Annotated in this window: 55 protein-coding genes and 1 tRNA gene; 36 read left to right on the top strand and 20 right to left on the bottom strand. The window is 60.8% G+C overall.

The window, feature by feature from the left end; genetic code table 11:
- Positions 1–170, top strand: a 170-nt coding sequence (locus tag WH91_RS23320; protein ID WP_046170458.1) for an IS5/IS1182 family transposase, incomplete at its 5' end; no start/stop codon positions are given.
- Between the two features lie 12 nt (positions 171–182).
- On the opposite strand, the gene WH91_RS07985 is transcribed toward WH91_RS23320, so the two are convergent.
- A complete protein-coding gene (locus WH91_RS07985; protein ID WP_046170457.1) occupies positions 183–503 on the bottom strand; it encodes a DUF6949 family protein in 321 nt (106 codons plus the stop codon).
- 196 nt (positions 504–699) lie between these two features.
- On the opposite strand from WH91_RS07985, the gene WH91_RS07980 reads away from it, so the two are divergent.
- Positions 700–1,293, top strand: coding sequence for a hypothetical protein (locus WH91_RS07980; protein ID WP_074797447.1), 594 nt, complete (start codon positions 700–702; stop codon positions 1,291–1,293).
- Between the two features lie 285 nt (positions 1,294–1,578).
- On the opposite strand, the gene WH91_RS07975 is transcribed toward WH91_RS07980, so the two are convergent.
- The 3 genes from WH91_RS07975 to WH91_RS07965 form a co-directional block, all read right to left on the bottom strand.
- Positions 1,579–1,797 (bottom strand): DUF3126 family protein, encoded by a 219-nt coding sequence (locus WH91_RS07975; protein ID WP_046170455.1) that lies wholly within the window; start codon positions 1,795–1,797, stop codon positions 1,579–1,581.
- 257 nt (positions 1,798–2,054) lie between these two features.
- Positions 2,055–2,891, bottom strand: a complete 837-nt coding sequence (cysE, locus tag WH91_RS07970) for a serine O-acetyltransferase (RefSeq protein ID WP_074797445.1) — start codon at positions 2,889–2,891, stop codon at positions 2,055–2,057.
- 94 nt (positions 2,892–2,985) lie between these two features.
- Positions 2,986–3,783 carry an alpha/beta fold hydrolase gene (locus tag WH91_RS07965; RefSeq protein WP_143078097.1) on the bottom strand — a complete coding sequence of 266 codons (798 nt, stop codon included), beginning with the start codon at positions 3,781–3,783 and terminating at the stop codon, positions 2,986–2,988.
- 110 nt (positions 3,784–3,893) lie between these two features.
- On the opposite strand from WH91_RS07965, the gene WH91_RS07960 reads away from it, so the two are divergent.
- From WH91_RS07960 to WH91_RS07945, 4 genes are all read left to right on the top strand, one after another.
- Positions 3,894–4,133 carry a zinc-finger domain-containing protein gene (locus WH91_RS07960; protein ID WP_046170481.1) on the top strand — a complete coding sequence of 80 codons (240 nt, stop codon included), beginning with the start codon at positions 3,894–3,896 and terminating at the stop codon, positions 4,131–4,133.
- 9 nt (positions 4,134–4,142) lie between these two features.
- Complete coding sequence (locus WH91_RS07955) at positions 4,143–5,339, top strand: FAD-dependent monooxygenase (protein ID WP_046170453.1); 1,197 nt, start codon at positions 4,143–4,145, stop codon at positions 5,337–5,339.
- A gap of 115 nt (positions 5,340–5,454) precedes the next feature.
- On the top strand, positions 5,455–6,789 hold the full coding sequence (locus tag WH91_RS07950) for a TCR/Tet family MFS transporter (RefSeq protein ID WP_052952674.1): 1,335 nt from the start codon (positions 5,455–5,457) through the stop codon (positions 6,787–6,789).
- Positions 6,758–7,252, top strand: a complete 495-nt coding sequence (locus WH91_RS07945) for a GNAT family N-acetyltransferase (RefSeq protein WP_046170452.1) — start codon at positions 6,758–6,760, stop codon at positions 7,250–7,252. The genes WH91_RS07950 and WH91_RS07945 overlap by 32 nt, the downstream gene beginning before the upstream one ends.
- Before the next feature lie 55 nt (positions 7,253–7,307).
- Here WH91_RS07945 and gndA read toward each other — a convergent pair whose 3' ends face one another.
- Entirely contained in the window at positions 7,308–8,726 is a 1,419-nt protein-coding gene (gene gndA / locus WH91_RS07940) for an NADP-dependent phosphogluconate dehydrogenase (RefSeq protein WP_046170451.1), read from the bottom strand.
- A gap of 197 nt (positions 8,727–8,923) precedes the next feature.
- On the opposite strand from gndA, the gene WH91_RS07935 reads away from it, so the two are divergent.
- Together WH91_RS07935 and WH91_RS07930 are read left to right on the top strand one after the other, a co-directional pair.
- Complete coding sequence (locus tag WH91_RS07935) at positions 8,924–9,694, top strand: glucose 1-dehydrogenase (protein WP_046170450.1); 771 nt, start codon at positions 8,924–8,926, stop codon at positions 9,692–9,694.
- 9 nt (positions 9,695–9,703) lie between these two features.
- Positions 9,704–10,246 carry a gluconokinase gene (locus WH91_RS07930; protein ID WP_046170449.1) on the top strand — a complete coding sequence of 181 codons (543 nt, stop codon included), beginning with the start codon at positions 9,704–9,706 and terminating at the stop codon, positions 10,244–10,246.
- Here WH91_RS07930 and WH91_RS07925 read toward each other — a convergent pair.
- From WH91_RS07925 to WH91_RS07905, 5 genes are all read right to left on the bottom strand, one after another.
- Positions 10,230–10,805: a winged helix-turn-helix domain-containing protein gene (locus WH91_RS07925; protein ID WP_046170479.1), complete on the bottom strand. Its 576-nt coding sequence runs from the start codon at positions 10,803–10,805 to the stop codon at positions 10,230–10,232. The two genes, WH91_RS07930 and WH91_RS07925, sit on opposite strands and share 17 nt — an antisense overlap.
- Before the next feature lie 56 nt (positions 10,806–10,861).
- Positions 10,862–11,056: a hypothetical protein gene (locus WH91_RS07920; protein ID WP_046170448.1), complete on the bottom strand. Its 195-nt coding sequence runs from the start codon at positions 11,054–11,056 to the stop codon at positions 10,862–10,864.
- Between the two features lie 91 nt (positions 11,057–11,147).
- On the bottom strand, positions 11,148–11,615 hold the full coding sequence (locus WH91_RS07915) for a CYTH domain-containing protein (RefSeq protein WP_046170447.1): 468 nt from the start codon (positions 11,613–11,615) through the stop codon (positions 11,148–11,150).
- 1 nt (position 11,616) lies between these two features.
- Positions 11,617–12,501 (bottom strand): CHAD domain-containing protein, encoded by an 885-nt coding sequence (locus tag WH91_RS07910; RefSeq protein WP_046170446.1) that lies wholly within the window; start codon positions 12,499–12,501, stop codon positions 11,617–11,619.
- Positions 12,502–12,643: 142 nt separating this feature from the next.
- Positions 12,644–12,826, bottom strand: a complete 183-nt coding sequence (locus tag WH91_RS07905) for a CsbD family protein (protein ID WP_046170445.1) — start codon at positions 12,824–12,826, stop codon at positions 12,644–12,646.
- Positions 12,827–12,987: 161 nt separating this feature from the next.
- Here WH91_RS07905 and WH91_RS07900 point away from each other — a divergent pair, with 161 nt between their 5' ends.
- Positions 12,988–13,647 carry an RluA family pseudouridine synthase gene (locus WH91_RS07900; protein WP_199533506.1) on the top strand — a complete coding sequence of 220 codons (660 nt, stop codon included), beginning with the start codon at positions 12,988–12,990 and terminating at the stop codon, positions 13,645–13,647.
- On the opposite strand, the gene WH91_RS07895 is transcribed toward WH91_RS07900, so the two are convergent.
- The 3 genes from WH91_RS07895 to WH91_RS07885 all read right to left on the bottom strand — a co-directional run bounded on the left by WH91_RS07895 (position 13,644) and on the right by WH91_RS07885 (position 14,412).
- Positions 13,644–13,931 carry an ASCH domain-containing protein gene (locus tag WH91_RS07895; RefSeq protein WP_052952672.1) on the bottom strand — a complete coding sequence of 96 codons (288 nt, stop codon included), beginning with the start codon at positions 13,929–13,931 and terminating at the stop codon, positions 13,644–13,646. The two genes, WH91_RS07900 and WH91_RS07895, sit on opposite strands and share 4 nt — an antisense overlap.
- A complete protein-coding gene (locus WH91_RS07890) occupies positions 13,931–14,311 on the bottom strand; it encodes a RidA family protein (RefSeq protein WP_046170444.1) in 381 nt (126 codons plus the stop codon). Before WH91_RS07890 ends, WH91_RS07895 begins: the two co-directional genes overlap by 1 nt.
- Positions 14,312–14,327: 16 nt before the next feature.
- Positions 14,328–14,412 (bottom strand) — tRNA-Leu (locus tag WH91_RS07885).
- 560 nt (positions 14,413–14,972) lie between these two features.
- On the opposite strand from WH91_RS07885, the gene WH91_RS23315 reads away from it, so the two are divergent.
- From WH91_RS23315 to arsK, 6 genes are read left to right on the top strand one after another with little or no spacing between them, the layout of a single operon-like run.
- Positions 14,973–15,329 carry an ArsR/SmtB family transcription factor gene (locus WH91_RS23315; protein ID WP_074797443.1) on the top strand — a complete coding sequence of 119 codons (357 nt, stop codon included), beginning with the start codon at positions 14,973–14,975 and terminating at the stop codon, positions 15,327–15,329.
- On the top strand, positions 15,322–15,849 hold the full coding sequence (locus WH91_RS07875) for an arsenate reductase ArsC (protein WP_046170442.1): 528 nt from the start codon (positions 15,322–15,324) through the stop codon (positions 15,847–15,849). Before WH91_RS23315 ends, WH91_RS07875 begins: the two co-directional genes overlap by 8 nt.
- A complete protein-coding gene (locus tag WH91_RS07870) occupies positions 15,849–16,544 on the top strand; it encodes an aquaporin (protein ID WP_046170441.1) in 696 nt (231 codons plus the stop codon). Before WH91_RS07875 ends, WH91_RS07870 begins: the two co-directional genes overlap by 1 nt.
- The gene (arsC, locus tag WH91_RS07865; protein ID WP_046170440.1) at positions 16,541–16,963 is read left to right on the top strand and encodes an arsenate reductase (glutaredoxin); all 423 of its coding nucleotides are present in this window, start codon (positions 16,541–16,543) and stop codon (positions 16,961–16,963) included. The genes WH91_RS07870 and arsC overlap by 4 nt, the downstream gene beginning before the upstream one ends.
- Positions 16,956–17,663 (top strand): arsenical resistance protein ArsH, encoded by a 708-nt coding sequence (gene arsH / locus WH91_RS07860; RefSeq protein ID WP_046170439.1) that lies wholly within the window; start codon positions 16,956–16,958, stop codon positions 17,661–17,663. The genes arsC and arsH overlap by 8 nt, the downstream gene beginning before the upstream one ends.
- A 6-nt stretch (positions 17,664–17,669) precedes the next feature.
- A complete protein-coding gene (arsK, locus tag WH91_RS07855; protein ID WP_046170438.1) occupies positions 17,670–18,908 on the top strand; it encodes an arsenite efflux MFS transporter ArsK in 1,239 nt (412 codons plus the stop codon).
- Between the two features lie 147 nt (positions 18,909–19,055).
- On the opposite strand, the gene gpt is transcribed toward arsK, so the two are convergent.
- Positions 19,056–19,553, bottom strand: a complete 498-nt coding sequence (gene gpt, locus WH91_RS07850; protein WP_046170437.1) for a xanthine phosphoribosyltransferase — start codon at positions 19,551–19,553, stop codon at positions 19,056–19,058.
- A 109-nt stretch (positions 19,554–19,662) separates the two neighbouring features.
- The gene (locus WH91_RS07845; RefSeq protein WP_046170436.1) at positions 19,663–20,433 is read right to left on the bottom strand and encodes a competence/damage-inducible protein A; all 771 of its coding nucleotides are present in this window, start codon (positions 20,431–20,433) and stop codon (positions 19,663–19,665) included.
- 123 nt (positions 20,434–20,556) lie between these two features.
- Here WH91_RS07845 and map point away from each other — a divergent pair, with 123 nt between their 5' ends.
- Complete coding sequence (gene map / locus WH91_RS07840) at positions 20,557–21,390, top strand: type I methionyl aminopeptidase (RefSeq protein ID WP_046170435.1); 834 nt, start codon at positions 20,557–20,559, stop codon at positions 21,388–21,390.
- Positions 21,390–22,121, top strand: a complete 732-nt coding sequence (gene radC, locus WH91_RS07835; protein WP_082102058.1) for a RadC family protein — start codon at positions 21,390–21,392, stop codon at positions 22,119–22,121. Before map ends, radC begins: the two co-directional genes overlap by 1 nt.
- Here the strand turns inward: radC and WH91_RS07830 are convergent.
- Positions 22,113–23,378 carry a GNAT family N-acetyltransferase gene (locus tag WH91_RS07830; RefSeq protein ID WP_046170434.1) on the bottom strand — a complete coding sequence of 422 codons (1,266 nt, stop codon included), beginning with the start codon at positions 23,376–23,378 and terminating at the stop codon, positions 22,113–22,115. The two genes, radC and WH91_RS07830, sit on opposite strands and share 9 nt — an antisense overlap.
- Positions 23,379–23,479: 101 nt before the next feature.
- Positions 23,480–24,214, bottom strand: coding sequence for a cytochrome c biogenesis CcdA family protein (locus tag WH91_RS07825; protein WP_046170433.1), 735 nt, complete (start codon positions 24,212–24,214; stop codon positions 23,480–23,482).
- A gap of 317 nt (positions 24,215–24,531) precedes the next feature.
- Between WH91_RS07825 and WH91_RS07820 the strand changes: the two genes are divergently transcribed.
- From WH91_RS07820 to WH91_RS07810, 3 genes are read left to right on the top strand one after another with little or no spacing between them, the layout of a single operon-like run.
- On the top strand, positions 24,532–24,972 hold the full coding sequence (locus WH91_RS07820) for a hypothetical protein (RefSeq protein ID WP_143078096.1): 441 nt from the start codon (positions 24,532–24,534) through the stop codon (positions 24,970–24,972).
- A gap of 37 nt (positions 24,973–25,009) precedes the next feature.
- The gene (locus WH91_RS07815; RefSeq protein WP_046170431.1) at positions 25,010–25,360 is read left to right on the top strand and encodes a hypothetical protein; all 351 of its coding nucleotides are present in this window, start codon (positions 25,010–25,012) and stop codon (positions 25,358–25,360) included.
- 11 nt (positions 25,361–25,371) lie between these two features.
- Complete coding sequence (locus WH91_RS07810; protein WP_046170430.1) at positions 25,372–26,226, top strand: CsgG/HfaB family protein; 855 nt, start codon at positions 25,372–25,374, stop codon at positions 26,224–26,226.
- Between the two features lie 77 nt (positions 26,227–26,303).
- Here the strand turns inward: WH91_RS07810 and WH91_RS07805 are convergent, their stop codons facing one another.
- Together WH91_RS07805 and WH91_RS07800 are read right to left on the bottom strand one after the other, a co-directional pair.
- Complete coding sequence (locus tag WH91_RS07805) at positions 26,304–27,341, bottom strand: hypothetical protein (RefSeq protein WP_046170429.1); 1,038 nt, start codon at positions 27,339–27,341, stop codon at positions 26,304–26,306.
- Between the two features lie 65 nt (positions 27,342–27,406).
- A complete protein-coding gene (locus WH91_RS07800) occupies positions 27,407–28,492 on the bottom strand; it encodes a hypothetical protein (protein ID WP_046170428.1) in 1,086 nt (361 codons plus the stop codon).
- Positions 28,493–29,219: 727 nt separating this feature from the next.
- Here WH91_RS07800 and rpe point away from each other — a divergent pair.
- The 6 genes from rpe (at position 29,220) to WH91_RS07770 (ending at position 33,189) form a co-directional block, all read left to right on the top strand.
- Positions 29,220–29,900: a ribulose-phosphate 3-epimerase gene (gene rpe, locus WH91_RS07795; protein ID WP_046170427.1), complete on the top strand. Its 681-nt coding sequence runs from the start codon at positions 29,220–29,222 to the stop codon at positions 29,898–29,900.
- Positions 29,901–29,930: 30 nt separating this feature from the next.
- Positions 29,931–31,259: an adenylosuccinate lyase gene (purB, locus tag WH91_RS07790; protein ID WP_046170426.1), complete on the top strand. Its 1,329-nt coding sequence runs from the start codon at positions 29,931–29,933 to the stop codon at positions 31,257–31,259.
- Positions 31,256–31,669, top strand: a complete 414-nt coding sequence (locus WH91_RS07785) for a GNAT family N-acetyltransferase (protein ID WP_046170425.1) — start codon at positions 31,256–31,258, stop codon at positions 31,667–31,669. The genes purB and WH91_RS07785 overlap by 4 nt, the downstream gene beginning before the upstream one ends.
- A complete protein-coding gene (locus WH91_RS07780) occupies positions 31,666–32,217 on the top strand; it encodes an RBBP9/YdeN family alpha/beta hydrolase (protein WP_046170424.1) in 552 nt (183 codons plus the stop codon). Before WH91_RS07785 ends, WH91_RS07780 begins: the two co-directional genes overlap by 4 nt.
- Positions 32,214–32,624: a GNAT family N-acetyltransferase gene (locus WH91_RS07775; protein ID WP_046170423.1), complete on the top strand. Its 411-nt coding sequence runs from the start codon at positions 32,214–32,216 to the stop codon at positions 32,622–32,624. The genes WH91_RS07780 and WH91_RS07775 overlap by 4 nt, the downstream gene beginning before the upstream one ends.
- A 256-nt stretch (positions 32,625–32,880) precedes the next feature.
- A complete protein-coding gene (locus tag WH91_RS07770) occupies positions 32,881–33,189 on the top strand; it encodes a DUF1344 domain-containing protein (protein WP_046170422.1) in 309 nt (102 codons plus the stop codon).
- Positions 33,190–33,325: 136 nt separating this feature from the next.
- Here the strand turns inward: WH91_RS07770 and WH91_RS07765 are convergent, their stop codons facing one another.
- On the bottom strand, positions 33,326–33,649 hold the full coding sequence (locus tag WH91_RS07765) for a DUF1476 domain-containing protein (RefSeq protein ID WP_046170421.1): 324 nt from the start codon (positions 33,647–33,649) through the stop codon (positions 33,326–33,328).
- A gap of 223 nt (positions 33,650–33,872) precedes the next feature.
- Between WH91_RS07765 and purC the strand changes: the two genes are divergently transcribed.
- From purC to WH91_RS07715, 10 genes are all read left to right on the top strand, one after another.
- A complete protein-coding gene (purC, locus tag WH91_RS07760) occupies positions 33,873–34,637 on the top strand; it encodes a phosphoribosylaminoimidazolesuccinocarboxamide synthase (protein ID WP_046170420.1) in 765 nt (254 codons plus the stop codon).
- A gap of 20 nt (positions 34,638–34,657) precedes the next feature.
- Complete coding sequence (gene purS / locus WH91_RS07755) at positions 34,658–34,900, top strand: phosphoribosylformylglycinamidine synthase subunit PurS (RefSeq protein ID WP_046170419.1); 243 nt, start codon at positions 34,658–34,660, stop codon at positions 34,898–34,900.
- Between the two features lie 233 nt (positions 34,901–35,133).
- Complete coding sequence (locus tag WH91_RS07750; RefSeq protein WP_046170418.1) at positions 35,134–35,631, top strand: GtrA family protein; 498 nt, start codon at positions 35,134–35,136, stop codon at positions 35,629–35,631.
- Positions 35,631–37,112, top strand: a complete 1,482-nt coding sequence (locus WH91_RS07745; protein WP_046170417.1) for an NAD(P)/FAD-dependent oxidoreductase — start codon at positions 35,631–35,633, stop codon at positions 37,110–37,112. The genes WH91_RS07750 and WH91_RS07745 overlap by 1 nt, the downstream gene beginning before the upstream one ends.
- Positions 37,090–38,454, top strand: a complete 1,365-nt coding sequence (locus tag WH91_RS07740; RefSeq protein ID WP_046170416.1) for a hypothetical protein — start codon at positions 37,090–37,092, stop codon at positions 38,452–38,454. Before WH91_RS07745 ends, WH91_RS07740 begins: the two co-directional genes overlap by 23 nt.
- 113 nt (positions 38,455–38,567) lie before the next feature.
- Positions 38,568–39,647 carry an acyltransferase family protein gene (locus tag WH91_RS07735; protein WP_046170415.1) on the top strand — a complete coding sequence of 360 codons (1,080 nt, stop codon included), beginning with the start codon at positions 38,568–38,570 and terminating at the stop codon, positions 39,645–39,647.
- A gap of 110 nt (positions 39,648–39,757) precedes the next feature.
- Complete coding sequence (gene purQ / locus WH91_RS07730) at positions 39,758–40,426, top strand: phosphoribosylformylglycinamidine synthase subunit PurQ (RefSeq protein WP_046170414.1); 669 nt, start codon at positions 39,758–39,760, stop codon at positions 40,424–40,426.
- A complete protein-coding gene (locus WH91_RS07725) occupies positions 40,371–41,090 on the top strand; it encodes a Pr6Pr family membrane protein (RefSeq protein WP_143078095.1) in 720 nt (239 codons plus the stop codon). The genes purQ and WH91_RS07725 overlap by 56 nt, the downstream gene beginning before the upstream one ends.
- A 28-nt stretch (positions 41,091–41,118) precedes the next feature.
- Positions 41,119–43,356, top strand: coding sequence for a phosphoribosylformylglycinamidine synthase subunit PurL (purL, locus tag WH91_RS07720; RefSeq protein ID WP_046170412.1), 2,238 nt, complete (start codon positions 41,119–41,121; stop codon positions 43,354–43,356).
- Between the two features lie 78 nt (positions 43,357–43,434).
- Positions 43,435–44,001, top strand: coding sequence for a hypothetical protein (locus tag WH91_RS07715; RefSeq protein ID WP_046170411.1), 567 nt, complete (start codon positions 43,435–43,437; stop codon positions 43,999–44,001).
- Positions 44,002–44,079: the final 78 nt, after the last annotated feature.

The following is a 44,079-nucleotide window of genomic DNA, read 5'->3' as shown; positions in this document are numbered from 1 at the left end:
GCAAGATCCAGTACAACTACGACCGCGCGATCTACAAGCAGCGCAACGTCATCGAGCGCATGTTCTGCCGCTTCAAAGACTGGCGACGCATTGCCACCCGCTTCGACCGCAATGTCCGAAACTTCATGGGCGCCGTCAGCCTCGCCGCAGCCGTTATCTGGTGGCTGTAATGAGTCCGGACCCTAGTACCGGATCGCCACATAGGCGCCCATGAACAACAGGCCGGTCACGAAGGCCCAACCGAAGGCAACGACTGCCGATAACAGTGCGGAGGTCATCGAGAGGGTGCCGTCATCTTCATGCTGCCAGCCCAATTGCAGCATGATGTAGGGACCGCAGACAAAGCTCATGCCCAGGTTGCCCATCGAGGACACCACTGTCTTACCGTCATAACGCAACATCGCCTGCTGCCGTGCGAGCCACTGATAGAGATGAGTGCCGGCCCCCGCGATGCACAGCCCGACGCCGATCAGGAAGGCCGCAAGTAGAAGTTCCTTGGTCATGCGTCCGTCCCCGTCGTCCGCCACGCTGCGCGCAGATATTAACCCTTCATTAAGCATATGGACTGCCTCATGGGCTGTCACCTCCCCTCGATGAATCTGGTTAATGCTGGATATGGGCTCACATTCAGCGCCGACGCGGCCCACCCCGGCTCGGCCATCGCTACTCTACAACCTTGCTTGCATTGCGGTTTTCGTTTTGCTGCTGGCCGTTGGAGCGGCTTATCTCATCGATGAACTGGGCCGCGCTGAGAGCGTTCCGGTGCCGACTCTGGCTGATTCTAACCCGGTTTTTCAGACCATTTCGGGCCGTGAACTCGCCATTCCACGCTCATGGTTCCGCTATGGCGAGCAGATTCGCGGCGGTTTCACCGACCAGATCGACCTCCGCATCATGATTTTGCCCGATGGCGCGCAACACGCCGTCTCCATGGACGTCACTCTGCTGCCGCCCAGCCGCGCCCGCAGCAGCGCCACCTTGCTTGACCGCGTCTATCTGCACCAGTTCGCCGGCGAAACTCTCCGGGGCGTCCCTGGCCTCGTCGGCAAGCCAATGCAGCCCCAGGACGGTTATGCCGGCGAAAACGTCTGGTACGACGCCCTCTCGCCCAACCCCTTCGTGGCCAAATGCCAGCAGCCGGTCGCGGGCCGCGCCGCCGCGCAATGCGTCCGTACCGCCTACCTCCCAAGCGGCATCGCCGCCATCTACACCTTCGACGTCGCCCTGCTCCAATCGTGGCGCCAGATCGACCCCAAAATCCAACTCTGGCTGGAGCCGATTGGGGCTTGGTGACTGTAGGTAGGGACTGGCTCGATCTTGATCCGGGCCAAACCACCCCCACCCTCAATCCCTCCCCACAGGGGGAGGGAGACGATGAACACAGGCGACTGAACCAGCACCCCCTCCCCTGAATGGGGAGGGAATGAGGATGGGGTGACGGGAGCCACAGGGGCTCGCCAATGAACACCGCCCGCTATCAGAGGAGGCCAGGTCGTAGTGCTATCGACGACTCTTCCAGCCGATCCACAAACAAAAATCCCCGCTTTCGCGGGGACAACTTGTTCAATGAAATCAGCCTTAGCTGATGTCTTCGAGATCGATATCCAGGATCGACATGTTGAAGATATACGACTTGTCGCCATCTTCGTCGTCCGCGTGGATCAGGCCAATCGACTCATCGCCGATGAACACTTCCACGGAATCGTTGAGCTTGACGCGCGGGCGCACGTCGATGTTTTTGTTACCGAATTTCTGTTGCAGGAACTTCTGCAGTTTGATGATTTCGGGCTGCTTCATGTCAATGTCCTGCTGATTTGCGTTAGCCGGCAATCTAGTCACAAGCTCAACGCGCACAACCCCAAACGGTGCCATTTTAGCGGTGACAACCACTCTGGGCGGGTTGCGACTGCATCGGAGTACCCCCACCTGACCTCCCCCTGATAAAGGGAGGAATCCGCGCGGCGTATTGGGCAAGATCGAAGAACGAACTGGATCTGTCCCTCCCTCTATCAGGAGGAGGCTAGGTGGGGGTACCCCCTAACGAGAACCCATCCTCACTCAGCCGGTGAAGCTAAATCATACACCAACACCATCTGGTCCATAACCAACGCCGGCTGGGCACAGCCCGCCTCGCCAATCACCTTGGCCGGCACGCCCGCCACAGTCACGCGCGGCGGCACTTCCTTCAGCACGACCGAGCCGGCGCCAATGCGCGAGCATTCGCCTATGATGATATTGCCCAACACCTTAGCGCCCGCGCCGATCAGCACGCCATTGCCGATCTTGGGATGGCGGTCCTGATCCGACTTGCCGGTACCGCCCAGCGTCACATTCTGCAGCATCGAAACATTATCGCCCACCACGGCCGTCTCGCCGATGACGAGCCCCGTGCCATGATCAAGCATGATGCCCTTGCCGATCACCACGGCCGGGTTGATGTCCACCTGGAACACCTGGCTAGACCGGCTCTGTAGATACAGCGCAAAGTCGCGCCGCCCGGCCTTCAGCATGGCATGGGCAAAGCGATGTGTCTGGATCGCCTGATAGCCCTTGAAATACAGCAACGGCTCGACAGCCCGGTGGCAGGCAGGATCACGCTCCAGCGTTGCCGCCAGATCGACCCGCGCATTGATGCCTATCTCGGGGGCATCCAGCAGCGTCTCGGCAAAAGCCTGGCGGATCAGGTCGGCCGACACGTCGTCATGATCGAGGCGCGCCGCCAAGCGATGCGCCAGCGCCAGTTCAAACGTGTCGTGATTGAGAATCGCCGAGACGGCCATATTGGCCAGCGACGACTCGTTCGCCACGATCTGCCTGGCCCCGGCGCGCACAGCTTCCCATACGGGATCGACTGTCTTGATTCCCGCTGCTGTCTTGGCGTTAGCTTCCATGGCGCGTCTCCGCTTCATCGATAGATACCGATATAAGCCATCTGGTGCTCCAAAACAAAGCCCGGACATGGCATTTGGTTCACGATTTCCGTTGTCAGGCAAAAGTCTTGCCCAAGAACTGCAGCGCCGCGGTCTTGAAAGCCTTGTCTCCCGTCGCCCGCATATGGTCGCGCTTGGGAATGACGAAGGCCTCCCCCTGCGGCAGCAACTCGGCCAGCGGCTCGGGCGAACCCGCCATTTCGTCGGCCTCGCCCACCGCCACCAGCACCGGCACACTGATCCGCCGCACGTCAGCCCGCGCCATCGGCTGCCGCGACGTTTCCATGCAGGCTGCCAGCGCTTCGCGGTCCGCGCCGGTATGGTCGGCAAAAATCCGGAACTGCCGCGCCGTCGGATGGATCAATTCTGCCAGTGACGGCGCCCGCAATCCCGAGATGATGTCATTGCCATCGCTGAGCCCGTTGATCAGGTTCATCCCCATGCCGCCAAAGATTGCGCAGGCCACCCGTTCTTCATGCTCGAACGCCAGGAACGCACTTATCCGCGCGCCCATGGAATAGCCTAGAATAGCCGCGCGCTCGATTCCCAGATGATCCAGCAGCGCCACTGCGTCATTGGCCATGTCATGCGGATAGTAGCGCTCGGGGTCATAGGGCTTGTCGGAATTACCATGCCCGCGATTGTCCAGCGTGATGGCGCGATAGCCGGCCCCGGTCAGAGTCTCGACCCAGCCGGTGTCGATCCAGTTGACCTTGCCGCTCGAGGCAAAGCCATGGATGCAAAGCACCGGCAATCCCTCGCCTGCCGACTCATAAGCCAGCCTCAAACCGTCGGAGACAAACTGGGGCAATGCTGCAATCCTGCTACTGAAATGCGACCTCAACGTTAGCATAATGCTAACCCAAAGCGGTCCGATGCGACCCTTTGGCGAATAGGGTGTGAACCCTTTCTTTCGCCCCGTCCTTGGCATATGGTCCGGCCAAATCAAACAGGTTTATCGTCATGGCACACGGCACAACGCCCCATTTCCATAACACCGAGGGGCTTCGCCAGATCGAGGTCGGCTCCAAGGAATTTCAGTGCGTCGGCGCCCTGCCCCCATTTGACCACCCCCATATCTATCTCGACATGGGCAAGGACAGCGAAATCGTTTGTCCCTATTGTTCAACGCATTACATGTTCAATTCACGTCTTGCCGAAGGCTCGGCCAACCCCGTATCAGCCATCTTCCAGGCCGCCTGAGTTCGGCCCATGACGGGCACGTTCTACGTCGCCGGCGCCGGAGTCTCCGGGCTGACGCTGGCTTTGGCTTTGGCAAAATTCGGCGCGACGGTGGTGGTCCTCGAGCGCAGCGCCACCATTTCCGAATTCGGCGCCGGCTTGCAAATCAGCCCTAACGCCCGGAAAATACTGAACAATCTCGGCCTCGACGAAGCGCTCACCGCCCGCAGCCTCGAGCCCGCCGGCATCGACATCTACCCCTACCGCGCGCCCAAGCCATTGGTCACAATGGAGCTAGGCGCCACCATGCGGCACGCCTTTGGCGCCCCCTACGCAGTGATGCACCGGGCCGACCTGGCCGACGTCCTCTACAAGGCCTGCCGCCGCTTCGCTAACATCGACATCCTGTTCGACGTCCGCAGTTGGGACGTCGTCTCCCATGCCCGCGGCGTCACCGTTTCCATCGACGAAGCCAACGGCCAGAGCCGCACTGGCCGCGGCTTGGCCTTCATCGGTGCTGATGGCGTCCACTCCCAAACCCGCGTCAAACTGCTCGACGGCTCGGCGGCCCAATACGGAAATCGTGTGGCCTGGCGGGCACTTGTGCCGTTTGATTCAGTCGCCGGACAAATTGCGCTCGATAAGGTTTCGGTCCTGTTCGGTCCCAACTATCACATTGTCTGCTACCCCCTACCGCATCGCCGCCAAGTCAATCTCGCGCTGTTCGCCCAGGTGAAACAGAGCAGCAGTAAACTCGGTAATCGACCAAAATTGCCCAAGTCCTTCCGCCCCAGCCCTCGCGTCGACGTGCTGCTGACCGCAGCCGGAAACACCTGGACACCCTGGCCGCTCTACACCGTCCGAACCCCCAATTGGCACGCCGGAAACATCGGTATTCTGGGCGACGCCGCCCACGCGATGGTTCCATTCCAGGCCCAGGGCGCAGCCATGGGCATCGAGGATGCTGGTGTCCTGGCCCCCTTGCTGATTAGCGAAACCAGCGCCGAAATCGCCTTCGAAAAATACCAGCAAGCGCGCCAGAAACGCGTCGCCCGTGTCGCCGGTATCTCCGCCGCAAATGGCCGAATTTTCCATATGAGCTGGCCTTTTAACATGGCCCGCGACTTAGGCATCCGCCTGCAAGGTAGCCGCGGCCATCTGCGCCGCCTGGCCTGGCTTTACAGCCACGAAGTCCAGTCTGCACCGAGCGCGAAAGAGCCACAGTGACGCAGCGCCGATGGAACTTTGCTAGCCCCTTCGGCCTTGCGTTAAAAGCCTCGGCTGTGTCAACTGCGCGACACGCCGAGGCCCGCCGATTCAAAGAAGGTTAGCGCAAACCAGTATGCAATCAGCGACCCGCTCACGCCTGACCCTCACCTGCATTCTGGTGACGATCCTGCTGGATATGATCGGTGTCGGCATCATCGTGCCGGTTTTGCCCGAGCTGCTGGAAGACCTGACTGGCGACAGCGTCGGCAACGCGGCCGTGATCGGTGGCTACCTGGTCTTCGCTTACGCCTTCATGCAGTTCGTTTTTTCACCCGTGTTGGGCAACCTGTCCGATCGCTACGGCCGCCGCCCCATCCTCCTAGCCTCCCTGCTCGGCCTCACCTTCGACTACCTGATGATGTCGATCGCGCCCTTCGTCTGGTACCTGTTCATCGGCCGCATCATCGCCGGTATCGCCGGAGCCGCGCTGGCCACCGCCACCGCCTATATGGCCGATATCACCCCTCCCCATAAGCGCACGCACCGCTTCGGCCTGATCGGCGCCGCGTTCGGCCTGGGCTTCATTATCGGTCCCGTCATCGGCGGCGAACTCGGCGAGCTGGGGCCCCGCGTTCCGTTTTTTGCCGCAGCCGCGCTTGCCTTCGCCAATTTCCTGTTTGGTTTGTTGGTGCTGCCCGAAAGCCTGCCCAAGACGTCGCGCCGCAAGTTCGACATCCGCCGCGCCAACCCTTTCGGCGCCGTCGCCGCCCTGCGCAAATATCCGGCGGTGGTCTGGCTGCTCGCGGTGCTGTTCTTCCTGCAACTGGCGACGCAGGCGCTGCCGACCATTTTCAGCTATTTCACGGTGGAGGTATTCAACTTCACCTCCTCTTCTATTGGCCGCACGCTGGGCGCTTTCGGAGTCGGTTTCGCCTTTAGCCAGGCGGTGCTAGCCGCGCCCCTTTCCAAGGGAATCGGGGAGCCAGCAGTGGGCATCTTCGGCTTGCTGGCAGCGGCGACAGCCTTTGCCGGCATTGCCTTCTCAGCCGATGTTTACCAGCTTTACCTGTTCATCGCCGTCGGCACTGTGAGCGGCCTCGCCCCTCCCGCCATCAATGGCGTGCTATCGCGGCAGGTACCTGATAACAGCCAAGGCGAATTGCAAGGCGCCGTCAACGCTGCCAGTTCTTTGGCGACAATCATCGGCCCGCTGGCCGCCACGCAGATTTTTTCTTATTATACCAGCGCTCCGGACTCTGAACATTACTTCCCAGGTGCGCCATTCGTCGCCTGCTGCATCGCGGTGGTCGTCTCGTTGATCGTCTTCGGCTTTGCTGCCTGGCGGTTCGAGCTCGGTCGCCGGCCCAGCGTCGCAAACCACCCGCACGTGCCCGAAACCCCACAGCCCGGACAATTGCGCGTCGCGCCGATCGAAGATGACCCAGACAATAATCCGCCCCGCCGCTGAGGCTGACGTTCCGGCCGTTCTAGCCATCGTCGCCCCAATCCTGGCGGCTGGTGAGACCTACGCCGTTGCCAATGATCTCGATGCCGCAGGCTTGAAAGCCTACTGGTTCAGCCTAGCGCACGAGGTCTATGTAGCCGAGCAGGATGACATTATCCTCGGCACCTATTATCTGATGGCAAACCAGCAAGGCGACGGTGCCCACGTCGCCAATTGCGGCTACATGACCGCCCCTGCCGCCCAAGGAAAAGGCATCGCCCGCGCCATGTGCGAACACTCGCTGGTCCGCGCCAGGGAACGCGGTTTTCGCGCCATGCAGTTCAACCACGTCGTCTCGACCAATACCCGCGCCGTCGCCCTTTGGCGGCGCCTCGGCTTCGACATCATCGGCACCCTGCCCCGGGCCTTCAACCACCCGGCCCACGGCTATGTGGACAGCTATGTGATGTTCCGATCGCTAGTCTGAACTCCTGAAAACAAAAAAGCCCCGCCGAAGCGGGGCTTTCAACTTCTCGAGGGCTTTACTTGCCCAGCGTGCTCGGCCAGGTGCCGTGCAAATCTGCGCCGCGGCCGACGATCTCGAAGCCATGGGCGCCAAAGAAGTCGCGCTGGCCCTGGGTCAGGTTCGCCGTGCCCTGGGCCTGGCGGTAGCTGTCGAAATAGCTCAGCGCAGCCGACAGGCAGATCATCGGAAATTCGCCCTGTGCCGCCGCGGCCACCACCTTGCGCAGCGACGGATGGCTATCCTTCATCAGCGTCACGAAGTCCGGCACCACCAGCAGGTTCACATTGCCGCCCTTGGCATAGGCCGAGGCCATCTGGTCGAGGAAACGCGAGCGGATAATGCAGCCGGCGCGCCAGATCTTGGCAATGGTTGCCAGTGGCAATGCCCAACCGTTCTCTTCCGACGCCTTGGCGATCACCGCAAAGCCCTGCGCATAGCTGACGATCTTGCCAGCCAGCAGCGCCTTCTCGAGGTCTGCCAGGGTCACGTCTGTCTTGGCGCGGTTCGGCTTGCCATAAATGGCCTCGGCCGCCACGCGCTCTTCCTTGCGCGATGAGATCGAACGAGCCGCAACGGCGCCTTCGATGGCGGTAGCCGGTACGCCCATCTGCTGTGCAGCGATGGCGGACCAGACGCCGGTGCCCTTCTGGCCGGCCTTGTCGAGTATCAGTTCGACCAGCGGCTTGCCGGTCTCGCCATCGACGGCGGCGAGCACATGACCGGTGATCTCAACCAGATAGGAATTGAGCGGACCCTTGTTCCACTCTTTGAAAACGTCGGCGCACTGGCTCGGGTTCATACCCAGCCCGTCGCGCATCACGCCATAGACCTCGGCGATCATCTGCATGTCGCCATATTCGATGCCGTTATGAATGGTCTTGACGAAGTGGCCAGCGCCGCCCTCGCCCAGATAGGCGCAGCAGCTCTCGCCGTTGAACTTGGCCGCGATTGCGGTCAGCACAGGCTCGGCATTGTGCCACTGTTCCTTGGAACCGCCGACCATGATCGACGGGCCGTGGCGCGCGCCTTCTTCACCGCCGGAAACACCGACGCCGAGATAGCCGATGCCCTTGGGCTTGAGATAGTCGAAGCGGCGCTGCGTATCGGTGAACAGCGAATTGCCGCATTCGATGATGGCGTCGCCCTGCTCCAGATGCGGCAGCAACTGCTCGATCATTTCATCAACCGGCTTGCCAGCCTTGACCATGATGATGATCGAGCGCGGGCGCTTGATGGTCAGGATGAAGTCGGCCAGGTCAGCCTTGGGGATCACCTTGCCGTCGAGACCCTGCTGCTTGGCAGTGACTACGAAGTCGTCGATTTTGGACGCGGTGCGGTTGTGGACGGCAATGGTGTAGCCTTTTTCGGCAATATTCAGGGCCAGATTTGAGCCCATCACCGCCAGGCCGATCAGGCCAATATCCGCTGTCGACATGCAAACGTCCTTCCGGGAACTTCTTCGTCCTGTCCATGCCCGTAGCGCATGGCTCGCGGCGGCGAACTGACCACAAACCGGCAACATACGGAAGTCGGATTCGGGGAAATTTTGGCCGAAATCACCCTCTTGTATGGCAGAACGTCTTGTCTCGGCAGGCTCAGCTGCATAGGGTCCGGGCAAAGCGGAGACCGCCCTTGCCTACCACCAACCTTTTCGACCTGACCGGCAAACGTGCCCTGATTACCGGATCCAGCCGCGGCCTCGGCCTTGCCATGGCAACCGCCCTCGCAAATGCCGGCGCCGCCGTGGTGCTCAACGCTCGCGATGGCGTGGCGCTGGGCGCCGCCGCGCATGATCTCGCCGCGACCGGCGCTACCGTCAACGCCGTCGCCTTCGACGTCACCAACCGCGACAGCATCAACGAGGCGGTGAACCATATCGAAGACGAGATCGGCCCGATCGACATTCTGGTCAACAATGCCGGGATGCAGTTCCGCTCCAGTCTCGAGGCCTTTCCGCCCGAAAAATTCGACCAGGTCATCGCCACCAACCTGACCTCGGTCTTCAACGTCAGCCAGCCCGTCGCCCGACACATGATTTCACGCGGCACCGGCAAGATCGTCAATATCTGCTCGCTGCTCTCCGAACTGTCTCGCCCCTCCGTCGCGCCCTATGCAGCGACCAAGGCGGCGGTGGCTAATATCACCCGCGGCATGGCGGTCGATTGGGCCAAACACGGCCTCAACGTCAACGGTATCGCACCCGGCTACTTCGCCACCGAACTCAACGACGCCCTGCTCAAGGACGACAAGTTCAACGCCTGGATCGAGAGCCGCACGCCGATGGGACGTTGGGGCCAACCAGAAGAGCTGGGCGGGGCCATAGTGTTTCTCGCCTCGGAGGCCTCCCGCTTCGTGAACGGGCACATTCTCTATGTCGACGGCGCCTTCACCGCGACGGTCTAGGAGCAGCCGATGCCCCTGACCCCATCCCGCATCATCATCGTCATGGGCGTCAGCTCATCCGGCAAATCCACGGTCGGTCAGTCCATCGCGCGCCGCCTGCACGTCGCTTTCCTTGATGGTGATGGCTACCACCCCGAGGCCAATGTCGAAAAGATGCGCGCCGGCATTCCGTTGACTGACGAGGACCGTTGGCCCTGGCTCGAGAAGCTTGCCACGGCGCTGCACGGGGCCGCAGAAAAGAAGGACGCCGCCGTTGGAGCTTGCTCTGCGCTAAAGTGTGCCTATCGGGAGTTCCTGGTCCAAAAGGCCGGCGAGCCGATACTCTTTGTCTATCTTCAGGGCAGCAAGGACGTCATCGCTGCTCGCATGGCAAAGCGGCAGCATGAATACATGCCGACCAGCCTGCTCAACAGCCAGTTCGCCACTTTGGAAGTGCCCGATCCGGAAATCGAAAATGTCCTTATACTGCCGGTGACCGACAGCGTCGAAAAACTCACCGTGGCGGTGGTCAAGAGCCTCGACCACCTCAAGAGCTTCAAGCGCTGGCAATAGGCTTGTCGAGCCACGCCTTCCCACGCGGCGACAGTCGATAGCCAACTGAAAGGCTCTCCGTCAGACCCAAAGCCTTGAGCCGGCGAACGTTGCTCTTGACCTTGGCGGGCGCCACTTCCAGTACCTTGGCAAGCTCCTGCGCCGAGTGGCCGGGTTGGCTGCCGATCAGCTCAAGCGTCCGTCGTACCCAAGGTGTTGTCCCGTCCATACGGGCCAGCGTCTGGGCAATGGTATCAGCTTCAGCCTCTGAAAGAACGGCGTTTTCACGCAACGCAGCGCGTGGATCTTCACCGAGGTAGCGCAGGCGAATGCGATACAGCGATCCCTCCCGGTTGCCCAGCATCGCGTCGAGATCGCTTCTCGCCTGAAAGCCTGCCCGCTTGAGATCCTCTGCAGTGACCGCATTCAGCGCCACGACATCCACGGCATCGATCGCCAGTACACCGGCGGCGGTGGTCAGCGTTCCGCCGGCTTTGGCCGCCGGTCGGACCCACCGGCGAAACGCCGTATCGAACCGTCCGGAGGCGACGGCCTCGAAGTCGTCTGCATTGATCAACATGGTCATAGTTCCGTTTCAATTTTTAATGCCGGCTTGCGCGAAAACCGCCCCTGCCCTTAGGCCGCCAAAACTGCCGCAGCGACAATAACCAGCGCGCCTGCCACCGACCATGCATCAAGCACAACGCCCCGCAGCACTACGTCGAACAAAAAAGCCCAGATTATGCCGGTATACTCATAGCCGGCCAGAAGAGATACGGGCGCCCGCGCCACAGCCTCGGTCATCAGGATTGGCGCTGCGAGTCGAAACATGAGCAATAGTCATATCGCCAGCCATAGCCGCCGAGTGAGGTGCTGTCACTCGGGGCGGGCGGTTTTGTCGCCCGCTTACCCCGTCAATATCTTAATCGGGTACCCCATTTGTGCGCGACAGGCTGGCGTTGTAGTAGCGGTCGTCGTCGGTGACCTCGGTGCCGACCCACGCCGGCAGTTCGACCGCCTGCTGTTCCGATGTCAGCTCGACCTCGGCGATTACCAGTCCTTCATGGCGCCCCTCGAACACGTCCACCTCCCAGGTCAGCCCGCCAAATGTCACCAGATGCCGGCGTTTTTCCAACACATGCGGTTGCGCCATGTCGAGCATCTCGCGCGCATCACCCATCGGAATATCGTACTCATATTCCGCCCGGGTCATGCCACTGGCCCTACCCTTAAGCGTCAGCGCCGCCCGCTCATCGTCCCAACTGCGCACCCGCACGGTCGCCTTGGCGTTAGACGACAGATAGCCCTGCCGCAGCAGGCTGCTGCTTTCGGCCAACGCCTTCCAGCCGTCGCCGGTGACCAGAAATTTGCGCTCGATTTCCTGTGCCAAGTCAGTTCCCCTCGGGCAGCAGATGCCAATAGCCAGCGAAGCGCTGCTGCAGGGCGGCCGGCTTTTCAGCCGCCAGTTGCCTGCCCAGCACAAAGGCCGATTGGGCCAGTTCATGCTGTTTTGCCGTGATCGCCACAAAGATAGCCTCGATGTCATCCAAACCGCTCTGCTCCAGCGTCTCTTGCAGCACCGCCAGATTGTGATGGTCCCCCAATTCGTCGCCCAACCGATCCACTAGCTTGCCGCGCGGCTGCAGCAGATCCGGAGCCGTCTCGCTTAGCAGCGACACATGGTGACCATGATACTTGGCCTGCTTGCGCCACTCATGCAGCGCCTCGGCCGTCTCAAGCTTTTCCGCCTGTGCCGCCCGTTTGCAAAACTGCCGAAAGGTCTGCTCCAGCCCATCCCCGATCACCTCGAAGCCGCGGCCCGTGAACTCCCAACGCTCGACCCGTGAGGCGATTTCGCTGAACATGCTGGCAAACTGCTTCAACGTCGTCGCCTGATCGCTGTCCTGCGTCAGCTGATCCACCCGGGCCACTAGCAACTGCCGCGCCGCGATGGCTTGCACCGCAGCTGCATGGCCCGACTTGTCGGCGACCAGCGCATCAAGGGTCTCAACCATTACACGCGCGTCTCTCACGCCGCCAAGCCAATTGGCAGCGTCCCGAACGGCGGCATTCTCATCCGCAAAGCTCTTGAAATGCGGCTCCACCATACACAGCGTGCCGCGCAGCTTTTTGCAGCGCCGCCGCAACTGATGGACCGTTGCGTCGAAATCCTGCGGGGGCTCGGCCGTAGCAGCAATGGCCTTTTCCACCTGCTCAGCAGCGATCGATCGCACTTGTCGCAGCACGTGGTTCTTTGTCTTGAACGCGAAACTCATCGCTACACCCGAATGTCACCTTGCGGGGACCCTAAGGCCCCCGAACGTCACAATCCAGACCAGGACTGCATTCGCGTCCCCGCTGCCAGCACTAACGAAAGGGCCGCCCAAATGGACGGCCCTTCTAGAATCAGTGTCTGGCTTACTTCTTCAGCCCATCGCGAGTGGCATCTTTTGCCTCGCCGAACTTCTGCTGGACCTTGCCGGTCGCCTTGTCGAGCTTGCCTTCAGCCTGCAGCCTGTCGTTGCCGGTCAGGCCGCCTGCAGCGTCTTTTACGGCGCCCTTGATCTGCTTGCCAAAGCCGTCAACTTCATCTTTGTGCATGATAGCCTCCTGTAGAGTTTGTACTGTTTACACAACGGTCAAAGCTCGCCGCCGTTCCGTTAAATCACTGACATTCCGGTGTTTCCATTTTCTGGCCACAGGTCGCCGAGCTATTGGTCAAACCGCTCGCCGTCTGGTAAATGGCGCCCATGCTTGGTCCCATGCCCACTCTCGTAAATTATTTTCCCCCGCTCGATCCATATCTCAACGTGCTGCATGTCGATGACGACATCCTCGTGGTGGACAAGCAGAGCGGCTTGCTGAGCGTGCCGGGTAAGGATCCATCGCTGTGGGACTGCGTGGAGCACCGCGCCCGCCAGAATTGGCCCACCGCCGGCATGTGCCATCGCCTCGACAAGGACACCTCGGGCGTTCTGGTGCTGGCGCTGAACAAACGCGCGCATGGCCGCATCGGCAGCCAGTTCGAGCACCGCAAGACCACCAAATCTTATATCGCCCGCGTCGCCGGCATCATCGATGCCGATACGGGACTGGTCGATCTGCCGCTGGCCACCGATTGGGAAAACAAGCCGCGCCAGCGCGTCGATTATGAAAATGGTCGCCCCTCGCAGACCGAATGGACCGTGCTGGAACGCGAGGCCAATGCCACTCGCGTTCGCCTGCACCCCCTCACCGGCCGCACTCATCAGCTCAGGGTTCACATGATGTCTATCGGCCATGTGATTCTGGGCGATGCGTTTTATGCTGATCCCGAAGCCTTCGCCGCCGACGATCGCCTGCAATTGCATGCGGCTGAGCTGGGCTTGACCCACCCCACGACCGACGAATTCATGACCTTCGTGGCGCCAACGCCGTTCTAGGAAGCGTCGCCCAGATAGCCAACTTCGATGCGCTGGAACAGATGTCCCGGCTTCATCGTGTCGAGCCATTTGCGAAAATCGGCTACGTCTTTGAACCCGGCACGCTGCGCGTCGGCCTCGGTCACGTCAGCGGGGTCCATGTCGGTGATCGCCCCGATCGACAGCAGGCCGGCCTTGGTCTTGAGCGTGCCACCAGCCTTGACGCTGGGCCGGCTCCAGCGACGGAACACCAGGTCGACCTGGCCCGCCTTGATCTGCTCCAGCAGTGCCAGCTTAAGCAGCATCAGTCCAATACCGCCTGCGCCGTGATCTCGATCCGCAGGCCCTTGGCGAGCAGTTCCTTGACCACTACGGTAGCTCGCACGGGATAGGGCTGCTGGGTGATGAATTCGCGATAGACCAGGTTCATCCCCGGCGCGTCGGCGCTATCGACGAGGAATATCTGCACCATCACCAGGTTTGCCAGCGTGCCGCCGGCAGCCCTGACCGAAATCTCGATATTCTGCATGCAGCGCCGCGCCTGCGCCTCGATGCCACCCGCGACGATTTCGCCAGTTATCGGGTCTTCGGCAATCGCCACCAGCCACACATGCTGGCCAGCACGGATGGCGTCATTGATAGGCGCCGACGATGGCGCAATTCCGGTCTCGATACGTTCGATCATCACATCACTTCAAGTTTGGTGCGGGCGACGGGGGTCGAACCCGTACGCCTAGCGGCGAGGGCTTTTAAGGCCCTTGTGTCTACCAGTTTCACCACGCCCGCGCTGCATGGGCGATTAGCATGCCGCCAGACTTGTGCCAACGCTGTTAGGCAAACACCGGACAGCAGAAAACGCCGCCCGGCCCGGAGGCGTCGCGGATACACGAGTGACGGGCGGCCATTGGACCTAACGAAATAACTAAGGTGGCCCAAAGGCCGCCCGTCACGATCCGCTTTTGTGCAGGCTCCGGTTCATAGGCACCATTATTGCAGATGCGCATGCCGAGTTTCCAACCCACTGGACAGGCGCCCCCGTCCCACGGTCTCCCCGCCCGGCCCTGCGTCGGGACCGCGTGTCTGGCGCGAATGGGGCAGAGTATGCAGGAGATTATTGGGGCGGGGATAAGTTTTTGAGGGGCCGCCCATTCCCTGAAAGCTTCGGATTGGAAATTTGCACCGCAGGATGCAAACCACCATCTTGCGACCGCTCTCGATCCGATCCCATGCCAGTCATTACGCTTCGATTTGCAGAATCGTGAAAGCAGCCATCCGCTTACGTGTCCTTGCCCAGCGAAGATCAGAACCACTTGACAACGGTTCGATAGATCGATCATAATCGATATATGGAATCAACTCAAGCCGTCGATGTTTTTGCTGCCCTGTCTCAAAGCACTCGTCTAGATACGTTTCGTCTCCTGATGGAGCAGGAGCCAGATGGCCTTGCGGCTGGCGAGATCGCCCGGCGCCTTGAGGTACCGCAAAACACCATGTCTACGCATCTCGCCATCCTTACCCGCGCCGGACTCATAGAGTCCGAACGTCACAGCCGGTCCATCGTCTATCGGGCGGTGGTCAATCGCGTGCGGGAGATCACAAGTTTCCTGGTCCAGGATTGCTGTGGTGGCCGGCCGGAACTGTGCGAACCCCTGGTCGCTAAATTCACCCCGTGTTGCGGTTCGAAGGAACCGAACCATGTCTGACCGCGTATATGACGTCCTCTTCCTGTGCACAGGCAATTCGGCGCGCTCAATTCTGGGCGAGGCCATCCTCAACCATGTTGGCCAAGGCCGCTTCCATGCTTATTCGGCGGGGTCCACACCGAAGGGTACGGTCCATCCGATGACACTGGAAACGCTGGCAAAAGTCGGCATTCCTGTCGATGGCCTACGCTCCAAGGCCTGGGACGAGTTCGCAGTATCTGGGGCACCGAAGATGGATTTCATTTTCACTGTCTGTGACAACGCTGCCGGCGAGACGTGCCCGATCTGGCCGGGCCGACCGATGATGGCGCATTGGGGCATCGCCGATCCGGCAGCGGCCTTCGGGCCTGAGTTTAAACAGCGCGCCGCCTTCGAAGATGCGCTCCGCTTCCTCCGCAACCGTATTGGCGTCTTCATAAACCTACCGCTGGCGAGCATTGACCGCATGGCGTTGAACTCGAAGCTCGAGGGCATCGGCGCGATGGACGGAAGCACCACCAAGTCGTCGAACGTAGCCTGATGATCGACCTGCCGCGCCGACTGGTCGCCGAGGCTATCGGCACCGCTGTTCTGGTGGCGACGGTCGTCGGCTCGGGCATCATGGCCGACGCGCTGACGACGGACATGGCGTTGGCGCTGCTGGCGAACACGATCGCCACCGGTGCCATCCTAGTGGTTCTCATAAGCACACTTGGGCCGGTCTCCGGAGCGCACTTCAATCCCGTGGTATCCCTGGTCTTCGTACTTCGTCGCGAGCTCCCGGCACGGGATGCAGCACTCTATGTGCTGGTGCAGGTCATCGGCGGCATCGCCGGCGTCGTCGTCGCCCATGCCATGTTCGAACTGCCGCTTTTGCAGGCGTCGGCCCATATTCGCACCGGCGGCGCGCAGTGGTTGTCCGAAAGCATCGCCGCGTTCGGCCTAATCGCCATCATTCTGGCCGGAATTCGCTTCGAGCGGAAAGCGGTGCCCATGCTGGTCGGCCTCTATATCACCGCGGCTTACTGGTTCACCGCATCCACCTCTTTCGCCAACCCGGCAGTGGCGATCGCCCGTTCCTTCACCGACAGCTTTTCCGGCATCCGTCCGGTCGACCTGCCGGGATTTGTCCTCGCCCAGGTCGCGGGTGCATTGATCGCGCTAGCACTGATGTCCTGGCTGCTGCGAGTGCCGACCGGCAGCCACCTCCCAATCAATCCGGAAGACCGAACATGACCGTCACCATCTACCATAACCCCGACTGTGGCACCTCGCGGAACACGCTGGCGATGATCCGGCAATCCGGCGTCGAGCCGGTCGTCATAGAATACTTGAAGACGCCACCCAGTCGAGACCGCATCGTCGAGCTGGTATCGACTGCCGGCATGTCGTTGCGGGATTCGATCAGGCAGAAGGATACGCCCTATGCCGAACTCGGTCTGGATGACATGTCCCTGACCGACGATGCGTTGCTCGATGCCATCGAAGCGCACCCGATCCTGCTGAACAGGCCGTTCGTGGAGACGTCGGTCGGCACCCGCCTGTGTCGCCCGTCCGAGGCAGTGCTCGACATTCTTGAAAACCCCGATATCGGACCCTTCACCAAGGAAGACGGCGAGGTCATTGTTGACGCCGAGGGGAAGCGGGTTGTCTGATTTGCCTAACGTCGTGCCGTCAGCGCTTGAGATCCCCGATTTTTCGAAGCTGAACGCTCCGGACCTGCAACACAAGCCGCGCATCCTGATGCTATACGGCTCGCTACGGGAGCGCTCCTATAGCCGGCTGCTGACCTTCGAGGCGCAGCGTCTCCTCGAGGCGTTCGGCGCGGAGGTGCGCGTCTTCCACGCCAACGGCCTACCGCTGCCGAACGATGCGCCCGACAGTCACCCGAAAGTGCAGGAACTGCGCGAGGCAATGCTGTGGTCCGAGGGCCAGGTCTGGACCAGCCCGGAACGACACGGTGCCATGTCGGCGGTGTTGAAGTCCCAGATCGACTGGATACCGCTGCCGGGCGGTGCCATCCGTCCGACGCAGGGTCGCACGCTTGCTGTCATGCAGGTGTCCGGGGGATCGCAGTCGTTCAACGCCGTGAACCAGATGCGTATCTTGGGGCGCTGGATGCGGATGGTCACGATCCCGAACCAGTCGTCAGTCGCCAAGGCTTTTCAGGAGTTCGACGAGGCCGGCGGCATGAGACCGTCATCCTATTACGATAGAGTGGTCGACGTCATGGAAGAGCTGGTGAAGTTCACGCTGATCAACCGTGGCGTGTCCGGCTACCTGACTTCCCGCTACAGCGAACGCAAGGAAGCCGCGGCCAAACTCGAGGAGCGGGTCGGCCTGAAGTCGATCTAGGTTACAATGGCCGATACCCACTCCAATGCCGGTGCCATCTGGGCATTGGGCATGACCCAGATCATCGGTTACGGCACCCTCTACTACAGTTTCAGCATCCTTGCGCCGGGCATAGCCATCGACTTGGGCGTTGCGGTGGAATGGATCTATGGATGCATCTCGCTGGCGCTGCTGGCGGGCGGCCTGATATCGCCATGGGCCGGCGGCCTGGCCGATCGGCTGGGTGCGGGCCGAGTCATGTCGGCCGGCTCGATCGGGGCGGCGGCGGCGCTGGCGGTGTGTGGATTGGCCAGCAGCACGACAGCTTTCCTGGCGGGCATGGTCTTGGTCGAACTGGCATCGGCCTTCGTGCTCTACTCGACGGCTTTCGCCTTCCTGGCCCAGACGACCGGTACCCGGGCGCAGCCCAGCATAACCTACCTGACCCTGATCGCCGGGTTCGCCTCAACGATCTTCTGGCCGCTGACGACATGGCTATTGCAGACGATGGACTGGCAACAGGTATACTTGCTGTTCGCGGGTCTGAATCTCGTTGTCTGCCTTCCGCTCCACCTCTGGCTATCCCGCTTCGCCCGGATCGTAGCCGCCCGTCCGATCGAAACCGTAGCGGCTAAGACTCCGATGATTGTCGACAACGGCGACCTTGTCTTTATCCTGATTGTGCTCGGGTTTTCGCTCGCCGGGTTCGTTTCGGCAGCGACACTGTTCCACATGGTACCCATGCTCGGAGTTCTCGGGCTTGGGACCGTCGGCGTCTGGGTGGCGTCGCTGCTCGGGCCGGCCCAAGTGGCCAGTCGCCTGATCAACATGGGCTTTGGCCAGGATCTCCCGGCGACGGTGCTGGCGGTGGTGTCGGCCATCACCATGCCGCTGGCGCTTGGCACCCTGGCACTGTCAGCGCCCTCGACCGCCGGTGCCATATTGTTCGCCATAATCTTCGGCTTGGGAAGCGGGCTGTTCAGCATCGTGTCCGGCACGCTGCCGTTGGCAATCTTTGGCAAGGCCGGCTTCGGAAAGCGGATGGGCTGGATTGGCATGGGTCGGCTCGGTCTATCTTCACTGGCACCGTTTGCCCTGTCGGTTGCACTGGGTGCAATCGGTCCAAAGCCATCATTGTGGATCCTGGCGGTTGCGGGCTTGATGTGCGTCGCTGTGTTCGGCGATGTCTGGCGTCGATGCCGGCCTATCGGTCAGAAGGTCGCAGCGGTAAACCAACCAACAGACGCAGTACACCGCCAAGGGTGAATGTCCGCTATCCGAGCTTCAAATCCGAAAACGGACAGACCGCTTCCCACCCCACCCCGTTCCGGAAGTACCGCATTCGGACATCCGGACGGAAGGGCAAACGCACTGGCAATGCAGCGCTGATTTGAGACGGTTGGCGGAGCCGTCTCAGTCCGTCCCACCACTGATCGGCGCGACATAAGCCACATCCAGATCCCATGGAAAAAATATCCAGGTGTCCTGGCTGACTTCGGTGATGAAGGTGTCGACGAGGTCGCGGCCCTTGGGCTTGGCGTAAACCGTGGCAAAATGTGCGCCGGGGAGCATTTCCCGGACGACGCGGGCTGTAGAGCCGGTGTCGACCAGATCGTCGACGATCAGGATTTTCTTGCCGGTCTTGGCGAGGTCCAACACCTGCTGGCTAATCGGCTTCAGCACCTGGATGCCGCTCTGGTTTTGATGGTCGTAGCTTTTGACGGCCACGGTCTCGACGGTGCGGATATTGAGCTCGCGCGCCACGATGGCGGCGGGCACGAGACCACCGCGGGCGATGGCAACCACGGCGTCGAAGGTGCCCATGCCGGCCAGGCGCCAGGCCAGGGCGCGGCTATCGCGATGGAACTGGTCCCAGGTGACGGGGAAGGACTTCTGGTTGGGATCAGTCAATTCATCTCTCCTGCGCCGAAGCTGCCGTTCGGTAAGGGACCGTGCTTATCAAACCCCGGCCGCCGCGCCAATCGCCCAGCGCGATTTTGCCCAGCAAGTGCTGCCAAACTCAGTAGACTTCGTCGGGCGGCGTTACGCCGGCCCGCTGATGCGCCTCGGCTACCATGGCGCGGACCTTGCCTGCCGCCTCTTCGAGCCGCACCGGATCGGACGAGCGCAGCACCAGCTCGGTCATCACCTTGTCATTGCCCATCTGCGGGTAGCTGCCCATCTTGACGTCGGGATACAGCTCTTGCAGCGCTCCGAGCGGGCCCCCGACAGTCCCCTCGCCCACCGCCGCCTTGACGGTGACCGAAAGGACCTTCTTGCCGGTCCTGAGCGTCGGCAGGATTGCCTCGAGCATGGCACGCATGATGATCGGCACGCCGGCCATCACATGGACATTGCCGATGCGAAAACCGGGGGCGGCACTGACGGAGTTGACGATCAGCGACGCGCCTTCGGGTATCCGCGCCATGCGCAGCCGTGCCTCGTTGACCTCGGTGCCGGTCTGCTTCCAGCGCGTTTCCAGCATGGCCCGGGCTTCGTCATTGATCGGTAGCGCCACGCCGAAGGCCTTGGCCACCGCGTCGGCCGTGATGTCGTCATGCGTCGGGCCGATGCCGCCGGTGGTGAAAACATAGGTATAACGGCCGCGCAGGGCGTTGATTGCCTCGACGATTTCGTCGGTCTCGTCGCTCACCACGCGCACTTGCTTGAGGTCGATCCCAAGATCGGTGCAAAATTCGGCGGTGGCGCCAATGTTGACGTCCTTGGTGCGGCCGGAGAGAATTTCGTCGCCGATGACCAGAAGAGCGGCCGTGATACTGTCTGCGGACATGAGTGTTTTCCGTGGCTTGCTGTGCATCAGCAATGCCCCCAGGCGATATCGGCGTCAAGCAAGCGTGCTGCTCTTCACATCACGCCTGCGAGGGACTAATTTGCAGGCAACTTGGAGTCCTGTATGATCACCTACGTCGAAGCCCCAGCCAAAGCCCACCGCAGGTCTGGCGTCATTCCGTTGCACGGCAGCGAAGGCTTCGAGGGCATGCGCAAGGCCGGCGCGCTGACCGCGCAGGCACTAGACATCCTCACCGAATTCGTCGAGCCCGGCGTGCCGACGGCCAAGCTCGACCAGATCGCCTATGAATTCGGCATGGACAATGGTGGCGTCCCGGCGACGATTTTCTACAAGGGCTATCGGCATTCGCTCTGCACCTCGATCAACCACGTGGTCTGCCACGGCATTCCCGATGAGCGGCCGCTGCGCGATGGCGACATCGTCAATATCGACCTGACCTTTGTAGTCGACGGCTGGCATGGCGACAGCAGCCGCATGTATCCGGTTGGCGAAATTTCCCGCAAGGCGGAGCGGCTGATCGAGGTGACTTATGCCAGCATCGAAGCAGGCATCGCGGCGGCAAAGCCCGGCAATACCACCGGCGACATCGGCGCCGCCATCCAGGCCATTGCCGAGGGCGAGCGGATGAGCGTGGTGCGCGATTTCGTCGGCCATGGCGTGGGCCAGCTGTTCCATGATGAGCCCAATATCCTGCATTTCGGCCGCGCCGGCAGCGGTGTGCCGCTCAAGCCCGGCATGATTTTCACCATCGAGCCGATGATCAACCTGGGCCGCGCCGATGTGAAAATCCTGTCCGACGGCTGGACCGCGGTCACCCGCGACCGCACGTTGTCGTCGCAATGCGAGCACTCGATCGGCATTACCGAGACCGGATGCGAAATTTTCACGCTGTCGCCGGGCGGCTTGTTCAATCCCATGGCAGCGCGGACCGCCTGATGAACGACCGCCCCGATGAACTCGCCGAGGCGCCCTTTCTCTCCAGCATCGCCGAACCCGACGATCATGCCGGCCACCGCAAGCGGGTGCGCGAACGCTTCCTGAAGGTGGGCGGCGATGCGCTGGAGGACTATGAGCTGCTCGAGCTCGCATTGCAGCTGGTGATCCCGCGCCGCGACACCAAGGCACTGGCGAAAACCCTGATGCGCGAATTTGGCTCATTCTCGGGCGTATTCAACGCCAGCCAAGCCCGGCTGGTCAAAATCAAAGGGCTGAGCGACACCACGATTGCCCATCTCAAGGTGATCCAGGCCGTGGCGGCCCGCTTCGGTCGCGACCGGATCGACAGTGAACAGCCGATCCTGGCTTCGTGGACCCAGCTCATCGATTATTGCCGCAGCCAGATGGCGTTCGAGAGCATCGAGCAGTTCCGCATTCTGTTTCTCGACAAGAAAAACCGCCTGATTGCCGATGAGGTGCAGCAGACCGGCACGGTGGACCACACTCCGGTCTACCCGCGCGAGGTGATCAAGCGCACGCTGGAGCTATCCGCCACCGCATTGATCCTTGTTCACAACCATCCGTCGGGCGATCCGGCCCCGTCGTCGGCAGACGTGCGAATGACCAAGGAAATATCGGACATAGCCAAGCCGCTGGGCATCACCCTGCACGATCACATCATCATCGGAAAGTCGGGCCACGCCTCGCTGCGCGGCCTCAAGCTACTTTGAGGAATCGGCCGGCTTGTCGGTCTCGGGCCGGCGCGCACCGCTGATCTTATCAAGGCTTTGCCGCGCATTTCGGGTCCAAGACTTCAGCTGTGGATTGGCCTTGATGGCAGCACGAGCGCGCTGGAAGGCTTGGTGTGACCGCACGATCAGCGCGCCGAGCGGCGTCAGGCCAAGATAGTGCTGGCGCAACGGCGTCTGCACATTGCACCAGTGCCGCTTCTCGTCGGTAAAGCCGCTGCCCATGTCAAACACGCGGGTACCCTCGTCGAACACTGTCTGCATGACGCGAAGCAGGCATTGCTTGCCGGGAGAGCCGTTCTGGATGGCAGGGTCATCGCTCATCGAGGAGATCAGGCAGAACATCCGGTCATTGTGGACGATATTATAGCGCACCGCGACGATATCGCCATTGAGCCGCAGCACATGCAGCCGCACATCAACGCCGGAGCCGGGCTTGGCCGCATCGTGGTAGAAACCGATCAGCCGGTCCTGCACGAAGGTATCGCGGATACCCATCGCCTTGAACCGCGCCGAGCGCTGCTTGAACATGGTCTCGATGGCGCAATCGGTATCGTCGCCATTGCGCAGGTCGGCGAATGTGACCTCGCCCATGGCCTCCAGCCGATCGCTCTGCTGCCGGTCATGCTTGCGCCGGGACTTGCTGCGCTGCAGCGTGTCGCATTCCTGCCAGCTCGAATATTGCGAGCGGTACAGCGTCTCAACGGAAAGTGGCGCGCCCAGTTCGTCGAACAGGCCCGCATGCGCGCCGACCTCGATCGGAATGGACCGCAGATAAATCGCATTGGCGCCGCTGAGCTTGCGGGTCATCGCGGCCCACAGCGCCTTACGTCCATCGGGGCCAAGCGCGGCCAGCCGTTCGTTGTCCGCAACCGGCGCATAACAGCCCGCATTCGCGCCGGGGAACCAGGTAAAAATCCGCAGCCCATAAACGCGCTTGCGCTGCAGCGGCAGCAGGGCAACCGGCTGGCCATCGACCAGACCCACGACATAGCGCTGGTCAGCCCCGGCAATTTTGCGATTGGCGACCCAAAGCCGGATAAAATCGTAGCTCTGCCCCGGGGACTCGATGGATTGTGGCGTCAACTGCCGCCAGATCGCCTCGACTTCTTCGATCCGGCTGGCGACCAGCACGTCGACTTGGCCATGCAGCATCAGCGGCGCCCCTGTCGCAGTGTCGCCGGCGCCGGATGCCTCGAAGGCAATTTCGGCTGACTGAAGAAGAATGCTCCCACTCATGGGCGGCAGAGTGACCGCACTAAGTAAATCAGAGTTGAAGTTCCCCCCTGCAAATCGGTGAATTCCGGGAAATTGGGTGCAGAGTTAAGCGGGCATTACTCTCAGCCGAAATTCGCCAATACGGGGAAAGTCTCCAGAAACCAGTAGGATAGCCGGGTGAAGTTACCTGTGAGAAAAAGCACGCCAGTCACCACCAACAACACCCCCATGACGCGCTCGACCGTGTGCAGGTGTCTTTTGAAGCCCTGGAAGAAGGCGAGGAACGGGCCGATGGCTATGCCGGCCAGGAAAAATGGTACGCCAAGGCCAAGCGAATAAATGCCGAGCAGGCCCGCGCCTTCCCATGCCGTGTCTCGACTGGCCGCCACCGAAAGCACCGCCGCCAGGACCGGCCCGATGCAGGGCGTCCAGCCGATGGCAAACGCCAGGCCAAGCAGGAAGCCGCCGAGCGGCCCGCTGGCCGCGCCCGGTCCCTGATGGCGCATCTGCCGGTCGAGCAGTCCGATGCGATAGACGCCGATGAAATGCAGGCCCATGGCGATGATCATGATGCCGGCAATCGGGGTCAGTATCGGCAGCGCTTGCCGAAACACCTGGCCAAACGCCGTCGCCGTCGCGCCCAGCGTGATGAAGACCACGGAAAAGCCGGCGATGAAGAACAGCGAGGTCAGCGCGACCCGGCGTTGCAGCGCTGCGGCGCCTTTGTCATCGGCGCGCAACTGGTCAAAACTCGCCCCGCTCATATAGGTGAGATACGGCGGCACCAGCGGCAACACGCAGGGACTGAGGAAGCTCAGCACGCCTGCGCCAAACACCAATGGCAGAGAGAATTCCACGAGGCTGACGCTCCTTGTTGCCGGTGTTCTAGCGTCTCGCGGCGGCAAAGCAATGCGCCCCATGTCGCATCGCCGGTTTGTGAACCGGGCCAGGCCGCAACTTGGCAGCAGGCCAAAGAGACGCAGCTGCCCATCCGAAATACTAATCGCTGAAATACTTACACAAAGAAAATTCTCCAATAAATCATGCGATAATAGTTCAACATCAGATATAGTATAAATACTTATACTGACGTGTCGCAGCATGTGTTGCCAAAATACTCTATTTATTACAGAATCATGGCGTAGATTGGAACTCAGGATTCGAGGACCATCTTGTGACACTAAAAACCGCTATATTTGCCGTCGCAATTTGCCTGTTCTGCCAGCTTACCCCTGCGTCTGCACAGGAGGCGGCCGCGCCGGCTTATGACCCCAAGCCCTTTTTGGACTCGATGGTCGCCCTTCGGACTACTGCAGAAACCTGTGACCCGTTTCTCGCTGGCGGTCCCAACGCCCGCACCGAGGCAGTCACAGCTTTCTTCACCACCCTCAAGCAGACACTGCCAGGACTCGCAGATGTCGAGACGCAAAAGAGCCTGAACATCTTTGTGAGCTCGCAGGCTGCCTTGCTGTGTCGCGACAAGCTGGACGCGGCCGTCGCCGGTTATCGCAGCCAGGCTGCAACCTACGCCGAAAGCAAGCCCGGGGACTGGCCAGACCCCCCCGCCGTCAGCAGCGCCCCGTGGTGCAGCACCGAAAATTGCCTCGAGTTTTAGGCCCGCATTCGACCGAACATTGACCGAGGAGATCGGTGTGACCCACAAGAAATTTCTGCTCGCTGCATTGCTGATTGCCCAGTGCTCTCCTGCGCTGGCCAACGGCTTGGGCGAAAGCCGTTCCTACCAATTCCGCACAGACAGCCCGCGCCAGGTCTTCCTGACCATCGAGCGCACCCGGCTCGAACTTTTGGACCTGCTCGGCAACGGCACCAGTGGCGGCGGCGGTGGCACCGCCACCGGACAGACCGGCAATACGACTTCGGTCAATGTCAGCGGCTCCAACAATGTCATTTCGATCACCCAGACCAATACCGGCGCGCAGAGCCAGGCACGCGACTGCCGCGGCGGCAGTTTCAGCGTTACGGGGGGCATGTTCGGATGTTGAAAACTCTTGGCATGGGCATCGCGTTCCTTGCGCTGACCGGTTGCACCGCCCTCACCCCAATGACCCGGCCGAAGCCCGAATTTCACGGCCCGGTGCCGATCGCCAATTCGACCCCGCATGACGAGGCACTGGTCTGCCTGAGCAAGACCCCGGAAGTGCGCAACTCCGGTATCATGCTGGCTGTTCACACCATTTCCGACCAGACCAACAAGTTCAACGCCGAGGAAGGCAGCTTCGTCCCGCGCGACGCGGCAGCCATGCTGATTACAGCACTGCAAAAGGCGGGCATGAAACAGGTCAACCGGACCAATACAATGGTCACCGAATGGGAGATAGCGCGGGCCAAGGAACAATTGCTGGGAGACGGCGCACCCGCCACGGTCGGCAATCAAAGCGTTGAATTCCGCCCCATTACCAAGGGCAGCATTCGTGGCTCTGATTATGTCATTGACGGCGCCCTTACCCAGCTCGACTTCAATACCTATTCCGGCGGCGCCGAAGCGACCGTCGGCGGCATTGGTGGTGGCGCGCGCGCTTTTGCCTTGACCGCTGCGGCCGATATCCGTGTCACCAACACGAGGACGACGCGCATCGTGCGTGCTGGATCCTATGCCAAGCAGGCGATTGGCACTGAAGTTTTCGCCTCGGTGTTCAGGTTTTTCTCCAACGAGATGTTCGACATCAAGATTGGCGACAAATCGCAGGAAGGGCTGCATGCCGGCATACGCTGGCTGATGGCCGAAGCCGCCTATGACATCGTCGGCTCACTGGTGAACCACAACGGCGCCTGCGACAAATACCTGCCCCAGGCGACCCAGGATATCCGCGCCGAAACTACCGCAGAAGTCGCCGTCATCAAGCCTTGAGTCAAAGCAAAGCGGCAGCCCATGATGGCTGCCGTTCTGCTCAAAGCCTAACGTGGGGTGCTCTTCCGGCGAACTCTCTACCTATCGACAGTAAGCGAATTGCCCGTCTGCGAGGCGCTGCCGGTGCCGTTCGACGACTGCGGAAACTCGGCCGTCTGATCGACATTGATAATCGCCGTATCGCCGCCTTCAGCCGGCATGGTCAGGATGATGACGTTGACCCGCTGATCCGAGGTCTGCGCAATGCCACCGCCCTGTACCCGACTGCCCTGACTATCGAAGACTTCGTTGATGACCTCTTGCCGCCCGGTCGAAAACTGCGTCAACGAGCCTATCCGGCTCGACATGATGAGGTTGGCGATGTTGCTGCCGTGCTGGGAAATTACCCCCGAAGCTCCGTCACCCAGCACCACCACATTGAGCACCTTCTGGTCGCCAGCGAACTTGCGCGTGACCTGATCGACGGTGTCCGAGATCATGATATTGCCGAAGTTCTCGCCCCTTTGGGTAACAGCCGCAGAGACGGTCATCATTGCGGCAACTTCGAGCCGGTTATCGATCTGCTGCACCGCGCCCGTTTCGATGGTCTGGGTCGCTGTGCCGATAGCGACGGCAGCTTCGGCATAGTTGGCGATGTTGGCGCCATACTGAGCGACCGAGCCGTAAAGGATCGCGATCTCGGCGCTGTTGAGCACTGACTGCCGCGCGTCGGCTCCAAACAACTGGTCCGCAAATTCAAGCCTGTTGGAAATGACCGACCCGGCGAGGTTGTTGCCGGTCTGGCTGATATTGCCAAAGACATCGACAACGCCGAGCGCCAGCTTGTTGCCAACCGACTGCGTTCCGTTGAAGCGCTGCACGACATGATCGAGATTGCCGCTGTAGACCACGGAATTGATAGCGTTCGAGCCGAACTGGGACAAATTTCCCGTCGAGGCGAAATTCAGCATCTGGCTCATATAGGCGTCGGTCAGGCTCTCCAGCCCACCGCTGTCGATGGCGTTCTCGGCGATCTGCGCACCGATGGCATGCTGCGAAACGCTAGGCAGACCCTCCTGCCCGCTAGCCGTCGATGTCAGCAAAATGGCGATGTAGGCAACAACAAGCCGTCGCATCTTGTGCGCTCCACGAGCGAGAAAGGGGAAAGAGGCCGCGCCAAAGCGCAGCCTCCGGGATTGGATCAGGGGGTCGGAATGCTGATCGAGTTGGCAACGTTGGTTGCCGACTGGACGGTGTTGCTCACATCGCCGAGTGTCGACAGCAGGTTCTTGGCATACTGGCTGGCATCGGCCATCTGATCGATTTCATAGGCACCGTAGCAACCGCAACCTGCAGACAAGATCTGGCCAACAGTCACGCTGTTGGTCACGTTGGTTGCAGACTGGCCGAAGTCATACACATCAGCACCGTAGTGGTGGAACGACTGGAACAACGCAATGTTCGTGGCGCTCTGGCTGTGACCGGAAACCTGGTCGATGCCGCCGAGACGGAGCAGATCGATGTTGATCAGGTTTGCGGCGTTGACGGCAGCCTGGGTGTAGGTCACGTCGTCAGCATTCCAGTCGACAGCATCGGCGTCGTAGCCATGCTTGCCACCCAGGATGAAGTTGCTGGCCGACTGGTCAGTCTCGACGTTCTGAATGATGCGCTTGACTTCGGTACCGGTAACCGAGTTCACGACGTTAGTGGCAGCCTGTTCCAGATCATAGAACTTGCTGAACTTGCCGCCGAGGATCTTGTTGGCCGAGGTCTGCTCGTTGGTAGCAGTCTGATCGACAACCACGATCTTGAGGCCGGTCACCGAGTTCACGACGTTGGTTGCCGACTGGGTGACATCGTCAAAATCGCTGCCCCAGCTGTCGCCATCGAGCTTGTTCAGAGCGAACTGGTCGATGTCTGCATCCTGCAGTACGGTGCCGAGACCGATATCAAGCTGTGCAGTGATCAGACCGGCGTCGTCTTCCTGAACGACAGTAACAAGGTTACCGGCGTTGACTGCCTTCTGAACTATACCGGTGGCGTCATCGACGTTGACGATCAGGTTGATCGCCTTCTGGAAGCCTTCCAGAGTCTGCTTGAAATCCGCAAGATTGGGATTGCAGAGATCATTGGCGCAGACGTCGACGACTGGCGGGGTAGGCGGAGTCGGTGGATGGTAACCACCACCGCCGCCACCACCGTGGTTGCCACCGCCGCCAGCATAAGCTGCGGACGCGCCGAGGATCGTAGTTGCGAGCAATGCTGTAACAAATACTGTCTTTTTCATTTCGATTTCTCCATTTTCCAAAGTTGACGTGCTGCCCCCGTATTTCTTTTGAAACGATCGGCAGCTTCTACACACAAGCGTCTGGTTCATGGCGAGCTTCCCCGCACGCAGAGATGGCTTCTCTCCGTCTACACTTTTCCAGTACGCTTGATTCAGGTCAGCCGTTCGCGGATCGAAGAGTAAAACTCTTCAGATTGAACCCGTTTGACTGAAATTTGTTGAATAGCGGCGGGCGGTGCACGGACATTTCTGCCCCGCAGCTTCGCTCGATTTGGCGGCGCCCGATTTCGCTAGTTAGAGATGGTCGATTTCTTTCATGCTGCGCGCTCCCTGATGTTTTTCCGCAGCCTCTTCACGACCACATCTTTGCCACAACTAAGGTTGCGCGTCTAATCACATTTAATATTTGGTTAAGAACTACGTAGTGTAGCGGATTCCCAACCAAGTAATACGTATGATTCTAACGCACAAACACGTAGGAAATTTCTCAAAACGATAAGTAATTACCGATGAATATTCAGTATTGAATTTGCAACACATGGTGACGCGTTTACCACCGGATGCGGTTGCTGCGCGCCGGCCCAGCGATAATTATGGCAACTCGGACGAGGGTGGCTGCCTGGACGGTGACGCGATTTGGCGCCGCATGAGAGCATCCGGCTACTCTTGCCCCCTGCCCGCTGCCGCCCTATAGCAGCCTTATCCCTTTCGGCTGAGGTGCCTCGCCATGACCACCCGTCCCATACGCATTGCGCCGTCCATCCTGTCGGCCGATTTCGCGCGACTGGGCGATGAGGTGAAGGCGATCGTCGATGGCGGCGCCGACTATATCCATGTCGATGTGATGGACGGCCATTTCGTGCCCAACATCAGCTTTGGCGCCGTGGTAATGAAGGCCATCCGCGCCGTCACCGACAAGCCATTCGACGTGCATCTGATGATATCGCCGGTCGACGCTTATCTGGCCGAATTCGCCAAAAGCGGCGCCGATATCATCACTGTCCACGCCGAGGCCGGCGTGCATTTGCACCGCACGCTGCAGGCCATTCGCGCCCTCGGCAAGAAGGCCGGCGTGGCGCTGAATCCGGCAACGCCGGTCTCGGCGATCCAGCATGTCATCGACGATGTCGATCTGGTGCTGGTCATGAGCGTCAATCCTGGCTTTGGAGGCCAGAGCTTCATCCCGGAAAGCCTCGCCAAGCTGCGCCAGGCCAAGGCGCTGATCGGCGGACGCGATATCGACCTCGAAGTCGATGGGGGCGTCACGGCCAACAACGCGCGGGCCATTGCCGATGCCGGCGCCAATGTCTTCGTCGCCGGATCCTCGGTATATGCCGGCAATGACCCCGCCACCTACGCCGACCGCATTGCGGCTATCCGCGCTGCCGCCACTGGCCGTACTGCCTGACTCAAATTCTGAACCACAAGGCCTAAGCCCATGATTTCGCGTTACTCCCGCCCCGAAATGGTCAGCATCTGGTCGGCCGAAACCCGCTTCGCCATCTGGTTCGAGATCGAGGCCCACGCGACCACAAAACTGGCCGAACTCGGCGTTGTGCCCAAGGAGTCAGCCCAGAACATCTGGGACGTGATGAATGCCCGCAAGGCGGCTACCGGCGACTATGGCTTCGACGTTGCGCGGATAGACGAGATCGAGCGCACCACTAAGCACGATGTCATCGCCTTCCTGACTCACCTGAGCGAAATCGTCGGCCCCGACGCCCGCTTCGTGCATCAGGGCATGACCTCTTCGGACATTCTCGACACCACCCTGTCAGTGCAGATGGCCCGCGCCGCCGACCTGCTGATCTCTGATGTCGATGCCCTGCTGGCCGCGCTCAAGCGTCGTGCCTATGAGCACAAGGACACCATCACCATCGGCCGCAGCCACGGCATCCATGCCGAGCCGACCACCTTTGGCGTCAAGCTGGCCGAGGCCTATGCCGAATTCAGCCGTAACCGCGCGCGTCTTGTCTCGGCGCGGGCAGAGATCGCCACCGCCGCCATTTCGGGCGCGATCGGCTCCTTTGCCAATATCGACCCGCTGGTCGAGGAATATGTCGCCGAAAAGCTGGGCCTCGCCGTCGAACCAGTTTCGACCCAGGTCATCCCCCGCGACCGCCACGCCATGTTCTTCGCTACGCTCGGCGTGGTTGCCAGCTCGATCGAGCGCGTTGCCATTGAGATCCGTCACCTGCAGCGGACCGAAGTCCTCGAGGTCGAGGAGTTCTTCTCCCCAGGCCAGAAGGGCAGCTCGGCGATGCCGCACAAGCGCAACCCGGTGCTGACCGAAAACCTCACCGGCCTCGCCCGCCTGGTCCGCGGTATGGTCGTGCCGGCGCTGGAAAACGTCGCCCTCTGGCACGAGCGCGATATCTCGCACTCTTCGGTCGAGCGCATGATCGGCCCCGACGCCACGGTCACCCTCGACTTTGCGCTGGCGCGCCTCACCGGCGTCATCGACAAGCTCTTGGTCTATCCCGAAAACATGCGCAAAAACCTGGACCTGCTCGGCGGGTTGCACAACAGCCAGCGCATGCTGCTGGCGCTGACCCAGGCCGGCTACAGCCGCGAAGACAGCTATGCCGCCGTCCAGCGCAACGCCATGAAGGTCTGGGCCATGCAGGGCGATCGCGCCGGCCAGTTCGCCGCCAACCTCAAGGCCGACCCGGAAGTGACTCTGAGCGATGAGCAAATCGACGCCATGTTTGACGACGCCTATCACCTCAAGCATGTCGACACGATCTTCAGCCGGGTGTTCAAGTGAGCATAATCTGCGCTCAGGAAACCGGCCTGACCGCTGAAGAATACATTGCCTGCGTCGGGCAGTCCAAGCTCGGCCCAGCCCGTCCGCTCGGCAATACTGAGCGCGTGCAGGCCATGCTGGACAATTCCAACCTCGTGATTACGGCCCGCGACGAGACTGGTCGCCTGATCGGTCTGTCCCGCTCGATCACCGACTGGAACTGGAACTGCTACTGCGCCGATATGGCCGTGGTCGAAGCCAGCCAGGGCCAGAGCATTGGCAAGACCCTTATGGACAAGGCCGCCGAGATTCTTGGGCCCGGCGTCAGCATCATCGTGCTGGCCCTGCCCGGCGCCGAGGGCTTTTACAGCAAGCTCGGCCTGACCCACACGGACGCTGGTTTCTATCGCGACAGGACCCACCGCACATGAAAATTTCCGAATGCGACATCCTGATCCTGCCCGGGCTCGGCGGCCCCAAGCCGGGTCAATGGCAGATGCGCTGGGCCGAGCGCATGAGCAGCGCGGCCATCGTCGAGCAGGCCGACTGGTTCGAGCCCAACGCCGACGACTGGGTCCAAACCATCGACCAGGCCTGCCGCCTGACCACGCGCCCCGTCGTGCTGGTCGCCCATTCGACAGCGGTTGCCGCTCTGGTCCATGCAGCACCGCGACTACCGGACAATGTGCGCAGCGCCTTCCTCGTGGCACCCACCGACGTCGAGCTTAGCCCGGCTGCCCCCAGGGCCACCCACGTCTTCCGCCCGATCCCGCGTGACCCGCTGCCCTTCCCGTCCATGCTGGTTGCTTCCAGCAACGACCCCCATGTGTCGCTCGACCGCGCGGTGGAATTCGCCACCTGCTGGGGCTCTGATTTTCATCAGGCAGGCGAAGCCGGACATATCGACCTCGACTCAGGGCACGGCCCGTGGCCCGAAGGCCTGCTCATGTTCACGCGCATGATGCAGCGCTTGAAATGAGCGACTACCGACTGATCTCCGGCACCCCGTCGGTGGATGACTATCGCCGGCTGCGCAAGGTCTCTGGCCTGAGCCAGAAGACCCAGGCATCGGCGGAGGCCGGCCTGCCCAACACTTGGTTTGCAGTGACCGTCCAAGTTGAAGGACGCGCTGTCGCCATGGGCCGGGTCATCGGCGACGGTGGCACCGCGTTTCAAATCACCGACATGGCGGTCGAACCCGAACATCAAGGCAAGGGCCTCGGCAAGACGATTATGGCGGCTTTGGTGGAACATTTGCGCGCCAATGCCCCAGCCAGCGCCTATGTCACCCTGATTGCCGACGGCGACGCTAGGCACCTTTATGCCAAATATGGCTTCGAGGCCGTCACGCCCGTTTCTATCGGCATGGCGTTGCATCTCGTCTAGATCAGAGGGGAAGATGGTTTTTAGTTGCCTTGAGCAAGATGATTAAACACTAAAATGCCACACATCTTCGATTTCGCTCCAATTGCGACCGAATTGGCGTAGACAACAATTAAATTACCTTAACTTGTTGTCCGGCGTAAGCAGCCGTAGCTTTTGGGGGCAGGTTTGAACCGCGCCGGCAAGTTTAACTTGCGACACGACGTGATCCGTAAACCTGCTGGCCCGAGCCCTGCTCGGGAGTCTCATGGAGACAAAAATGCGCAAAATCCTCATCCCCCTCGCCCTCGCCCTGATTGCCGGTAGCTCCGGCATGGCATTCGCAGCCAGCACAGCGACACCCGCCGCCAAGCCAGCGGCGATATCCTCGATGGCAACGCCGCAGTCCATTGGCGGCACGGTGAAGGCCTTCGACCTCAAGAGCCACTCGCTGACCCTCAACAATGGCATCGCCTACACCCTGCCATCGACGTTCAAGGACCCGGGCATCAAGGTCGGCCAGAAGCTCACCGTGCAGTGGAAGATGAACGGCAAGGCGTATGACGCAACCAGCGTAAAACTCGGCTAGTTCGGACGCACCATAGGAGCTGGCGCCATGCCAGCTCCTTCCCGGCAATATCGGTTGATCCAGACGCAGGCCGCCGAATAAACAAAAAGGAGCCCATCATGCGACGGGCTCCCCTTCAATATTGTCATCAATGCGATCAGCCTTCAGTGGCGATCTGCTCGTTGGCGACCTGAACCAGCTGCAACATCTTCTGGCGAATCACATCGTCGCCGACGCTCAGGCCCTTGGCCTTCAAATCGCTGGAAACCTTGCGGAACACGTCCTCGTCACCGGCTTCCTCGAAATCGGCAGCGACCACTTCACCGGCATAAGCCTTGGCTTCGTCGCCCGTGAGACCGAGCAGTTCGGCCGCCCAGATACCCAGCAACTTGTTGCGGCGGGCCTCTGCCTTGAACTTCTTTTCGGCATCGAAAGTAAACTTGGCTTCCTGGCCCTTCTGACGATCCTCGAACTGGCTCATGCAACTCTCCCGCTTGGCTTTGTGTCTTTATCGCCGCTTTGGCGTCCCAATCGACATAGGTGGTTCGCCCTTTCAAATCAACTTCCGCCGCCTGGCTGCGACTTTATGCACGCAGCGCGTGATGCCCATCCACAACCGTGCGGCGAAAGAGCTTGCTTTTCCGCCCTTTTCTAGCGCATGAAGCGGCCAAATTCTCCCCTCCCTTAAACGGTCCGGATTCCCAATGAACCGTCGTCGCAAAATCTACGAGGGCAAGGCCAAGATCCTTTTTGAAGGTCCTGAGCCGGGCACTCTGGTCCAGTATTTCAAGGACGACACCACCGCCGGCGACGGCGCCCGTCATGAAGTCATCGACGGAAAGGGCGTGCTGAACAACCGCATTTCCGAGTTCATCTTTACCAAGCTCAACGGCTTGGGCATCCCGACTCACTTCCTCAAGCGTCTCAACATGCGCGAGCAGCTGATCAAGGAAGTCGAGATCATCCCACTCGAGATCATCGTCCGCAACTATGCAGCCGGTTCGCTGGTCAAGCGCCTGGGCCTTGAGCCCGGCACCCAGTTGCCCCGCTCAATCATCGAGTTCTGCTACAAGGACGATGCTTTGCATGACCCCATGGTCAGCGAAGAACACATTACCGCCTTTGGCTGGGCAACCCCCGCCGAGCTCGACGACATCATGAGTCTTGCTATCCGGGTCAACGACTTCCTGACCGGCCTGTTCATGGGCGTCGGTATTCAGCTGGTAGATTTCAAGATCGAATGCGGCCGCCTCTATGAAGGCGATATGATGCGGATCGTGCTGGCTGACGAAATCAGCCCGGACAGCTGCCGTCTGTGGGATATCAAGACCCGCAACAAGATGGACAAGGATCGCTTCCGCGAGAACCTTGGCGGACTGATAGAGAACTATCGCGAAGTCGCCCAGCGCCTTGGCATCCTGGTCGAAACCGACAATGCGCTGACCACCGGTCCGCGTCTCGTTCAGTAGTCTCTGCATAGGGTATTCCGATGAAAGCGCGTGTCACCGTCACCCTCAAAGCTGGTGTCCTTGATCCCCAGGGCCAGGCTATCGAAGGCTCGCTCAGGAGCCTCGGTTTTGATGGTGTTGCATCCGTGCGACAGGGCAAGGTCTTTGACCTTGTCCTGGAAGGAACCGACGAGGAATCCGCGCGTTCACAGCTTAACAGCATTTGTGAAAAGCTGCTGGCCAACACTGTGATCGAAAACTACTCGGTCGAAATCACAAATTAACGCCTCCAGGCGATAACAAACGTCGCGCCGTTTATGGGCGCAGGACCATACAGCCATGCTCAAAACTATTTCCCTTTCGGTCATGTTCGTCGCCACCATGGGCCTGCTGTTTGCTGCCTACGCGTCTGTTCCCGTCTGACAAGACAGCCCATATCTGGCGATTTCTCGCGCCGTATTTTTGCGGGAAATGACCATTTGTTAAGTCGTTGGGGCTAGATTTCGCAGGAACAACAGTGTTCTGCGTCATCAGCCCGGCGGTATCCTTGGTTTCCTTCTCCCGATACCTGCTGACAGCTGGCGCCGCCACTTGCGTCGATATAGCTTTGGTGCAGGGCCTGCTCAGCTTCGACCTTCTCCATCACCAGCAGTTTCTGGCGCTCGCTATCATGGCCGGCGCGCTCGCCGGCATGAGCGTCAACTTCGCCCTGTTGCGCCGCTATGTGTTTTCGGCCGACAGCCGACCTGCCCGCCAACAGTTCTTCAGCTTCATCGTCATATCGCTGACCACGCTAGGCCTGCGCCTCGTCGTCGCCTATGCGCTGGTCGCATTATTTGCGCTGCCGATCTTGGCGTGGATCGGATTGCTGCCCATGCCTGCGGCTGCCGAGCGAATTGCCCACCTGGGCTCGGTCGGCGTCGTCACGATCTATTCGTTCCTGGCCCACAAGCACATTTCCTTCGGCGGCGGTGTCCTCAACCGGTTTGCCGGCCGCGCGACCGTGGTGTCCTGATGCACGTCGAAACCCTGATTATCGGCGCCGGCCCTGCCGGACTGACTACCGCGTACGAACTGACCAAGGCCGGACGCAGCGTCGCCATGGTCGAGCGCGACACGTTCTATGTCGGCGGCATTTCGCGCACCGTGAACTACAAAGGCTATCGCTTCGATATCGGCGGCCACCGCTTCTTTTCCAAAAGCGCCGAAGTAGAGGCTTGGTGGACCGAGATCATGGGCGACGAGATGCTGCAGCGTCCGCGCTCCAGCCGCATCTACTACAACAGCAAGCTGTTCGATTATCCGCTGCGAGCCGGCGATGCATTGTCCAAGCTGGGTCCGGTCGAAGCGCTGCGCTGCGTCCTCTCCTATGGCTGGGCGCAGCTGCGTCCCTACAAGAACGTCGTCAGCTTCGAGCAGTGGGTGGTCAACAACTTTGGCCGCCGGCTGTTTCAGATCTTCTTCAAGACTTACACCGAGAAGGTGTGGGGCATGGACTGCAATGACATTTCCGCCGATTGGGCAGCCCAGCGCATCAAGGGCCTCAACCTCTATCAGGCGATCATCCAGAGCTTCGGCCTTGGCAAGCCCAAGGCCCATGACGACGTCATCAAAACGCTGATCAACTCGTTCCGCTATCCCCGCCTCGGCCCCGGCCAGATGTGGGAGCGCACGCGAGACAAGATCGTGGCGCAGGGTGGCAAGGTCATGATGGGATCGACCGTTACCACCATCAGCCAGCATCACGGCACCGGCCAGTGGGTTGCAATCGTCACCGACGCCCATGGCAAGGAAACCAAGGTTACCGCCGACCACGTGGTCTCCACCGCCGCGATCAACGAACTGGTCAAAATGCTTGGCGCCGACAACGACGCGGCTGTTGCTGCCGCCAGCAAGGGCCTGCGCTATCGCGACTTCCTGATCATCGGCCTCATCACCCGCGGCAAGGAGAGCTTTGACGACAACTGGATTTATATCCACGATCCCAGCGTCAAGGTTGGCCGTATCCAGAACTTCAAGTCGTGGTCCCCCGACATGGTGCCAGACCCCGATACCGCCTGCTACGGTATGGAGTATTTCTGCAATGCCGGCGACGACACCTGGGACATGGCCGATGCGGACCTGATCGCGCGCGCTAAATTCGAAATCGGCAAGCTCGGCCTTGCCAATCCGGATGACATCGTCGATGCCTCGGTCGTTCGCCAACCCAAGGCCTATCCGGTCTACGACGACACCTACAAGATCAACGTCGATACCATCACCGAGGGCTTGGCTGAGCAGTTCAAAAACATGCATCTGGCTGGCCGCAACGGCATGCATAAATATAATAATCAGGACCATGCCATGATGACCGGCATCCTGACCGCCAAAAACATCATTGCCGGCACCGAGGCCCACGACGTGTGGACCGTCAACGAAGACGCCGAATATCACGAGGGTGGCCAAGCCGGTGCCGACAAGATCGAGGAGCGCCTTGTTCCCCGCCGCATCGCCTGAGCCGGGCACTGCCACCCATCGGTCGATAGACGTCCCGGCGCTCGTCGTCGTCTTGATCTACGCCGCGCTGCAAATCGCCTTGGCGATCAGCCACGATCCATGGCTCGATGAGGCTCAGGCTTGGCTATGGGCCACCGCACCGATCACCAACCCGATGGATTTTTTCATTATCCCGGGCGAAGGCCATCCGCCGCTCTGGCACTGGCTGCTGCGAGCATTGTCCAGCGTGCTCGACTTTTCCCAAGTCCGTTACATCACGCTGCTGATCGCTATCTTCAATGCGTTTCTGCTATCGCGCCTGCTGCGCGGCGAACTTCTGCTGCTTTTCCTGATGCTTGGCAGCTTCGCGGTACTGCAGTTCTGGGCCTATCATTTCCGCCCCTACGGGCTGGTCTTCACCTGCATCATTTCGGCGCTGCTGTTAGAGCGCAGCGGTCGCTCCATCGCTGGCACATGGGCGCTGGCCGTAGCCTGCGCACTGCACTTCTTCGCAGGGATCCTGCTGGCTTTCTGGCTCGTTTGGCAATGGCATAAGGGCACGAGCTTGCTCAAGCTCCTCCCGCCGGCTCTCTTTGCACTGCTTTTCGGAATCTTTGCCGTCCTGTCCAGCCTCGGCAACACCACCGCCGGGCCGATGAGTGCGGATTTCACCGGGACGATATTCTACAATCTTGGCTGGATCGGTATGACCGAGCCGTTACGCGGCCCGATCACGGCAGCAGTTACCATCGCCGCACTGGTCTTCGGCCTGCGGCGACAGCCGCTTATGCTGACCATACTGCTCGTGCTGCTGACGGCATTTTCCATCGGCACCGCCCTTATCTACGGCAAGTATCCTTGGCATTCCGCATTCCAGACCATGCTGTGTTTCCTGGCCTTCATGCTCGTTGGCATCAACACAGAGCGTCGCTGGATATTGATCCTCCTGCTGACACCGCAATTCTTCTACGGTGTTGCAGCAGCAAACTATCGTCTTGCCAATCCCGCATGGGCTGGCGACGATCTATATGCCTTGATCGCGGCCGACGCCGGGCAAGGCTTTGATCCACAGACCGACTTGTTTGCCTGGCCCGAACTGGTCGCCCCGGCGGTCTCTGCAGTCCATAACATCAAGCTGCGCAGTGGCAACAATGGTTCACTGTTAGGCTCAATTGACTGGCGCATTTTCGATAAAACCAGCGTCACTCCGGAATTGCTTGACCATACGGCGCCGTATTGGCTGATCTGCGCTGTCTGCGATGACTTGCTACCGCAACTGCAAGCCACAGGGCACAGCATGACTTTGCTCGGTACCCACTTTAATGTCGACAATGGCGAGTTCAAAGCTTATCGCGTTGAATAGACGCCCTTAGCCAAATGCTTACCAATCCAGCATTTTGCGTCCCGTCTTACCCGCCCGTTATCCTGCCCCAAACCGCTTGCCGCTAGATTGCGCTCCAAAGCGGAGTGCGTCACATGTCTGAAACCAGCAAGCGTCTCGACTGGGTCGATATGGCCAAGGGTCTGTCGATCTTTCTCGTGGTGATGATGTATGCCGCCTCGAGCGTTGGCGAGGATACTGGCGGCGTTGGCGCCCTGCATTGGGCTATCGCTTTCGCCACTCCGTTCCGCATGCCGGAATTCTTCCTGATCTCCGGGCTGTTTCTGTCGCAGGTGATCGATCGGCCATGGCGTGCCTATGCTGACCGTCGTGTCGTGCATTACCTCTATTTCTATGCACTCTGGGCGCTGATCCACATTATCTTCAAGGTCGGGCTGCTCGGCATCGACCCAGTCGGAGCGCTGCAACAGATCGCCTGGGCCGTGATCCAGCCCTATGGCGTGCTGTGGTTCATTTACATGCTGGCCGTGGTCAGCGCGTTGACCAAGCTGCTGCATGATAGCCCTGCGCCACGCTGGGCGGTTTTTGCTATTGCCGCCACCCTGCAGATGGCGACAATCCAGACCGGCAGCTATGCCATTGATCAATTCGCCGAGTATTTCGTGTTCTTTTATGCCGGGTATGCGCTGGCGCCGCAGTTGTTCAAGCTGGCCGATTGGGCTGCCGATCACGCCGCCCTGTCGCTGGCAGGGCTGGCACTCTGGGCCATCGTCAATGGCTCGCTTGTTTTCCTGGGCGGTTTTGCGATGCATCCTATCCACCCTGTGATGGGCTTCGCCGGCTTGCCAGGCGTGCATCTGGTGTTGGCGCTGGTCGGCACCTCGGCGCTCTGCGTCATCGCCGCGCTGCTGACCCGCCTGCCCTGGTTGAACTGGCTGCGGTGGATGGGGTCGAAGTCTCTGGTTATCTACGTCGCCTTCGTGCTGCCGCTCGGTGTTTCACGAACGATCCTGATCAAGCTGGGCGTGGATGAGCCGACGGTGCTCAGCCTTGCGACCATGGCCATCGCTATCGTCTCGCCGCTGGTGCTGTACTGGATCGTGCAGCGCACCGGCTTCGGCAAGTTCCTGTTCGAGCGTCCGGCCTGGGCCCACCTCAAGGGCACGCAGGGATCGGCCAAGGACAGCAATGCCGTGGCTACCCCTGCCGAGTAACGACCGGCGCCGCGATTGCCCGATAGGCGAGGGATATGCAGCGCCGGGCCTTGCCTTTTTGGCCAAGACTCAGCACAAGGGCCTCGCACCCCCACAGCGAGGACCAGCCGATGAAATCCGCAGTCATCGTCTTCCCCGGCCTCAATCGCGACCGCGACATGATAGCGGCGTTGACCAAGGTTTCCGGCACCGCCCCAGCCACCGTCTGGCACCAGGACGCCGACATCCCCGATGTCGACCTGATCGTCATTCCCGGCGGCTTTTCCTATGGCGACTATCTCCGCTGCGGCGCCATCGCCGCGCGATCACCGATCATGGACAAGGTGCGCGCCCATGCCGAACGCGGCGGGAAGGTGCTGGGCGTCTGCAACGGCTTCCAGATCCTCATCGAAGCCGGCCTGCTTCCCGGCGCGCTGATGCGCAACATGAGCCTCAAGTTCGTCTGCCGCGAGGTCAAGCTCGAGGTGGTCAATGCCGATACTGATTTCACTCGCGGCTACACCAAGGGCGAAGTATTCCGCTGCCCCGTCGCCCATCATGACGGCAACTATTTCACCGATGGCGACACACTCAATAGGCTTGAGGGCGATGGCCGCGTCGCATTCCGCTACGCCGAGGGCACCAATCCAAACGGCTCGATGAACGACATCGCTGGCATATTCAACGAACAGAAAAACGTGCTCGGCCTGATGCCGCACCCGGAAAACCTGATCGAAGCGGCGCATGGCGGCGACGATGGACGTGCCCTGTTCTCCGGCCTTCTCGGTCAGGCTGCCTGACATGGCCCTGCGAGCGCCCGTCAATCCACGGACGCTATTGACCTGGCTCGGGCTGGCCTTCGGCGCCGCCGGCCTGGTGTTGCAATTCGTGCTGTCCTTCCAAGGCGCCATGGCCAATGGACGCGATATTCCGGGATTTCTGGGCCACTTTTTCGCCTTTTACACCATCCTGACCAATGTCATTCTGGTGCTGATCTACCTGTCGGAATTGCTCCCCACGTCCCGACTGGCGCTGTTCCGCAGGCCCGTCGTCCGCGGGCTGATGGCCGCCAATATCGCACTGGTGGCGCTCTATGTTTATTTCGTCCTGCGTTACCTCAGCCAGTTGGATGGCCTGTTGCAGTTGGCGGACACAATCCTGCACTACCTGTGCCCGACGCTGTATTTGCTGTGGTGGGTGGTGGTGCAGCGCCACGGATTGCTGCGCTGGACAAATATTCCGGTGATGCTGGCGCCGACGTTTGCCTACTTTATCTACATCATGGCACGCGGCACTTGGGTGCGAGAGTACCCCTACCCCATTCTCAACGCCATTAATCTGGGCTACGGCGTGGTGCTGCTGAACGCAGTCTATATGACGGTCGGACTTGGTATATTGACCTTGATCGTCGTCGCCCTTGACCAGATCCTCGGCCAACCCCGCATGCCTATCGACCTGACCTGAATTTCCCGAGCCTACGGAAACGCTGCCGATGACCTCCTATCAGAACGACATCGAAATCACGCCCAAGCTGGTTGCCGACCACGGCCTCAAGCCCGATGAATTCGCCAAGATCGTTGCCCTGATCGGCCGCCAGCCGACCTATACGGAGCTCGGTATTTTCTCGGCGATGTGGAACGAGCACTGCTCCTACAAGTCATCCAAGAAGTGGCTCAGGACCCTGCCGACAACCGGCCCGCGCGTCATCCAGGGTCCCGGTGAAAATGCTGGCGTCGTCGATATCGGCGACGGCCAGGCGGTGGTCTTCAAGATGGAATCGCATAACCACCCGAGCTTCATCGAGCCCTATCAGGGCGCCGGCACCGGCATGGGCGGCATCCTGCGCGACGTCTTCACCATGGGCGCCCGGCCCGTCGCCGCGATGAACGCCCTGCGCTTCGGCTCGCCCGATCACGAAAAAACCCGCCACCTGGTGTCTGGCGTCGTCTCCGGCATCGGCGGCTATGGCAATGCTTTCGGCGTGCCGACAGTGGGCGGTGAGGTTGAGTTCGACGAGCGCTATAACGGCAATATCCTGGTCAACGCCTTTGCGGCGGGCCTCGCCGATACCGACAAGATCTTTTATTCCAAGGCCGAAGGCGTCGGTCTGCCGGTGGTCTATCTCGGCGCCAAGACCGGCCGCGACGGCGTCGGCGGCGCCACCATGGCCTCCGCCGAATTCGGCGATGACATCGAGGAAAAGCGGCCCACCGTGCAGGTCGGCGACCCCTTCACCGAAAAGCGCCTGCTCGAAGCCTGCCTAGAACTGATGGCTACCGGCGCCGTCATCGCCATCCAGGACATGGGCGCGGCTGGCCTCACCTGCTCGGCCGTTGAGATGGGTGCCAAGGGCGACCTCGGTATCGAACTGGACCTCGACAAGGTGCCGGTGCGCGAAATCGAGATGACGCCCTATGAAATGATGCTGAGCGAAAGCCAGGAGCGCATGCTCATGGTGCTGCATCCCGAAAAGGAACCGGAAGCCCGCGCCGTTTTCGTCAAATGGGAGCTCGATTTCGCCACCGTCGGTTACACCACCGACGACCTGCGTTTCCGCGTGAAGTGGCAGGGCGTCGAAGTCGCCAACCTGCCGATCAAGGACCTCGGTGACGAAGCGCCCGAATACGACCGCCCCTGGACCGAGCCAAGACTCCCCGCCGCGCTGGCTGCCAGCGACGTGCCACAGATGGACGTAGCCGATGCGCTACTCAAGCTGATGGGCGGCCATCAGGTCGCCTCGCGCCGCTGGGTCTATGAGCAGTATGACACGCTGATCCAGGGCAATTCCGTGCAGCGCCCTGGCGGCGATGCCGGCGTCATCCGTGTCGAGGGCCATGCCACCAAGGGCCTCGCCTTTTCATCGGACGTGACGCCGCGCTATTGCGAGGCCGACCCCTATGAGGGCGGCAAGCAGGCGGTCGCCGAATGCTGGCGCAACCTGACTGCAACCGGCGCCGAGCCGCTCGCCGCCACCGACAATCTCAATTTTGGCAATCCAGAGCGCCCCGAGATCATGGGCCAGCTCGTCCATGCCATCAAGGGCATCGGGGAAGCCTGCCTGGCGCTGGATTTTCCCATCGTTTCGGGCAATGTGTCGCTCTACAACGAAACCAATGGCCGCGGCATCCTGCCGACCCCGACCATTGGCGGTGTCGGCCTGCTGCCCGATTGGAGCAAGATGGCGCGCATCGGCTTTGCCGGTGCCAGTCAGGTCATCCTACTGGTCGGCGCGCCGGCCAATCGCGGCACCCACCTCGGCCAGTCGATCTACCTGCGCGACCTGTTCGACCGCCGCGACGGGACCGCGCCGCATGTCGACCTTGCCCACGAAAAGCGCACCGGCGACTTCGTTCGCAAGCTTATCCGCTCAGGCATCGTCACCGCCTGCCATGATCTGAGCGATGGTGGCCTCGGCGTTGGTCTGGCTGAAATGGCTGTGGCATCGGGGATTGGTGCCACCGTGGTCGACATCAACGACCACGATCCGATCCTGCAATACTTCGGCGAGGATCAGGGGCGTTACCTCGTGACGGTCAATCTCGATCCGCAGGGCGAAGAACTGACGGCCTTGTGGAAAGAGGCTGAAGCGCTGGGCATCTTTGCTCCATGGATTGGCAACACCGGTGGCGCTAACCTCGTGCTGGGCGACGCACGTGCCGTCCCGGTCGCTGCCCTGAAGGCGGCGCATGAAGGCTGGTTCCCCAGCTACATGGACGGCAAGGCCGCCTAATCGCGTCTACTGCCTTACGATCGCCGCTCTTTGGAGTGTTCTGGCACCCAAGGGCGGCGTTGTTTTTTGGAGAGTATGATGAAACTTGCACCGGCCATTGGCGGATTTTTTGCCCTCGCGCTCAGCTTCGTGCCGGTGACTGCCTTTGCCCAGAACGCCGGCATCAGCGGCTCTCCGCTGCCCGATCAGCCCTATACGCTGATCTACCCTGAGGTGATGGTAACGGGTGGCGAGGCCGGCGGCCCGCTGACCATCAATCATCCCGCTATGCCGCTGCAATGCGTGTTGGCCGTTGTTGCCGTGGAAGACACCACCTGGACCGCAGACGGTGCGCTCGCTTCGCTGGATTACCCAGTGGTGTCTGAAGGCTGGAACGACACCCTGCCCGGCTTCACGCTGGGGGCGAGCAAGGTCACCAACTACCAGAGCAATCCGGCATTGCAGTATGAGGGCGCCAGTACCGGCACAGCGGAAAACGGCCCGGTGACACTGGTTCATACCGAGACCGTGGATACCGGCAACGGCTATACGCTCGATTGCTTCTATCCCACCGAAGTTGCTGCACAGGCGCGCCCGATAGTTGATTCCATCGTGGCCAATTTCTCGACCCGGCAGGATGCCCAGCCCGTCTCTGCCATGCCGTAGCACCTCATCGTATTGAAGGCCGGGCACCCCCATGCCATATCATGGCAGTGTTCGGCCTGTTGCCGATCCGATTTGAGG

The organism is Devosia psychrophila, assembly GCF_000971275.1.
Lineage (GTDB): Bacteria > Pseudomonadota > Alphaproteobacteria > Rhizobiales > Devosiaceae > Devosia > Devosia psychrophila.
This window is presented reverse-complemented; position numbering and strand designations above follow the sequence as displayed.

What these genes read in the sequence shown, in the direction of transcription:
- WH91_RS07985 (WP_046170457.1), bottom strand. Translation starts at nt 503, where the DNA reads ATGACCAAGGAACTTCTACTTGCGGCCTTCCTGATCGGCGTCGGGCTG.
- WH91_RS07975 (WP_046170455.1), bottom strand. Translation starts at nt 1,797, where the DNA reads ATGAAGCAGCCCGAAATCATCAAACTGCAGAAGTTCCTGCAACAGAAA.
- cysE (WP_074797445.1), bottom strand. Translation starts at nt 2,891, where the DNA reads ATGGAAGCTAACGCCAAGACAGCAGCGGGAATCAAGACAGTCGATCCC.
- WH91_RS07965 (WP_143078097.1), bottom strand. Translation starts at nt 3,783, where the DNA reads ATGCTAACGTTGAGGTCGCATTTCAGTAGCAGGATTGCAGCATTGCCC.
- WH91_RS07960 (WP_046170481.1), top strand. Translation starts at nt 3,894, where the DNA reads ATGGCACACGGCACAACGCCCCATTTCCATAACACCGAGGGGCTTCGC.
- WH91_RS07955 (WP_046170453.1), top strand. Translation starts at nt 4,143, where the DNA reads ATGACGGGCACGTTCTACGTCGCCGGCGCCGGAGTCTCCGGGCTGACG.
- WH91_RS07950 (WP_052952674.1), top strand. Translation starts at nt 5,455, where the DNA reads ATGCAATCAGCGACCCGCTCACGCCTGACCCTCACCTGCATTCTGGTG.
- WH91_RS07945 (WP_046170452.1), top strand. Translation starts at nt 6,758, where the DNA reads ATGACCCAGACAATAATCCGCCCCGCCGCTGAGGCTGACGTTCCGGCC.
- gndA (WP_046170451.1), bottom strand. Translation starts at nt 8,726, where the DNA reads ATGTCGACAGCGGATATTGGCCTGATCGGCCTGGCGGTGATGGGCTCA.
- WH91_RS07930 (WP_046170449.1), top strand. Translation starts at nt 9,704, where the DNA reads ATGCCCCTGACCCCATCCCGCATCATCATCGTCATGGGCGTCAGCTCA.
- WH91_RS07925 (WP_046170479.1), bottom strand. Translation starts at nt 10,805, where the DNA reads ATGTTGATCAATGCAGACGACTTCGAGGCCGTCGCCTCCGGACGGTTC.
- WH91_RS07920 (WP_046170448.1), bottom strand. Translation starts at nt 11,056, where the DNA reads ATGTTTCGACTCGCAGCGCCAATCCTGATGACCGAGGCTGTGGCGCGG.
- WH91_RS07910 (WP_046170446.1), bottom strand. Translation starts at nt 12,501, where the DNA reads ATGAGTTTCGCGTTCAAGACAAAGAACCACGTGCTGCGACAAGTGCGA.
- WH91_RS07905 (WP_046170445.1), bottom strand. Translation starts at nt 12,826, where the DNA reads ATGCACAAAGATGAAGTTGACGGCTTTGGCAAGCAGATCAAGGGCGCC.
- WH91_RS07900 (WP_199533506.1), top strand. Translation starts at nt 12,988, where the DNA reads ATGCCCACTCTCGTAAATTATTTTCCCCCGCTCGATCCATATCTCAAC.
- WH91_RS07895 (WP_052952672.1), bottom strand. Translation starts at nt 13,931, where the DNA reads ATGCTGCTTAAGCTGGCACTGCTGGAGCAGATCAAGGCGGGCCAGGTC.
- WH91_RS07890 (WP_046170444.1), bottom strand. Translation starts at nt 14,311, where the DNA reads ATGATCGAACGTATCGAGACCGGAATTGCGCCATCGTCGGCGCCTATC.
- WH91_RS23315 (WP_074797443.1), top strand. Translation starts at nt 14,973, where the DNA reads ATGGAATCAACTCAAGCCGTCGATGTTTTTGCTGCCCTGTCTCAAAGC.
- WH91_RS07875 (WP_046170442.1), top strand. Translation starts at nt 15,322, where the DNA reads ATGTCTGACCGCGTATATGACGTCCTCTTCCTGTGCACAGGCAATTCG.
- WH91_RS07870 (WP_046170441.1), top strand. Translation starts at nt 15,849, where the DNA reads ATGATCGACCTGCCGCGCCGACTGGTCGCCGAGGCTATCGGCACCGCT.
- arsC (WP_046170440.1), top strand. Translation starts at nt 16,541, where the DNA reads ATGACCGTCACCATCTACCATAACCCCGACTGTGGCACCTCGCGGAAC.
- arsK (WP_046170438.1), top strand. Translation starts at nt 17,670, where the DNA reads ATGGCCGATACCCACTCCAATGCCGGTGCCATCTGGGCATTGGGCATG.
- WH91_RS07845 (WP_046170436.1), bottom strand. Translation starts at nt 20,433, where the DNA reads ATGTCCGCAGACAGTATCACGGCCGCTCTTCTGGTCATCGGCGACGAA.
- map (WP_046170435.1), top strand. Translation starts at nt 20,557, where the DNA reads ATGATCACCTACGTCGAAGCCCCAGCCAAAGCCCACCGCAGGTCTGGC.
- radC (WP_082102058.1), top strand. Translation starts at nt 21,390, where the DNA reads ATGAACGACCGCCCCGATGAACTCGCCGAGGCGCCCTTTCTCTCCAGC.
- WH91_RS07830 (WP_046170434.1), bottom strand. Translation starts at nt 23,378, where the DNA reads ATGAGTGGGAGCATTCTTCTTCAGTCAGCCGAAATTGCCTTCGAGGCA.
- WH91_RS07810 (WP_046170430.1), top strand. Translation starts at nt 25,372, where the DNA reads ATGGGCATCGCGTTCCTTGCGCTGACCGGTTGCACCGCCCTCACCCCA.
- WH91_RS07805 (WP_046170429.1), bottom strand. Translation starts at nt 27,341, where the DNA reads ATGCGACGGCTTGTTGTTGCCTACATCGCCATTTTGCTGACATCGACG.
- WH91_RS07800 (WP_046170428.1), bottom strand. Translation starts at nt 28,492, where the DNA reads ATGAAAAAGACAGTATTTGTTACAGCATTGCTCGCAACTACGATCCTC.
- rpe (WP_046170427.1), top strand. Translation starts at nt 29,220, where the DNA reads ATGACCACCCGTCCCATACGCATTGCGCCGTCCATCCTGTCGGCCGAT.
- purB (WP_046170426.1), top strand. Translation starts at nt 29,931, where the DNA reads ATGATTTCGCGTTACTCCCGCCCCGAAATGGTCAGCATCTGGTCGGCC.
- WH91_RS07780 (WP_046170424.1), top strand. Translation starts at nt 31,666, where the DNA reads ATGAAAATTTCCGAATGCGACATCCTGATCCTGCCCGGGCTCGGCGGC.
- WH91_RS07775 (WP_046170423.1), top strand. Translation starts at nt 32,214, where the DNA reads ATGAGCGACTACCGACTGATCTCCGGCACCCCGTCGGTGGATGACTAT.
- WH91_RS07770 (WP_046170422.1), top strand. Translation starts at nt 32,881, where the DNA reads ATGCGCAAAATCCTCATCCCCCTCGCCCTCGCCCTGATTGCCGGTAGC.
- WH91_RS07765 (WP_046170421.1), bottom strand. Translation starts at nt 33,649, where the DNA reads ATGAGCCAGTTCGAGGATCGTCAGAAGGGCCAGGAAGCCAAGTTTACT.
- purC (WP_046170420.1), top strand. Translation starts at nt 33,873, where the DNA reads ATGAACCGTCGTCGCAAAATCTACGAGGGCAAGGCCAAGATCCTTTTT.
- purS (WP_046170419.1), top strand. Translation starts at nt 34,658, where the DNA reads ATGAAAGCGCGTGTCACCGTCACCCTCAAAGCTGGTGTCCTTGATCCC.
- WH91_RS07745 (WP_046170417.1), top strand. Translation starts at nt 35,631, where the DNA reads ATGCACGTCGAAACCCTGATTATCGGCGCCGGCCCTGCCGGACTGACT.
- WH91_RS07735 (WP_046170415.1), top strand. Translation starts at nt 38,568, where the DNA reads ATGTCTGAAACCAGCAAGCGTCTCGACTGGGTCGATATGGCCAAGGGT.
- purQ (WP_046170414.1), top strand. Translation starts at nt 39,758, where the DNA reads ATGAAATCCGCAGTCATCGTCTTCCCCGGCCTCAATCGCGACCGCGAC.
- WH91_RS07725 (WP_143078095.1), top strand. Translation starts at nt 40,371, where the DNA reads ATGGCGGCGACGATGGACGTGCCCTGTTCTCCGGCCTTCTCGGTCAGG.
- purL (WP_046170412.1), top strand. Translation starts at nt 41,119, where the DNA reads ATGACCTCCTATCAGAACGACATCGAAATCACGCCCAAGCTGGTTGCC.
- WH91_RS07715 (WP_046170411.1), top strand. Translation starts at nt 43,435, where the DNA reads ATGAAACTTGCACCGGCCATTGGCGGATTTTTTGCCCTCGCGCTCAGC.